Origin of the sequence: Streptomyces sp. NPDC086077 (genome assembly GCF_040686175.1) — a bacterium.
Classification (GTDB): domain Bacteria; phylum Actinomycetota; class Actinomycetes; order Streptomycetales; family Streptomycetaceae; genus Streptomyces.
The window spans coordinates 1-56,239 of sequence record NZ_JBFBJT010000034.1 but is presented as its reverse complement, the minus strand read 5'-3'; the positions used below and the strand labels follow the sequence as shown (position 1 = coordinate 56,239).

Annotated in this window: 48 protein-coding genes, 3 pseudogenes and 1 riboswitch; of the genes and pseudogenes, 41 read left to right on the top strand and 10 right to left on the bottom strand. The window is 71.6% G+C overall.

Translation table 11 applies throughout. The features are described 5' to 3' along the window. Positions 1 to 183: 183 nt before the first annotated feature. From pyrR to AB0O67_RS13010, 14 genes are all read left to right on the top strand, one after another. Entirely contained in the window at positions 184 to 744 is a 561-nt protein-coding gene (gene pyrR, locus AB0O67_RS13075) for a bifunctional pyr operon transcriptional regulator/uracil phosphoribosyltransferase PyrR (protein WP_365449227.1), read from the top strand. A gap of 103 nt (positions 745 to 847) precedes the next feature. Beyond that, positions 848 to 1,822, top strand: a complete 975-nt coding sequence (locus AB0O67_RS13070) for an aspartate carbamoyltransferase catalytic subunit (protein WP_365449225.1) — start codon at positions 848 to 850, stop codon at positions 1,820 to 1,822. Positions 1,823 to 1,827: 5 nt separating this feature from the next. Further along, positions 1,828 to 3,114, top strand: a complete 1,287-nt coding sequence (locus AB0O67_RS13065; protein WP_365449223.1) for a dihydroorotase — start codon at positions 1,828 to 1,830, stop codon at positions 3,112 to 3,114. Beyond that, positions 3,111 to 3,680 carry a hypothetical protein gene (locus AB0O67_RS13060; protein ID WP_365449221.1) on the top strand — a complete coding sequence of 190 codons (570 nt, stop codon included), beginning with the start codon at positions 3,111 to 3,113 and terminating at the stop codon, positions 3,678 to 3,680. Before AB0O67_RS13065 ends, AB0O67_RS13060 begins: the two co-directional genes overlap by 4 nt. Next, positions 3,677 to 4,819 carry a glutamine-hydrolyzing carbamoyl-phosphate synthase small subunit gene (gene carA / locus AB0O67_RS13055; protein WP_365449219.1) on the top strand — a complete coding sequence of 381 codons (1,143 nt, stop codon included), beginning with the start codon at positions 3,677 to 3,679 and terminating at the stop codon, positions 4,817 to 4,819. Before AB0O67_RS13060 ends, carA begins: the two co-directional genes overlap by 4 nt. After that, positions 4,812 to 8,120: a carbamoyl-phosphate synthase large subunit gene (carB, locus tag AB0O67_RS13050; RefSeq protein WP_365449217.1), complete on the top strand. Its 3,309-nt coding sequence runs from the start codon at positions 4,812 to 4,814 to the stop codon at positions 8,118 to 8,120. Before carA ends, carB begins: the two co-directional genes overlap by 8 nt. Before the next feature lie 68 nt (positions 8,121 to 8,188). Beyond that, positions 8,189 to 9,295: a quinone-dependent dihydroorotate dehydrogenase gene (locus AB0O67_RS13045; RefSeq protein WP_365449215.1), complete on the top strand. Its 1,107-nt coding sequence runs from the start codon at positions 8,189 to 8,191 to the stop codon at positions 9,293 to 9,295. Then, positions 9,292 to 10,134 carry an orotidine-5'-phosphate decarboxylase gene (pyrF, locus tag AB0O67_RS13040; protein ID WP_365449213.1) on the top strand — a complete coding sequence of 281 codons (843 nt, stop codon included), beginning with the start codon at positions 9,292 to 9,294 and terminating at the stop codon, positions 10,132 to 10,134. The genes AB0O67_RS13045 and pyrF overlap by 4 nt, the downstream gene beginning before the upstream one ends. A 289-nt stretch (positions 10,135 to 10,423) precedes the next feature. Continuing rightward, positions 10,424 to 10,747, top strand: a complete 324-nt coding sequence (locus tag AB0O67_RS13035; RefSeq protein WP_003977346.1) for an integration host factor — start codon at positions 10,424 to 10,426, stop codon at positions 10,745 to 10,747. A gap of 60 nt (positions 10,748 to 10,807) precedes the next feature. Continuing rightward, positions 10,808 to 11,365, top strand: coding sequence for a guanylate kinase (gene gmk / locus AB0O67_RS13030; protein ID WP_365449211.1), 558 nt, complete (start codon positions 10,808 to 10,810; stop codon positions 11,363 to 11,365). Positions 11,366 to 11,416: 51 nt separating this feature from the next. After that, entirely contained in the window at positions 11,417 to 11,689 is a 273-nt protein-coding gene (gene rpoZ, locus AB0O67_RS13025; protein WP_003988945.1) for a DNA-directed RNA polymerase subunit omega, read from the top strand. 126 nt (positions 11,690 to 11,815) lie between these two features. After that, positions 11,816 to 13,021, top strand: coding sequence for a bifunctional phosphopantothenoylcysteine decarboxylase/phosphopantothenate--cysteine ligase CoaBC (gene coaBC / locus AB0O67_RS13020; RefSeq protein WP_365449209.1), 1,206 nt, complete (start codon positions 11,816 to 11,818; stop codon positions 13,019 to 13,021). Between the two features lie 237 nt (positions 13,022 to 13,258). After that, positions 13,259 to 14,467 (top strand): methionine adenosyltransferase, encoded by a 1,209-nt coding sequence (gene metK / locus AB0O67_RS13015; RefSeq protein ID WP_365449207.1) that lies wholly within the window; start codon positions 13,259 to 13,261, stop codon positions 14,465 to 14,467. 126 nt (positions 14,468 to 14,593) lie between these two features. Continuing rightward, positions 14,594 to 16,747: a primosomal protein N' gene (locus AB0O67_RS13010; protein ID WP_365449205.1), complete on the top strand. Its 2,154-nt coding sequence runs from the start codon at positions 14,594 to 14,596 to the stop codon at positions 16,745 to 16,747. Positions 16,748 to 17,347: 600 nt separating this feature from the next. On the opposite strand, the gene AB0O67_RS13005 is transcribed toward AB0O67_RS13010, so the two are convergent. Then, positions 17,348 to 17,890: a hypothetical protein gene (locus AB0O67_RS13005; RefSeq protein ID WP_365449203.1), complete on the bottom strand. Its 543-nt coding sequence runs from the start codon at positions 17,888 to 17,890 to the stop codon at positions 17,348 to 17,350. A 286-nt stretch (positions 17,891 to 18,176) separates the two neighbouring features. On the opposite strand from AB0O67_RS13005, the gene fmt reads away from it, so the two are divergent. From fmt to AB0O67_RS12950, 11 genes are all read left to right on the top strand, one after another. Next, positions 18,177 to 19,109 (top strand): methionyl-tRNA formyltransferase, encoded by a 933-nt coding sequence (fmt, locus tag AB0O67_RS13000; RefSeq protein WP_365449201.1) that lies wholly within the window; start codon positions 18,177 to 18,179, stop codon positions 19,107 to 19,109. Positions 19,110 to 19,177: 68 nt separating this feature from the next. Next, on the top strand, positions 19,178 to 20,596 hold the full coding sequence (locus AB0O67_RS12995) for a transcription antitermination factor NusB (protein WP_365449199.1): 1,419 nt from the start codon (positions 19,178 to 19,180) through the stop codon (positions 20,594 to 20,596). A gap of 90 nt (positions 20,597 to 20,686) precedes the next feature. Further along, positions 20,687 to 21,373: a ribulose-phosphate 3-epimerase gene (gene rpe, locus AB0O67_RS12990; RefSeq protein WP_365449197.1), complete on the top strand. Its 687-nt coding sequence runs from the start codon at positions 20,687 to 20,689 to the stop codon at positions 21,371 to 21,373. 89 nt (positions 21,374 to 21,462) lie between these two features. After that, positions 21,463 to 22,506 carry a sugar-binding domain-containing protein gene (locus tag AB0O67_RS12985; protein ID WP_365449195.1) on the top strand — a complete coding sequence of 348 codons (1,044 nt, stop codon included), beginning with the start codon at positions 21,463 to 21,465 and terminating at the stop codon, positions 22,504 to 22,506. Positions 22,507 to 22,582: 76 nt separating this feature from the next. Next, the gene (locus AB0O67_RS12980) at positions 22,583 to 22,897 is read left to right on the top strand and encodes a barstar family protein (RefSeq protein ID WP_365449193.1); all 315 of its coding nucleotides are present in this window, start codon (positions 22,583 to 22,585) and stop codon (positions 22,895 to 22,897) included. A gap of 132 nt (positions 22,898 to 23,029) precedes the next feature. After that, complete coding sequence (locus tag AB0O67_RS12975) at positions 23,030 to 24,475, top strand: GuaB1 family IMP dehydrogenase-related protein (RefSeq protein WP_365449233.1); 1,446 nt, start codon at positions 23,030 to 23,032, stop codon at positions 24,473 to 24,475. A gap of 350 nt (positions 24,476 to 24,825) precedes the next feature. Further along, positions 24,826 to 26,295 carry an amino acid permease gene (locus AB0O67_RS12970; protein ID WP_365449191.1) on the top strand — a complete coding sequence of 490 codons (1,470 nt, stop codon included), beginning with the start codon at positions 24,826 to 24,828 and terminating at the stop codon, positions 26,293 to 26,295. A gap of 10 nt (positions 26,296 to 26,305) precedes the next feature. Further along, complete coding sequence (locus tag AB0O67_RS12965) at positions 26,306 to 26,758, top strand: Lrp/AsnC family transcriptional regulator (protein WP_365449189.1); 453 nt, start codon at positions 26,306 to 26,308, stop codon at positions 26,756 to 26,758. A gap of 79 nt (positions 26,759 to 26,837) precedes the next feature. After that, positions 26,838 to 27,977: an MFS transporter gene (locus AB0O67_RS12960; RefSeq protein WP_365449231.1), complete on the top strand. Its 1,140-nt coding sequence runs from the start codon at positions 26,838 to 26,840 to the stop codon at positions 27,975 to 27,977. A gap of 412 nt (positions 27,978 to 28,389) precedes the next feature. Then, complete coding sequence (locus tag AB0O67_RS12955; RefSeq protein ID WP_365449187.1) at positions 28,390 to 29,178, top strand: carbon-nitrogen hydrolase family protein; 789 nt, start codon at positions 28,390 to 28,392, stop codon at positions 29,176 to 29,178. Between the two features lie 49 nt (positions 29,179 to 29,227). After that, positions 29,228 to 30,940, top strand: coding sequence for an NAD(P)/FAD-dependent oxidoreductase (locus AB0O67_RS12950; protein ID WP_365449185.1), 1,713 nt, complete (start codon positions 29,228 to 29,230; stop codon positions 30,938 to 30,940). Between the two features lie 2 nt (positions 30,941 to 30,942). Here AB0O67_RS12950 and AB0O67_RS12945 read toward each other — a convergent pair. Together AB0O67_RS12945 and AB0O67_RS12940 are read right to left on the bottom strand one after the other, a co-directional pair. Further along, positions 30,943 to 31,459 (bottom strand): annotated as a pseudogene (locus AB0O67_RS12945) (LLM class flavin-dependent oxidoreductase); the annotation flags it as partial. A gap of 157 nt (positions 31,460 to 31,616) precedes the next feature. Beyond that, positions 31,617 to 32,303, bottom strand: coding sequence for a DUF5995 family protein (locus tag AB0O67_RS12940; RefSeq protein WP_365449183.1), 687 nt, complete (start codon positions 32,301 to 32,303; stop codon positions 31,617 to 31,619). A gap of 125 nt (positions 32,304 to 32,428) precedes the next feature. On the opposite strand from AB0O67_RS12940, the gene AB0O67_RS12935 reads away from it, so the two are divergent. Continuing rightward, positions 32,429 to 32,605, top strand: coding sequence for a hypothetical protein (locus AB0O67_RS12935; protein WP_365449181.1), 177 nt, complete (start codon positions 32,429 to 32,431; stop codon positions 32,603 to 32,605). 68 nt (positions 32,606 to 32,673) lie between these two features. Continuing rightward, positions 32,674 to 32,989: pseudogene (locus tag AB0O67_RS12930) on the top strand (glycoside hydrolase family 6 protein); the annotation flags it as partial. 12 nt (positions 32,990 to 33,001) lie between these two features. Here AB0O67_RS12930 and AB0O67_RS12925 read toward each other — a convergent pair. Then, complete coding sequence (locus AB0O67_RS12925) at positions 33,002 to 34,381, bottom strand: solute carrier family 23 protein (RefSeq protein ID WP_365449179.1); 1,380 nt, start codon at positions 34,379 to 34,381, stop codon at positions 33,002 to 33,004. Positions 34,382 to 34,423: 42 nt separating this feature from the next. After that, positions 34,424 to 35,641, bottom strand: coding sequence for an MFS transporter (locus tag AB0O67_RS12920; RefSeq protein ID WP_365449177.1), 1,218 nt, complete (start codon positions 35,639 to 35,641; stop codon positions 34,424 to 34,426). Between the two features lie 117 nt (positions 35,642 to 35,758). Here AB0O67_RS12920 and AB0O67_RS12915 point away from each other — a divergent pair. Beyond that, positions 35,759 to 36,628 (top strand): annotated as a pseudogene (locus tag AB0O67_RS12915) (ROK family transcriptional regulator); the annotation flags it as partial. A gap of 726 nt (positions 36,629 to 37,354) precedes the next feature. Here AB0O67_RS12915 and AB0O67_RS12910 read toward each other — a convergent pair. Both AB0O67_RS12910 and AB0O67_RS12905 read right to left on the bottom strand, forming a co-directional pair. Further along, positions 37,355 to 38,110, bottom strand: a complete 756-nt coding sequence (locus AB0O67_RS12910) for an NAD(P)H-binding protein (protein ID WP_365449175.1) — start codon at positions 38,108 to 38,110, stop codon at positions 37,355 to 37,357. A gap of 211 nt (positions 38,111 to 38,321) precedes the next feature. After that, positions 38,322 to 40,661: a chitinase C-terminal domain-containing protein gene (locus AB0O67_RS12905; protein WP_365449173.1), complete on the bottom strand. Its 2,340-nt coding sequence runs from the start codon at positions 40,659 to 40,661 to the stop codon at positions 38,322 to 38,324. 215 nt (positions 40,662 to 40,876) lie between these two features. Then, positions 40,877 to 41,007: riboswitch (FMN riboswitch) on the top strand. A gap of 145 nt (positions 41,008 to 41,152) precedes the next feature. On the opposite strand from AB0O67_RS12905, the gene AB0O67_RS12900 reads away from it, so the two are divergent. From AB0O67_RS12900 to AB0O67_RS12860, 9 genes are all read left to right on the top strand, one after another. Continuing rightward, positions 41,153 to 41,755 (top strand): riboflavin synthase, encoded by a 603-nt coding sequence (locus tag AB0O67_RS12900; protein ID WP_365449171.1) that lies wholly within the window; start codon positions 41,153 to 41,155, stop codon positions 41,753 to 41,755. Next, on the top strand, positions 41,752 to 42,396 hold the full coding sequence (locus AB0O67_RS12895; RefSeq protein ID WP_365449169.1) for a nicotinamide mononucleotide transporter family protein: 645 nt from the start codon (positions 41,752 to 41,754) through the stop codon (positions 42,394 to 42,396). The genes AB0O67_RS12900 and AB0O67_RS12895 overlap by 4 nt, the downstream gene beginning before the upstream one ends. After that, complete coding sequence (locus AB0O67_RS12890; RefSeq protein WP_365449167.1) at positions 42,393 to 43,700, top strand: bifunctional 3,4-dihydroxy-2-butanone-4-phosphate synthase/GTP cyclohydrolase II; 1,308 nt, start codon at positions 42,393 to 42,395, stop codon at positions 43,698 to 43,700. Before AB0O67_RS12895 ends, AB0O67_RS12890 begins: the two co-directional genes overlap by 4 nt. A 20-nt stretch (positions 43,701 to 43,720) precedes the next feature. Next, a complete protein-coding gene (gene ribH / locus AB0O67_RS12885; protein WP_365449165.1) occupies positions 43,721 to 44,206 on the top strand; it encodes a 6,7-dimethyl-8-ribityllumazine synthase in 486 nt (161 codons plus the stop codon). 34 nt (positions 44,207 to 44,240) lie between these two features. Further along, positions 44,241 to 44,513, top strand: coding sequence for a phosphoribosyl-ATP diphosphatase (locus tag AB0O67_RS12880; protein WP_048458133.1), 273 nt, complete (start codon positions 44,241 to 44,243; stop codon positions 44,511 to 44,513). A gap of 51 nt (positions 44,514 to 44,564) precedes the next feature. Next, on the top strand, positions 44,565 to 45,413 hold the full coding sequence (hisG, locus tag AB0O67_RS12875) for an ATP phosphoribosyltransferase (protein WP_365449163.1): 849 nt from the start codon (positions 44,565 to 44,567) through the stop codon (positions 45,411 to 45,413). A gap of 15 nt (positions 45,414 to 45,428) precedes the next feature. Continuing rightward, positions 45,429 to 45,872, top strand: coding sequence for a PH domain-containing protein (locus AB0O67_RS12870; RefSeq protein ID WP_365449161.1), 444 nt, complete (start codon positions 45,429 to 45,431; stop codon positions 45,870 to 45,872). Between the two features lie 206 nt (positions 45,873 to 46,078). After that, positions 46,079 to 47,404: a hemolysin family protein gene (locus AB0O67_RS12865; RefSeq protein WP_365449159.1), complete on the top strand. Its 1,326-nt coding sequence runs from the start codon at positions 46,079 to 46,081 to the stop codon at positions 47,402 to 47,404. After that, on the top strand, positions 47,401 to 48,480 hold the full coding sequence (locus AB0O67_RS12860) for a hemolysin family protein (RefSeq protein WP_365449157.1): 1,080 nt from the start codon (positions 47,401 to 47,403) through the stop codon (positions 48,478 to 48,480). Before AB0O67_RS12865 ends, AB0O67_RS12860 begins: the two co-directional genes overlap by 4 nt. A 35-nt stretch (positions 48,481 to 48,515) precedes the next feature. Here AB0O67_RS12860 and AB0O67_RS12855 read toward each other — a convergent pair whose 3' ends face one another. Both AB0O67_RS12855 and AB0O67_RS12850 read right to left on the bottom strand, forming a co-directional pair. Next, complete coding sequence (locus tag AB0O67_RS12855) at positions 48,516 to 50,375, bottom strand: AAA family ATPase (RefSeq protein WP_365449229.1); 1,860 nt, start codon at positions 50,373 to 50,375, stop codon at positions 48,516 to 48,518. Positions 50,376 to 50,806: 431 nt separating this feature from the next. Continuing rightward, complete coding sequence (locus tag AB0O67_RS12850; protein ID WP_365449155.1) at positions 50,807 to 51,463, bottom strand: hypothetical protein; 657 nt, start codon at positions 51,461 to 51,463, stop codon at positions 50,807 to 50,809. Between the two features lie 160 nt (positions 51,464 to 51,623). On the opposite strand from AB0O67_RS12850, the gene AB0O67_RS12845 reads away from it, so the two are divergent. The 3 genes from AB0O67_RS12845 to AB0O67_RS12835 all read left to right on the top strand — a co-directional run bounded on the left by AB0O67_RS12845 (position 51,624) and on the right by AB0O67_RS12835 (position 54,028). Next, positions 51,624 to 53,000 (top strand): peptidase C39 family protein, encoded by a 1,377-nt coding sequence (locus AB0O67_RS12845; protein ID WP_365449153.1) that lies wholly within the window; start codon positions 51,624 to 51,626, stop codon positions 52,998 to 53,000. A 163-nt stretch (positions 53,001 to 53,163) separates the two neighbouring features. Beyond that, positions 53,164 to 53,304 carry an SCO1431 family membrane protein gene (locus tag AB0O67_RS12840; protein WP_365449151.1) on the top strand — a complete coding sequence of 47 codons (141 nt, stop codon included), beginning with the start codon at positions 53,164 to 53,166 and terminating at the stop codon, positions 53,302 to 53,304. A 64-nt stretch (positions 53,305 to 53,368) separates the two neighbouring features. Further along, positions 53,369 to 54,028, top strand: coding sequence for a TetR/AcrR family transcriptional regulator (locus AB0O67_RS12835; protein ID WP_365449149.1), 660 nt, complete (start codon positions 53,369 to 53,371; stop codon positions 54,026 to 54,028). A gap of 70 nt (positions 54,029 to 54,098) precedes the next feature. On the opposite strand, the gene AB0O67_RS12830 is transcribed toward AB0O67_RS12835, so the two are convergent. After that, entirely contained in the window at positions 54,099 to 55,340 is a 1,242-nt protein-coding gene (locus tag AB0O67_RS12830) for a glycoside hydrolase family 18 protein (RefSeq protein ID WP_365449147.1), read from the bottom strand. A gap of 323 nt (positions 55,341 to 55,663) precedes the next feature. On the opposite strand from AB0O67_RS12830, the gene AB0O67_RS12825 reads away from it, so the two are divergent. Further along, a partial coding sequence (locus AB0O67_RS12825; RefSeq protein ID WP_365449145.1) for an acyl-CoA dehydrogenase family protein occupies positions 55,664 to 56,239 on the top strand: 576 nt, incomplete at its 3' end.

The following is a 56,239-nucleotide window of genomic DNA, read 5'->3' as shown; positions in this document are numbered from 1 at the left end:
CGTCAAGCCGAATGGTCCGCACCGACTCTTCCGTGGTATCGATCGTCGATTGGGCCGAACGGGTGATCCGATGACCCTGTGGGGGGTGATCTGGGGTGTCGCCACGGCCTGCTACGGTGGATGGCGCAATCCCGACGTCCTTTAAGGTCCGTCCCGTGAGGCGGAGAAGGAGGTCCGTTTCGTATGGACACGCAAGAGACCGATGCGCGGCCGGTGCTCGAAGGCCCCGACATCGCGCGGGTACTGACCCGCATCGCCCACGAGATCGTCGAGCGCGCCAAGGGCGCCGACGACGTGGTGCTGCTCGGCATTCCGACCCGGGGCGTCTTCCTCGCCCAGCGCCTCGCGGTGAAGCTGGAAGAGATCACCGAGCGCAAAGTCCCGTGCGGTTCGCTGGACATCACGATGTACCGCGACGACCTGCGCATGCACCCACCGCGCGCGCTGGCCCGCACCGACATCCCCGGTGACGGCATCGACGGCAAGCTGGTCGTCCTCGTCGACGACGTCCTCTTCTCCGGCCGCACCATCCGCGCCGCCCTCGACGCCCTGAACGACATCGGGCGCCCACGCGCGGTCCAGCTCGCGGTCCTCGTCGACCGAGGCCACCGCGAACTGCCCATCCGTGCCGACTACGTCGGCAAGAACCTCCCCACGTCACTGCGGGAGACGGTCAAGGTCCAGCTCGCCGAGGAGGACGGTCGCGACACCGTGCTGCTCGGTGTGAAGCAGACCGCCCGGTAGCAACGGAAGGCGTACGGCTGCTGCCGTGCGCCGACTCGGCACGCCCCGGCGTGCCTCTGGCTGCCCGAATTCTCCCGATGAACTGCCTTACGGAGCCTGAAAGATGCAGCGCCATCTCATCTCGGCCGCCGACCTCACCCGCGACGACGCCGTCCTGATCCTCGACACCGCCGAGGAGATGTCCCGGGTCGCCGACCGGCCGATCAAGAAGCTGCCGACCCTGCGCGGCCGCACCGTGGTGAACCTCTTCTTCGAGGACTCGACCCGCACCCGGATCTCCTTCGAGGCCGCCGAGAAGCGGTTGTCGGCCGACGTCATCAACTTCACCGCCAAGGGGTCCTCGGTCTCCAAGGGCGAGTCCCTGAAGGACACCGCCCAGACCCTGGAGGCCATGGGCGTCGACGCGGTCGTCATCCGGCACGGCGCCTCCGGTGCCCCGTATCGGCTGGCCAACTCCGGCTGGATCGACGCGGCCGTCATCAACGCCGGCGACGGCACCCACCAACACCCCACCCAGGCACTGCTCGACGCCTTCACCATGCGCCGCCGCCTGGTCGGCCGGGACGCCGGGCTCGGCCACGACCTGGCCGGCAAGCGCGTCACCCTCGTGGGCGACGTCCTGCACAGCCGGGTCGCCCGCTCCAACGTCGACCTGCTGCACACCCTCGGCGCCGAGGTCACGCTCGTCGCCCCACCCACCCTGCTGCCGGTCGGCATCGAGACCTGGCCCTGTCACGTCTCCTACGACCTCGACAGCACGCTGCCCAAGTCCGACGCCGTGATGATGCTGCGGGTGCAGCGCGAGCGCATGAACGCCGCGTTCTTCCCGACCGAGCGCGAGTACTCGCGGCGCTACGGTCTGGACGGCGACCGGATGGCGAAGATGCCCGAGCACGCCATCGTGATGCACCCCGGCCCGATGGTCCGGGGCATGGAGATCACCGCCCAGGTCGCCGACTCGGACCGCTGCACCGCGATCGAGCAGGTCGCAAACGGAGTCTCCATCCGGATGGCCGTTCTGTATCTGCTGCTCGGTGGAAACGAACCCGCCACCACCACCCGTACCGAGGAGAAGTAAGAAAGATGAGCAAGATCCTGATCCGTGGTGCGAAGGTGCTCGGCGGCGAGCCGCAGGACGTCCTGATCGACGGCGCGGTCGTCGCCGAGGTCGGCACCGGCCTGGTGGCCGAGGGCGCCGAGGTCGTCGAGGCGGGCGGCAAGGTGCTCCTGCCGGGCCTGGTCGACCTGCACACCCATCTGCGCGAGCCCGGACGTGAGGACTCCGAGACCGTGCTGACCGGCACGCGCGCGGCCGCCTCCGGCGGCTACACCTCCGTGTTCGCCATGGCCAACACCTTCCCCGTGGCTGACACCGCCGGCGTGGTCGAGCAGGTCTACCGGCTCGGCCAGGAGCACGGCTACTGCGATGTCCAGCCGATCGGCGCCGTCACCGTCGGCCTGGAGGGCAGGAAGCTCGCCGAGCTGGGCGCCATGCACGAGTCGGCGGCCGGCGTCACCGTCTTCTCCGACGACGGCAAGTGCGTCGACGACGCCGTGATGATGCGCCGGGCGCTGGAGTACGTGAAGGCCTTCGACGGGGTCGTCGCCCAGCACGCGCAGGAGCCGCGGCTGACCGAGGGCGCCCAGATGAACGAGGGCGTCGTCTCCGCCGAGCTGGGCCTCGGCGGCTGGCCCGCGGTGGCCGAGGAATCGATCATCGCCCGGGACGTCCTGCTCGCCGAGCACGTCGGCTCCCGCGTGCACATCTGCCACCTGTCGACCGCCGGGTCCGTGGAGATCGTGCGCTGGGCCAAGTCCCGCGGCATCCGGGTCACCGCCGAGGTCACCCCGCACCACCTCCTCCTCACCGACGAGCTGGTGCGCACGTACAACCCGGTCTTCAAGGTGAACCCGCCGCTGCGCACCGAGCGGGACGTGCTCACGCTGCGCGAGGCGCTGGCCGACGGCACGATCGACATCGTCGCAACCGACCACGCGCCGCACCCGCACGAGGACAAGGACTGCGAGTGGGCCGCCGCCGCGATGGGGATGGTGGGCCTGGAGACCGCGTTGTCGGTGGTCCAGGAGACGATGGTCGACACCGGGTTGCTCGGCTGGGCGGACGTGGCGGACCGGATGTCCTTCGCGCCGGCCCGGATCGGGCGGGCCGCGGGGCACGGACGGCCCGTCTCGGCAGGTGAGCCCGCGAACCTCACCCTCGTGGACACGGCATACCGTGGGTCCGTGGACCCCGCGGGCTTCGCCTCGCGCAGCCGCAACACCCCGTACGAGGGCCGCGAGCTGCCGGGCCGTGTCACGCACACGTGGCTCCGGGGCAAGGCCACGCTCGTCGACGGGAAGCTCACGTGACACCTGTAATCCTGCTCGCCGCCGGTAAGGAATCGGCGGAAGTGACCGACTGGGCCGCCCGCATCGGCTGGGTCGTCGGCCTCGGCCTGTTCGTCGCGCTCGTCTACTGGCTGATGCGCGAGGGCTGGAAGTGGCGCGGCACACTCCAGGGCGACCTGCCCGAGCTGCCCGGCGCGCCGGAACAGCCCGGCACGGCGAAACTGACGTTGACGGGCCGCTACCACGGCTCCACCACCGCCGGTCAGTGGCTGGACCGCATCGTGGCGCACGGCCTGGGCACCCGCAGCCGGGTCGAGCTCACGCTGACGGACGCGGGCCTGGACGTCGTACGCCCCGGGGCGAGCGACTTCTTCGTCCCCACGGCGGCCCTGCGCGAGGCCCGGCTGGACAAGGGCATCGCCGGCAAGGTCCTCACCGAGGGCGGACTGCTCGTCGTGACCTGGGCGCACGGCGAGCGGCTGATCGACTCAGGGTTCCGCTCCGACCGCGCGGCCGAGCACAACGAGTGGGTCGACGCAATCAATTCCATGATCAAGACCAGCACCACGGAAGGCGCCGAACGATGACGACCTCCACAGGGGGAACCACGAAGGTCCCCGCCGTACTCGTCCTGGAGGACGGCCGGGTCTTCCGCGGCCGCGCCTACGGGGCCGTGGGGGAGACCTTCGGCGAGGCCGTGTTCTCCACCGGCATGACCGGCTACCAGGAGACCCTCACCGACCCGTCGTACCACCGCCAGGTCGTCGTGATGACCTCCCCGCACGTCGGCAACACCGGCGTCAACGACGAGGACGCCGAGTCCCGGCGCATCTGGGTCGCGGGCTACGTCGTCCGCGACCCCGCGCGTGTGCCCTCCAACTGGCGGTCCCGCCGCTCGCTGGACGAGGAGCTGCGCCGGCAGGGCGTGGTCGGCATCTCCGGCATCGACACCCGCGCGCTGACCCGGCACCTGCGGGAGCGCGGCGCCATGCGCGTCGGCATCTTCTCCGGCAACGCGTTGCCGGACGAGGGCACCATGCTCGCCGAGGTGCGTCAGGCCCCGGAGATGAAGGGCGCCGACCTCGCCGCCGAGGTCGCCACCACCGAGCCGTACGTCGTCCCCGCGATCGGCGAGAAGAAGTTCACCGTCGCCGCCGTCGACCTCGGCATCAAGGGCATGACCCCGCACCGGATGGCCGAGCGCGGCATCGAGGTGCACGTGCTGCCCGCCACGGCGAGCGTCGAGGACGTCTACGCCGTGAACCCCGACGGCGTGTTCTTCTCCAACGGCCCGGGCGACCCGGCCACCGCCGACCACCCGGTCTCCGTGATGCGGGGTGTCCTGGAGCGCGGCACACCGCTGTTCGGCATCTGCTTCGGCAACCAGATCCTGGGCCGCGCCCTCGGCTTCGGCACCTACAAGCTGAAGTACGGCCACCGCGGCATCAACCAGCCGGTGCAGGACCGTACGACCGGGAAGGTCGAGGTCACCGCGCACAACCACGGGTTCGCCGTCGACGCCCCGCTCGACCAGGTGTCCGACACCGCCTTCGGCCGCGCCGAGGTCTCCCACGTCTGTCTCAACGACAACGTGGTGGAGGGTCTCCAGCTCCTCGACAAGCCGGCTTTCAGCGTCCAGTACCACCCCGAAGCGGCAGCGGGCCCGCACGACGCCGCCTACCTGTTCGACCGCTTCGTGAAGCTCATGGAGGGCCAGCGTGCCTAAGCGCACCGATATCCAGTCCGTCCTGGTCATCGGCTCCGGCCCGATCGTCATCGGCCAGGCCGCCGAGTTCGACTACTCCGGCACCCAGGCGTGCCGCGTCCTGAGGGCCGAAGGCCTGCGCGTCGTCCTCGTGAACTCCAACCCGGCGACGATCATGACCGACCCGGAGATCGCCGACGCCACCTACGTCGAGCCGATCACGCCGGAGTTCGTCGAGAAGATCATCGCGAAGGAGCAGCCGGACGCGCTGCTGCCCACCTTGGGCGGCCAGACGGCGCTCAACACGGCGATCTCGCTGCACGAGAACGGCGTGCTGGAGAAGTACGGCGTCGAGCTGATCGGCGCCAACGTGGCGGCGATCCACAAGGGCGAGGACCGCGACCAGTTCAAGGACGTCGTGGCCGAGGTCCGGCGCAAGACCGGGCACGGCGAGTCCGCCCGCTCGGTGATCTGCCACTCCATGGACGACGTGCTCGCCGGCGTGGAGGAACTAGGCGGCTACCCGGTCGTGGTCCGCCCGTCCTTCACCATGGGCGGCGCCGGCTCCGGCTTCGCCCATGACGAGGAGGAGCTGCGCCGCATCGCCGGCCAGGGCCTGACGCTCTCCCCGACCACCGAGGTGCTCCTGGAGGAGTCCATCCTCGGCTGGAAGGAGTACGAGCTGGAGCTGATGCGCGACAAGAACGACAACGTCGTGGTCGTCTGCTCCATCGAGAACTTCGACCCGATGGGCGTGCACACCGGCGACTCGATCACGGTCGCGCCCGCCATGACGCTCACCGACCGCGAGTACCAGACCCTGCGCGACATCGGCATCGCCGTCATCCGCGAGGTCGGCGTCGACACCGGCGGCTGCAACATCCAGTTCGCCGTCAACCCGGTGGACGGCCGGGTAATCGTCATCGAGATGAACCCGCGTGTGTCGCGTTCGTCCGCGCTGGCCTCCAAGGCGACCGGCTTCCCGATCGCGAAGATCGCGGCCAAGCTCGCCGTCGGCTACACCCTCGACGAGATCCCCAACGACATCACCCAGGAGACCCCGGCCTCCTTCGAGCCGACCCTGGACTACGTCGTCGTCAAGGCGCCCCGCTTCGCCTTCGAGAAGTTCCCGCAGGCCGACTCGACCCTGACCACCACGATGAAGTCGGTCGGCGAGGCCATGGCCATCGGCCGCAACTTCACCGAGGCCTTCCAGAAGGCACTGCGCTCGCTGGAGAAGAAGGGCAGCCAGTTCACCTTCGTGGGCGAGCCCGGCGACAAGGCCGAGCTGCTGCGCGAGGCGGTGCGCCCGACCGACGGCCGGATCAACGCCGTCATGGGCGCCATCCGCGCGGGCGCGACGCCCGAGGAGGTCTTCGAGTACACGAAGATCGACCCATGGTTCGTCGACCAGCTCTTCCTCATCAAGGAGATCGCCGACGAGCTGGCGAGCGCGCCGGAGCTGACCTCGGACCTGCTCGCGGAGGCCAAGCGGCACGGCTTCTCCGATCAGCAGATCGGCGAGATCCGCGGCCTGCGCGAGGACGTCGTCCGCGAGGTCCGGCACGCGCTCGGCGTCCGCCCCGTCTACAAGACGGTCGACACCTGCGCCGCCGAGTTCGCCGCGCGGACGCCGTACTTCTACTCCTCCTACGACGAGGAGACCGAGGTCGCGCCGCGCGCGAAGCCCGCCGTGATCATCCTGGGCTCCGGCCCCAACCGCATCGGCCAGGGCATCGAGTTCGACTACTCCTGCGTGCACGCCTCGTTCGCGCTGAGCGACGCAGGCTTCGAGACCGTGATGGTCAACTGCAACCCGGAGACCGTCTCCACGGACTACGACACCTCCGACCGGCTGTACTTCGAGCCGCTCACGCTGGAGGACGTGCTGGAGATCGTGCACGCCGAGCGGCAGGCCGGCCCGATCGCGGGCGTGGTCGTGCAGCTCGGCGGCCAGACCCCGCTGGGCCTGGCGCAGGCGCTGAAGGACAACGGCGTGCCGATCGTCGGCACACCCCCCGAGGCCATCCACGCCGCCGAGGACCGCGGCGCCTTCGGCCAAGTGCTCAAGGAGGCCGGCCTGCCTGCCCCCAAGCACGGCACGGCCACCACCTTCACCGAGGCCAAGGCCATCGCCGACGAGATCGGCTACCCGGTCCTCGTCCGCCCGTCGTACGTCCTGGGCGGCCGCGGCATGGAGATCGTCTACGACGAGGCCCGGCTGGCGACGTACATCGCCGAGTCCACCGAGATCAGCCCTTCCCGGCCGGTGCTGGTCGACCGGTTCCTCGACGACGCGATCGAGATCGACGTCGACGCGCTGTACGACGGTGAGGAGCTGTATCTCGGCGGCGTCATGGAGCACATCGAGGAGGCCGGCATCCACTCCGGCGACTCGGCGTGCGCCCTGCCCCCGATCACGCTCGGCGGCTTCGACATCAAGCGCCTGCGCGCCTCGACCGAGGCGATCGCCAAGGGCGTCGGCGTCCGCGGCCTGATCAACATCCAGTTCGCCATGGCCGGCGACATCCTGTATGTCCTGGAGGCCAACCCCCGCGCGTCCCGCACGGTCCCCTTCACCTCGAAGGCGACCGCGGTGCCGCTGGCCAAGGCCGCCGCCCGGATCTCGCTGGGCGCGACCATCGCGGAGCTGCGCGGCGAGGGCCTGCTGCCCGCACAGGGCGACGGCGGCGAGCTGCCGCTGGACGCGCCGATCTCGGTCAAGGAGGCCGTGCTGCCCTGGACCCGCTTCCGGGACACCTCCGGCCGCGGCGTGGACACCGTCCTCGGCCCGGAGATGCGCTCCACCGGCGAGGTCATGGGCATCGACTCCGTCTTCGGCACGGCGTACGCGAAGTCGCAGGCCGCCGCCTACGGCCCGCTGCCCACCAAGGGCCGCGCGTTCATCTCGGTCGCCAACCGCGACAAGCGCTCGATGATCTTCCCGGCGCGTGAACTGGTCGCGCACGGCTTCGAGTTGCTCGCCACGTCCGGCACGGCCGAGGTGCTCAAGCGCAACGGCATCCACGCCACCGTCGTGCGCAAGCAGTCCGAGGGCACCGGCCCGAACGGCGAGAAGACCATCGTCCAGCTCATCCACGACGGCGAGGTCGACCTCATCGTCAACACCCCGTACGGCACCGGCGGCCGCCTCGACGGCTACGACATCCGTACGGCGGCCGTGGCGCGGTCCGTGCCGTGCCTGACGACCGTCCAGGCGCTCGCCGCCGCCGTCCAGGGCATCGACGCGCTCAACCACGGGGGCGTGGGCGTCCGATCGCTCCAGGAACACGCGGAAGTGCTGACCGCGGCCCGCGACTGACCGCCCTGAGGGGGACACCGGAAACGGTGTCCCCCTCTTCGTGAGGACACCCGTCTTCGTGAGGACACATGTACAAGATCTTCTTCAGTCTCGTCTTCAAGCGCATGGACGCCGAGCGGGCGCACCACCTCGCCTTCCGCTGGATCCGCCTCGCCGCCCGCGTCCCCGTGCTGCGCACCTTCGTCGCGGCCGTGCTGGCACCCCGGTACAAGGAGCTGCGCACGGAGGCCCTCGGCCTGCGCATGCACGGCCCCTTCGGGCTCGCCGCCGGGTTCGACAAGAACGCCGTGGCCATCGACGGCATGTCGATGCTCGGCTTCGACCACGTCGAGATCGGCACGGTGACGGGTGAGGCGCAGCCCGGCAACCCCAGGAAGCGGTTGTTCCGGCTGGTCCCGGATCGTGCGCTGATCAACCGCATGGGCTTCAACAACGACGGCTCGCTGGCCGTCGCCGCCCGCCTGGCCGCGCGTGAGCCGGTCTTCCGGACCGTCGTCGGCGTCAACATCGGCAAGACCAAGGTGGTCCCCGAGGCCGAGGCCGTCCTGGACTACGTGAAGTCCGCGGAGCGGCTGGCGCCGTACGCCGACTACCTGGTCGTGAACGTCTCCTCACCCAACACGCCGGGGCTGCGCGACCTCCAGGCCGTCGACCACCTGCGGCCCCTGTTGACCGCCGTCCGCGAGGCCGCCGACCGCATGGTCACCTCCCGGCGCGTCCCGCTCCTGGTGAAGATCGCGCCCGACCTGGCCGACGAGGACGTCGACGCCGTCGCCGACCTCGCCGTCGAGCTGGCCCTGGACGGCATCATCGCCACGAACACCACCATCGCGCGCGGGGGGCTGGGCCTGAAGGCCGCACCCTCGCTGGTCAAGGAGGTCGGCGGCCTCTCCGGCGCCCCGCTGAAGGCCCGCTCCCTGGAGGTGCTGCGCCGCTTGTACGCGCGCGTGGGCGACCGCATCACACTGATCGGCGTGGGCGGCGTCGAGAACGCCGAGGACGCCTGGCAGCGCATCCTGGCCGGCGCCACCCTGGTGCAGGGCTACAGCGCCTTCATCTACGAGGGCCCCTTCTGGGCCCGCGCGATCCACAAGGGTCTCGCCGCCCGTCTGCGCACGAGCCAGTACGCCACGCTCGCCGACGCCGTCGGCGCCGATGTGAGGAATTCCGCATGAGCCTGGAACCCTTCGGCGCGCGCCTGCGCCGCGCCATGGACGAACGCGGCCCGCTCTGCGTCGGCATCGACCCGCACGCCTCCCTGCTCGCCGACTGGGGCCTGAACGACGACGTCGCCGGCCTGGAGCGGTTCAGCCGCACGGTCGTCGAGGCGATGGCCGACCGGGTCGCCGTCCTCAAGCCGCAGAGCGCCTTCTTCGAGCGCTTCGGCTCGCGCGGCGTGGCCGTGCTGGAGAAGGCCGTCGAGGAGGCGCGGGCGGCCGGCGCGCTGGTCGTCATGGACGCCAAGCGCGGCGACATCGGCTCCACCATGGCCGCGTACGCCGAGTCCTTCCTGCGCAAGGGCGCCCCGCTGTTCTCCGACGCGCTGACCGTCTCGCCGTACCTCGGCTACGGGTCGCTGAAGCCGGCCGTGGAGCTGGCGCGGGCGAACGGCGCGGGCCTGTTCGTGCTGGCCCTGACCTCCAACCCCGAGGGCGCGGAGGTCCAGCACGCGGTGCGCGCCGACGGCCGTACCGTCGGCGCGACCGTGCTGGCCCACCTGGCCGCCGAGAACGCGGGGGAGGAGCCGATGGGCTCCTTCGGCGCGGTCGTCGGCGCCACCCTCGGTGACCTCTCGTCGTACGACCTCGCCGTCAACGGTCCCCTGCTCGCCCCCGGCATCGGCGCCCAGGGGGCCACTCCGGCCGACCTGCCCCGGGTTTTCGGGGCCGCCGTGCGCAATGTCGTGCCGAACGTCAGCCGGGGCGTGCTGCGGCACGGTCCCGACGTGGTCGCTCTGCGTACCGCCGCGGACCGTTTCGCGGAGGAGATCCGGGCCGCGGTGGCGGCGGCCTGAATGCCCCGACCAGGGGTTCGAGGACGGCTTGAGGCTGGATACATCCTCAAATCCAGGGCAGTATGTCTGAAATATCCTGTCCTGACAGAGGCTGACCAGGACTTTTCCGCTGTTCTCGCTGACTCTGGCGGACTTGACCGCTAGTCTCCGACGAGTGGGGGCACCTCCCGCGCCCCGCAAGTCAGTGGGGGAGAACGGGCAGCGTGTTGCTCGTAGCTCCCCAGGTGTGGGGCGACTAGGTTCCTCACCGGTCCGTATCCGACAGTTCGACATCCGAGGTGACGTAGGCGTGGCTCTTCCGCCCCTTACCCCCGAACAGCGCGCAGCCGCGCTCGAAAAGGCCGCCGCGGCTCGCCGGGAGCGGGCCGAGGTCAAGAATCGACTCAAGCACTCCGGCGCCTCCCTTCACGAGGTCATCAAGCAGGGCCAGGAGAACGACGTCATCGGCAAGATGAAGGTCTCCGCTCTCCTCGAGTCCCTGCCGGGCGTGGGCAAGGTCCGCGCCAAGCAGATCATGGAGCGACTCGGTATCTCCGAGAGCCGCCGCGTGCGTGGTCTCGGTTCCAACCAGATCGCCTCCCTCGAGCGTGAGTTCGGCAGCACCGGTTCCTGACCCATCGGAGGACTCCGGGCATGGTCCCGGGCACTCCGGGACAGCTGGAATAATCGCTGCATGAGTGAACGTCCGCGGCTGACCGTGCTCTCCGGACCCTCCGGGGTCGGCAAGAGCACGGTCGTCGCTCATATGCGCAAGGAACACCCCGAGGTCTGGCTCTCGGTGTCGGCGACGACCCGCAGGCCACGCCCCGGCGAGCAGCACGGTGTCCACTACTTCTTCGTCACCGACGAGGAGATGGACAAGCTGATCGCCAACGGCGAGCTGCTGGAGTGGGCCGAGTTCGCCGGCAACCGCTACGGCACGCCGCGCGCGGCCGTGCTGGAACGGCTGGAGAAGGGTGAGCCCGTCCTGCTGGAGATCGACCTCCAGGGTGCCCGGCAGGTGCGGGAGTCCATGCCCGAGGCCCAGCTGGTGTTCCTCGCTCCGCCCTCCTGGGAGGAGCTGGTGCGCAGGCTCACCGGCCGGGGCACCGAGCCGCCCGAGGTGATCGAGCGCCGCCTGGCGGCCGCGAAGGTCGAGCTGGCGGCCGAGCCGGAGTTCGACGAGACCCTGGTCAACACCTCCGTCGAGGACGTGGCGCGTGAGCTGCTAGCCTTGATGGACGTTGTGTGATCGTGATTGATCATGCATCCTGATTCTTTCCCATCCATCGGAAGGTAGAGCGTGTCCTCTTCCATCTCCGCGCCCGAGGGCATCATCAACCCGCCGATCGACGAGCTCCTCGAGGCCACCGACTCGAAGTACAGCCTCGTGATCTACGCGGCCAAGCGGGCCCGCCAGATCAACGCGTACTACTCGCAGCTCGGCGAGGGCCTCCTCGAGTACGTCGGTCCGCTCGTCGACACCCATGTCCACGAGAAGCCGCTCTCGATCGCGCTGCGCGAGATCAACGCGGGACTGCTGACGTCCGAGGCCGTCGAAGGCCCGGCGCAGTAGTACCTCCTGCTTGCAGCAGACTCATCCACAGGCCCGGCGGCGCGTCCGCCGGGCCTGTGGTGTGTCATAGACGCGTACGCGGCGCATACCGGCGCACGCTGTACATGTCGAGTCCGGGGAGACACGGTGGACAAGCCCAAGGTCGTGCTGGGGGTGAGCGGCGGCATCGCCGCGTACAAGGCCTGTGAGCTGCTGCGGCGGCTGACGGAGTCGGGTCATGACGTACGGGTCGTGCCCACCGCCTCCGCGCTGCACTTCGTGGGCGCCGCGACCTGGTCCGCGCTCTCCGGCCACCCGGTCTCCACCGAGGTCTGGAACGACGTCCACGAGGTGCCGCACGTCCGCATCGGCCAGCACGCCGACCTGGTGGTCGTCGCCCCGGCCACCGCCGACATGCTCGCCAAGGCCGCCCACGGCCTCGCCGACGACCTGCTGACGAACACCCTTCTGACCGCGCGCTGCCCGGTCGTGTTCGCCCCCGCGATGCACACCGAGATGTGGGAGCACCCGGCCACCCAGGAGAACGTGGCGACCCTGCGCCGCCGGGGCGCGGTCGTCGTCGAGCCCGCCGTCGGCCGCCTCACCGGCGTCGACACCGGCAAGGGCCGGCTGCCCGACCCGGGCGAGATCTTCGAGGTCTGCCGCCGGGTGCTGGCTCGCGGTGCCGCCGAGCCGGACCTGGGGGGCCGCCATGTCGTCGTCAGCGCCGGAGGCACCCGCGAGCCGCTCGACCCGGTCCGCTTCCTCGGTAACCGCTCCTCCGGCAAGCAGGGCTACGCCCTGGCCCGCACGGCCGCCGCCCGGGGCGCCCGCGTCACGCTGGTCGCCGCGAACACGACCGGGCTGCCCGACCCGGCGGGCGTCGACGTCGTGCAGGTCGGCACTGCCGTGCAACTGCGCGAGGCGGTGCTGAAGGCGGCGGCGGACGCCGACGCCGTCGTCATGGCCGCCGCCGTCGCCGACTTCCGTCCCGCGACGTACGCGTCCGGGAAGATCAAGAAGCAGGACGGCCAGGACCCGGAGCCCGTGGCGCTCGTACGCAATCCGGACATCCTCGCGGAGATCTCGGCCGACCGCGCCCGCCCGGGACAGGTGGTCGTCGGCTTCGCCGCCGAGACCGACGACGTCCTCGCCAACGGGCGCAGGAAGCTGGAGCGCAAGGGCTGCGACCTGCTAGTGGTCAACGAGGTGGGCGAGCGCAAGACCTTCGGCTCGGAGCAGAACGAGGCGGTGGTGCTGGGCGCCGACGGCAGCGAGACGCCCGTGCCGTACGGCCCCAAGGAAGCGCTGGCCGACACGGTCTGGGATCTCGTCGCCGAACGTCTGAGGTGAATCGCGCAAGGCCGGTGGCGCGCCCCTGGTTGCGTCCATTCGGGCGTGGCGGCCCTGGCCAACCTCGCCGCGCATTGGGCAGAATGCCCGTGCCGCAGGTCACAGCGCTCCCGAGAGGCGAGACGGTGCCCCCGTGGCGGAGAGCGACCGATAAACTGTTCTCGGACGCCGGCGGGCGCAGCTCCCGTCCCGTCCACCAATGATCAGCCAGCAGCCGCTGCAACCCCAGGGAGCGTTGTGTCCCGTCGCCTGTTCACCTCGGAGTCTGTGACCGAGGGTCACCCCGACAAGATCGCTGACCAGATCAGCGACACCATTCTCGACGCGCTCCTGCGGGAGGACCCGTCGTCCCGGGTCGCCGTCGAGACTCTGATCACCACCGGTCTGGTGCACGTGGCCGGAGAGGTCACGACCAAGGCCTACGCGCCGATTCCGCAGCTGGTCCGGGAGAAGATCCTGGACATCGGCTACGACTCCTCGAAGAAGGGGTTCGACGGCGCCTCCTGCGGTGTCTCGGTGTCGATCGGCGCGCAGTCCCCGGACATCGCGCAGGGTGTGGACACGGCGTACGAGAGCCGGGTCGAGGGCGACGACGACGAGCTGGACCGGCAGGGCGCCGGTGACCAGGGCCTGATGTTCGGCTACGCCTCGGACGAGACGCCGACCCTGATGCCGCTGCCGATCTTCCTGGCGCACCGACTGTCGAAGCGGCTCTCCGACGTGCGCAAGAACGGCACGATCCCCTACCTGCGCCCGGACGGGAAGACGCAGGTCACCATCGAGTACGACGGCGACAAGGCCGTCCGCCTGGACACGGTCGTCGTCTCCTCGCAGCACGCCAGCGACATCGACCTGGAGTCGCTGCTCGCGCCCGACATCCGCGAGTTCGTCGTGGAGCCGGAGCTGAAGGCGCTCCTGGACGACGGCATCAAGCTCGACACCGAGGGCTACCGCCTGCTGGTCAACCCCACCGGCCGCTTCGAGATCGGTGGCCCGATGGGTGACGCCGGCCTCACCGGCCGCAAGATCATCATCGACACCTACGGCGGCATGGCCCGCCACGGCGGCGGCGCCTTCTCCGGCAAGGACCCGTCCAAGGTGGACCGCTCGGCCGCGTACGCGATGCGCTGGGTCGCCAAGAACGTCGTGGCCGCGGGTCTGGCGTCCCGCTGCGAGGTCCAGGTGGCGTACGCCATCGGCAAGGCCGAGCCGGTCGGTCTGTTCGTCGAGACCTTCGGCACCCACAAGGTCGAGCCCGAGAAGATCGAGAAGGCGATCGAGGAGGTCTTCGACCTCCGTCCGGCCGCCATCATCCGCGACCTGGACCTGCTCCGCCCGATCTACGCCCAGACCGCGGCGTACGGCCACTTCGGCCGTGAACTTCCCGAGTTCACCTGGGAGCGCACGGACCGCGTGGACGCGCTGCGCGCGGCCGCGGGGCTGTAGGTCCCGGCAGGGCCACTCCGCTTCACGTCAGGCCCGGTTCCCTTCGGGGGCCGGGCCTCGCCGCGTCCGGGGCCGCCCGGGCCACTCGCCCGTCGGTTGTCAGTGGCGTTTGGTAAGAATGCAAGCGTGAGCAGCGAGAACAGCCAGCGGAACGGCGGCGCGGAGGGCGCGCCGCCGGAGCAGCTCGCGTTCATCCGGGAGAGCGTCCGCAAGGCCGGCACGCCCCGGGCCAAGCCCCGTACCTGGCGAGGGGCCGCGCTGGCCAGGGAGTTGCCCGTGGCGCGGGTGCTCGTGGACAAGGGCGTGCTGCACCTCGACCGCTACTTCGACTACGCCGTGCCCGAGGAGCTCGACGCCGACGCACAGCCCGGTGTGCGGGTGCGGGTGCGGTTCGGGGCCGGGCGGCACCGGGTGCGGGAAGGGCGCCGTGAGGGTGGTGGCCTGATCGACGGGTTCCTCGTCGAGCGGCTGGCCGAGTCGGACTACGCGGGGCCGCTGGCGGCGCTGGCGCAGGTGGTCTCCCCGGAGCCGGTGCTCAGCGAGGAGCTGCTGGGACTGGCCCGGGCCGTCGCCGACCGGTACGCCGGGAGCCTCGCCGACGTACTGCAGCTCGCCGTGCCGCCGCGCAGCGCCCGGGCCGAGCAGCGACCGTCGCCCGCGCCGCTCCCGGCGCCCCCGGCGCCCGAAGCGGGGTCCTGGGCGCACTACGAGAACGGAGCGGCGTTCCTGGACGCGCTGGCCGCCGGGGGCGCCCCACGGGCCGTGTGGAACGCCCTGCCCGGCCCCGCGTGGAGTGCCGAACTGGCCCGGGCCGTCGCCGCCGCACTGGCGTCGGGACGCGGTGCGCTGGTTGTCGTACCGGATGGCCGGACCGCCTCTCGGGTCGACGCGGAGTTGACGGCTCTGCTGGGTGAGGGGCGGCACGCGCTGTTGACCGCCGACGCGGGTCCGGAGAAGCGGTACCGGCAGTGGCTCGCCGTGCGGCGCGGGTCGGTACGGGCCGTGGTGGGGACGCGCGCCGCGATGTTCGCGCCCGTTCAGGATCTCGGGCTGGTCGCCGTCTGGGACGACGGGGACGACAGCCACAGCGAGCAGCACGCGCCGCAGCCGCATGCGAGGGACGTGCTGTTGCTGCGCGCCGCCCAGGACAAGTGCGCGTTCCTGCTGGGTGGTTGGAGCTGCACCGTCGAGGCCGCGCAGCTCGTCGAGAGCGGGTGGGCGCGGCCGCTGGTCGCCGTGCGGGAGCAGGTGCGGGCCGCCGCGCCGCTGGTGCGGACGGTGGGGGACCAGGATCTGGCGCGGGACGAGGCCGCACGGGCCGCACGGCTGCCGAGCCTGGCCTGGCAGGTGGTCAGGGACGGGCTGCGGCTCGGGCCGGTGCTGGTGCAGGTGCCGCGGCGGGGCTATGTGCCGCGGATGGCCTGCGCGCAGTGCCGGGCGCCCGCGCGGTGCCGGCACTGCGCCGGGCCGCTGGAGGCGCGGGACGCGGGGGCGCCGCGTTGCGGGTGGTGCGGGCGCGAGGAGGGTTCGTGGCACTGTCCGGAGTGCGGGGGGTTCCGGTTGCGGGCGCAGGTCGTGGGCGCGCGGCGGACCGCCGAGGAGCTGGGGCGGGCGTTTCCCGCCGTGCCGGTGCGGACGTCGGGGCGCGAGCATGTGCTGGACACGGTGCCGGGGGCCCCGGCGCTGGTGGTGAGCACGCCGGGGGCCGAGCCGGTGGCCGAGGGCGGGTACGCCGCGGCACTGCTGCTCGACGGGTGGGCCATGCTCGGGCGGCCGGATCTGCGGGCCGGTGAGGACGCGCTGCGGCGCTGGATCGCGGCCTCGGCGCTGGTGCGGCCGCAGGGTGACGGGGGGACCGTGGTCGTCGTCGCCGAGCCGACGTTGCGGCCCGTGCAGGCGCTGGTGCGGTGGGATCCCGTGGGCCACGCGGTACGGGAGCTGGCCGAGCGGGCGGAGCTGGGGTTCCCGCCGGTGTCGCGGATGGCGGCCGTGTCGGGTCCGCTGGAGGCGGTCACGGAGTTCTTGCAGATGGTCGAACTGCCGCCGGAGGCCGAGGTGTTGGGCCCCGTGCCCCTGTCCGTCACACCGCTCGCGGCGGGCCGCTCGCGGCGGGCCGGGGCGCCGCCGCCCGGGGAGCAGTGGGTGCGAGGGCTGGTCCGGGTCCCGCCGGGGCGCGGTTCGGCGCTGGCCGCCGCGCTGAAGGCCGCGCAGGCGGCACGGATGGCTCGGGGGAGCGGAGTGGCGGTGTGGGTGCGGATCGACCCACCGGACATCGGGTGAGGGCGGTGACGCCGGCGACGGCGGGGGACCGGGACTTGGACGGCGGGCTCCGGCGGTAGGGGCTCAGGCGGGGGCCGGGGTGGGGCCGCTTGCCGTGTGGGTGCGGTGGCTGTCCATGTGGTGGGTGCTCGGGCGGGTGCCTGGTGGGGTCTGCGTGGCTCCCCGTGCGGCGGGCCCTCGTGGTCGCGGGCGGGGTGACTGCTGGGTGTCCCTTCGCGGTGGGGGTCTGGGTGGATGCCGGTGCGGCGGGCTCTCGTTGTCGCGGGCGGGGACTGCTGGTGCGGCGCACCTTCGCGGAGCGGAGGGGGACTGGGTGGCTCCCCCGTGCGGCGGGCGCTCACTGCGGCGGGCCCCGGGTGACTGTCCGTGCGGGCGGGGGCCTGGCCCACTGTCCGTGGGGGCCCGAGGTCGGTGGGTGGCTTCCGGAGGGGGGCCGACGCGGATGCTGGTCATCGACGCGGCCGGCCTCGCGGTGGGGGAAGCTCGTGGCCGACGCCGGTGACTGCGCGGGACACGGATGAAGGCCGGCCCCATTCGTACGGCTGCCCTCCCGGGCGTCGCCGGGAGGGCGGGTCTGGCAGCCGTGGGGTGGGGGGTGGGTCAGCCGTTGCGGGGGCCGGGGAAGGCGGTCGGCCTGATCTCTTCGCGGAGCGACGGGCTGCCCGCCGTCGGCTGGGTCGGCATGGAGCGGGCCGCGGGAACCGTCGGCACCGTGGGGAGGCCGGCGCCTACGTTCACCGCGCGGGTCGCCGCCGGTTCCGTGCTCCGCTCGGCCTCGGCCGCGGCCTGCGTGGTGGCGCGGCGGGAGCCGTAGCGGCGGTGCACCGCCTGCTTGGTGACTCCGAGGGCGGAGCCCACCGCGTCCCACGAGAAGCCCAGCGACCGGTCGAAGTCGACCGCGGCGGTGACCAGGGTCTCGACACTGTCCCGCAGTTCCTGGGCGAGACGGACCGTCGGGGCTGGGGCGCGTCCGTACACGACGAAGCCCGTGGAAGGACCGGAGCGGCGCGGGCGGTAGACGTTGCCCAGCTGGGCGGTGAGGGTGCGCAGTGCGTCCACCTGCCGGCGGACCCGCTCGATGTCCCGCACCAGCAAGTGCAGGCTGGCCCGAGCCTGGGCGTCGTGGGTTGCGTGGTCGGCCATGAACAAGCCTCTCGAACCGGCGTTGAGGAGAAAGGATCGGGCCGCTGGTGCGGCCCGTTGGTCAACTCTTTCTTGACCAACGCGTTCGGGGGCCGGTGGTCACGGTATGGGGGCGCGGGGGCATATGCGTGCGCCGCCCCATGGGGTGGCGCGCTGGGGGTCCGTCCCCCCACCCGGGCACCACCGGATTCCAGCGGTGCAGGAGGCTGAGCGGGCAATCGGCGGGCCGCGCAATAGACTTGTGCGTTGCCCTGACCAACCCCAGCCGAGAGGCCCGTGTCCGCACATGAAGCTTGTCTTCGCCGGTACCCCCGAGGTCGCTGTTCCCGCTCTGGACGCCCTGCTCGACTCCGGCCGGCACGAGGTGGTCGCCGTCGTCACGCGGCCGGACGCGCCGGCCGGGCGCGGGCGCAGGCTGGTCGCGTCGCCCGTGGCGGAGCGGGCCGAGGAGGCCGGGCTCGAGGTGCTGAAGCCGGCCAGGCCGCGGGAGCCGGAGTTCCTGGAGCGGCTGCGCGAGATCGGGCCGGACTGCTGTCCCGTCGTGGCGTACGGCGCGCTACTGCCCCGGGTCGCCCTCGACATCCCCGCCCACGGCTGGGTCAACCTGCACTTCTCGCTGCTGCCCGCCTGGCGCGGCGCCGCGCCCGTGCAGCACTCCATCATGTCCGGCGACGAGATCACCGGCGCCTCCACCTTCCTCATCGAGGAGGGCCTCGACTCGGGGCCCGTCTACGGCACCGTGACCGAGACGATCCGCCCCACCGACACCAGCGGCGACCTGCTGACGCGGCTGGCCTTCGCAGGCGCAGGGCTGCTCGCCGCGACCATGGACGGTATCGCGGAGGGCACCCTGAAGGCCGTACCGCAGCCCGCGGACGGGGTGACCGTCGCTCCGAAGATCACCGTCGAGGACGCCCGGGTCGACTGGGCGACCCCCGCCCTGCGCGTCGACCGGGTCGTGCGCGGCTGCACCCCCGCGCCCGGTGCCTGGACCGGCTTCCGGGGTGAGCGCCTCAAGCTCGTGCAGGTCGCGCCGGTCCCCGACCGGACGGACCTCGCCCCGGGGCAGCTGTCCGTCGGAAAGAACAACGTGTACGCCGGCACCGGCTCGTACGCCGTCGAGTTGCTGTGGGTCCAGGCCCAGGGCAAGAAGCCGATGCGGGCCGCGGACTGGGCGCGCGGGGTGCGGATCGCGGACGGGGAGACGCTCGGGGGCTGAGCCAGCGCCCAGGGCCGTGCGACGTACGCTGGGTGCACACCGCAGACAGAAATCCGGAGCACCTTTACGTGAGCGACACCTCCCGTCGGCCCCGCACGCACGGCAAGCCCTATCGCCGGCCCAAGAAGGACCCCGTCCGCATCCTCGCCTTCGAGGCGCTGCGGGCCGTGGACGAGAGGGACGCGTACGCGAACCTGGTGCTGCCGCCGCTGCTGCGCAAGGCGCGGGAGGGCGGGGACTTCGACGGGCGGGACGCGGCGCTGGCGACCGAGCTGGTGTACGGGACGCTGCGCCGGCAGGGGACGTACGACGCCGTGATCGCGGAGTGCGTCGACCGGCCGCTCAGGGAGGTCGATCCGCCGGTCCTGGACGTGCTGAGCCTCGGTGCGCACCAGCTGCTCGGCACGCGGATCCCCACGCACGCGGCCGTCTCCGCCACCGTGGAGCTGGCCCGGGTCGTGCTCGGCGACGGGCGGGCCAAGTTCGTGAACGCCGTACTGCGCAAGGTCGCGCAGCACGACCTCGACGGATGGCTGGAGCGCGTCGCGCCGCCCTACGACGAGGATCCCGAGGACCACCTCGCCGTCGTGCACTCGCACCCGCGCTGGGTCGTCTCCGCGCTGTGGGACTCGCTCGGCGGTGGCCGGGCCGGCATCGAGGAACTGCTGGCCGCCGACAACGAGCGGCCCGAGGTGACGCTGGTCGCGCGGCCGGGGCGGGCCACGGCCGACGAGTTGCTGCGCGAGGACGCCGCCGTGCCGGGGCGCTGGTCGCCGTACGCCGTGCGGCTCACCGAGGGCGGCGAGCCCGGGTCGATCGAGGCCGTGCGGGACGGCCGGGCCGGTGTGCAGGACGAGGGGAGCCAGCTGGTCGCGCTGGCGCTCGCGAACGCCCCGCTCGACGGGCCCGACGAGAAGTGGCTGGACGGGTGTGCGGGACCGGGCGGCAAGGCGGCGCTGCTCGCCGCCCTCGCCGCCGAGCGCGGGGCCATGCTGCTCGCCTCGGAGAAGCAGCCGCACCGGGCCGGGCTGGTGGCCAAGGCGCTGCACGGCAACCCCGGTCCGTACCAGGTCATCGCCGCCGACGGGACCCGGCCGCCGTGGCGGCCCGGCTCGTTCGACCGGGTGCTGATGGACGTGCCGTGCACCGGTCTCGGCGCGCTGCGCCGACGGCCCGAGGCCCGGTGGCGGCGCCGCCCGGAGGACCTCGAGGGCTTCGCCCCGCTGCAGCGCGGGCTGCTGCGGACGGCTCTGGAGTCCGTGCGGGTCGGCGGTGTCGTCGGGTACGCCACCTGCTCGCCGCACCTTGCGGAGACCCGGGCCGTGGTCATGGACGTGCTCAAGCAGTTCCCGCAGACGGAGCTGGTCGACGTCAGGCCGCTGCTGCCGGGAGTGCCGGACCTCGGGGACGGGCCGGACGTACAGCTGTGGCCGCATCGGCACGGGACGGACGCGATGTATCTGGCGGTCGTCCGGCGCACGGGCTGACGGCCCCCGGTTCCGGGCGGAACATCCGAAGAGCGTGCCCATATCCCGACCGACGCGAACATCCGTGCAGGGACATGGCACGCTTAGGTCATGGCCGCGCAGATCAACCCCAGCATCCTGTCCGCCGACTTCGCTCGTCTCGCCGACGAGGCGCGGGCGGTCGAAGGGGCCGACTGGCTCCACGTCGACGTCATGGACAACCATTTCGTCCCGAACCTCACGCTCGGCGTGCCGGTCGTGGAGTCGCTGGCCCGTGCGACGGACACCCCGCTGGACTGCCATCTGATGATCGAGGCCCCCGACCGGTGGGCCCCGCAGTACGTGGAGGCGGGCGCCTCCTCGGTCACCTTCCACATCGAGGCGGCCGCCGCGCCGGTCCGGCTGGCCAGGGAGATCCGGGCGAAGGGCGCCCGGGCGTCCATGGCGCTGAAGCCGGCGACGCCCATCGAGCCGTACGAGGATCTGCTGCCCGAGCTCGACATGCTACTGATCATGACCGTCGAGCCGGGCTTCGGCGGGCAGGCGTTTCTCGACATCATGCTGCCGAAGATCCGCCGCACCCGCGAACTGATCGGGAAGCACGGTCTGGAGCTGTGGCTGCAGGTCGACGGCGGGGTCTCGGACACGACCATCGAACGCTGCGCGGAAGCGGGCGCCGACGTGTTCGTGGCCGGATCCGCCGTGTACGGGGCCGACGACCCGGCCGCCGCGGTGCAGGCTCTGCGCGCGAAGGCGGAGGCCGCGACGAAGCACGCGGCATGGGCGTGCGACCACTGAGCCACGGTTACGTGAACGGCGCCCGTCGGGCGCCCAGCAGGGCTGATCAAGAGCGCCGGATCTGCAAGGATGAACGGCGAATCCAGAGTGTGAACAGCAGTGAGGAGATCGCCGTGTCGGGTATGTCGGCGGGCCGGTCAGCCATGCGGATGGGACCCGCAGAGCTGGTGCAGGCGGCGGCCATGGCCCGCCGCTTCTACCTCGAGGGCAAGTCCAAGATCCAGATCGCGGAGGAGTTCGGCGTCAGCCGCTTCAAGGTGGCCCGGGTCCTGGAGACCGCCCTCGAACGGGATCTCGTACGCATCGAGATCCGTGTCCCGGCCGAACTGGACGCCGAGCGCTCGGACGCGCTGCGCGCCCGGTACGGCCTCAGACACGCCGTCGTGGTCGAGTCGCCGGCCGAGGCGGAGGAGACCCCCGACCCCGAGAACCTGGGCGAGGTGGCCGCCGACCTGCTCGGCGAGCTGGTCAACGAGGGCGATGTGCTCGGGCTGGCCTGGGGCCGCTCCACCATCCACATGGCCGCCGCCCTCGACAAGCTGCCGCCCTGCACGGTCGTGCAGCTGACGGGGGTCTACGACGCCGGGACCGCCGAGCGCGGCTCGGTCGAGGCGGTCCGCCGGGCCGCGCAGGTCTCGGGCGGCGACGCCCATCCGATCTACGCGCCGATGCTGCTGCCGGACGCCGCCACCGCGGCCGCGCTGCGTCACCAGACCGGGATCGCCCGAGCCTTCGAGTACTTCGACAAGGTCACGGTCGCCTGCGTCTCGATCGGCTCCTGGGAGCCCGGCATCTCCACGGTGCACGACATGCTCAGCGACGAGGAGCGCTCCCACTACGCCTCCCTCGGTGTCGCCGCCGAGATGTCCGCGCACCTCTTCGACTCCGACGGCCGCCGGGTCGGACGGGACCTGGGGGAGCGGTGCATCACGGTCAAGGCCGACCAGCTGCGCCGTATCCCCGAGGTCGTCGCGATAGCGGGTGGGCAGCGCAAGGCGGCCGCCATCGACGCGGTGCTGCGGTCGGGGCTCGTCACCAGCCTGGTCACGGACACCTCCGCGGCCGACTGCCTGATGGCGGCCGGACCGACGCCGCGGCCGGCGCTGAACAGGGCCGATCCGGACGGCCCCTGACGGATGGTCGGACGGGGAGAGCCGTGGTGGCGCGCCGCCATGGTTCGTCCCGTCCGCGACGACGATGGGTGCGGGGATGACGGATCGCGTGGTGACCCTCGACCTCGACGGGGTCACGGACAAGGCGGGCCTGATGGACCGCTGTTCCGCGGCGCTCCAGTTGCCCGGCTGGTTCGGCCGCAACTGGGACGCGCTCGCCGACAGCCTCTCCGACCAGGGTGTCTGGCCCGGGGACGCGGCCGAGCGGGGGCTGCTGGTCGTCGTACGGAACTGGCGGGCGTACGCGCGGGCGCGGCCCGGGGAGTGGGAGACCGCCCAGGAGGTGTTCGCGCAGGCCGCGGACGCGGCCGCGGGGCTGACCGTGGCGCTCGCCCTTGGAGGATCCTCCTAAGGACCCCCTGACCTGCCTGGATGAAGTCACCGGGCATCACGTTCCGGCCGACATGGGACAATGAAGTACGTGCTCTTCTCCCCTGGCTGACCTGTCCGGGGGCCACCTCTGATCGACTGGGATGTGCAGCACGTGCGTTTCCTCAACGACATCCAGCCCTCGTACGACCTGACGTACGACGACGTGTTCATGGTGCCGAGCCGCAGCGCGGTCGGCTCCCGTCAGGGCGTGGACCTCAGCTCCCCGGACGGCACGGGCACCACGATTCCGCTCGTCGTCGCCAACATGACCGCCATCGCCGGCCGCCGCATGGCCGAGACCATGGCCCGGCGCGGCGGCCTCGTGGTCATCCCGCAGGACATCCCGATCGACGTCGTCACCGAGGTCGTCTCCTGGGTGAAGAGCCGCCACCTGGTCCTCGACACCCCCATCGTGCTCGCCCCGCACCAGACCGTCGCCGACGCGCTCTCCCTGCTGCCCAAGCGGGCCCACAACGCCGGCGTCGTCGTCGACGAGGAGAACCGCCCGATCGGTGTCGTCACCGACCGGGACCTCACCGGTGTCGACCGCTTCACCCAGCTCGAAGTGGTCATGTCCAAGGACGAGCTGTTGCTGCTCGACGCCGACATGGACCCGCGCGAGGCGTTCAACACCCTCGACCACCACAACCGGCGCTACGCCCCCGCCGTCGACGCCGACGGCAAGCTCGCCGGCATCCTCACCCGCAACGGCGCGCTGCGCGCCACGCTCTACACGCCGGCCGTCGACGCGAACGGCAAGCTGCGCATCGCCGCCGCCGTCGGCATCAACGGCGATGTCGCCGGCAAGGCCAAGCAGTTGCTCGACGCGGGCGTGGACACGCTCGTCATCGACACGGCGCACGGCCACCAGGAGTCGATGATCAGCGCCGTCAAGCTGGTGCGCGCCCTCGACCCGCAGGTGCCGATCGTGGCCGGCAACATCGTCTCGGCGCAGGGTGTGCGCGACCTGATCGAGGCGGGCGCCGACATCGTCAAGGTCGGTGTGGGCCCCGGCGCCATGTGCACCACCCGGATGATGACCGGCGTGGGCCGGCCGCAGTTCTCGGCGGTGCTCGAGTGCGCCGCCGAGGCGAAGAAGTACGGCAAGCACGTGTGGGCCGACGGCGGTGTCCGGCACCCGCGTGACGTGGCGATGGCGCTGGCCGCCGGTGCCTCCAACGTGATGGTCGGCTCGTGGTTCGCCGGGACGTACGAGTCGCCGGGCGACCTCCAGCAGGACGCCGACGGGCGTTTCTACAAGGAGTCGTTCGGCATGGCGTCCGCGCGTGCCGTGGCCAACCGCACGTCCGAGGAGTCGGCGTACGACCGCGCCCGCAAGGGCCTGTTCGAGGAGGGCATCTCCACCTCCCGGATGTTCCTCGACCCGGCCCGCCCCGGCGTGGAGGACCTGATCGACTCGATCATCGCGGGCGTCCGCTCCTCCTGCACCTACGCCGGCGCGGCCTCCCTGGAGGAGTTCGCGGAGAAGGCCGTCGTCGGTGTCCAGAGCGCCGCCGGCTACGCCGAGGGCAAGCCGCTGCACGCCAGCTGGAACTGAGCCAACTTCCTTCCGTACGGCCCCCGTTGTCCCGCCTCGGGAACATACGGGGGCCGTTCGGCGTGTCCGGGCATCCGTCGGTGCGCCGGGCGGGGCGGGGCCGCGGAGGGCCGACGAGGGCCGCGCGCAACGGTTCACAGCCGCCGTGCAACGAACACCCATCGCCTCCGGAGGAACGCAATGATCTTGCAGGTATACGCAAGGTTGCTGCATTACACCGGCAACGCCCCTGCTCATAGGCTGTCGCGTCGTACGTGGCGTGGCGGGGACCCCGCTCGGTGGGTTCCCCGACTTCAAGGGGTGCCGCCCGTCCCCGTCGGCCTGACCGGCAGCAACAAAGGAGCCAGCGCGTGCTCGACCAAGGCGCACCCCCGCAGCACAGCAGCCAGACCGACCCCCCGTCCCCCGGGGTCGGCGCGCGTCTGCTGCGCCGTAAGCCCGTGGAACGCCTGGTCGCGGAGGGCGGCCAGGGTGAGGGAGGCTCGCTGCGGCGCTCCCTCGGAATGTGGCAGCTCACCATGATCAGCATCGGTGCCACCCTCGGCACCGGCATCTTCGTGGTGCTCGGCGACGCCGTTCCCGAGGCCGGCCCGGCGGTCACCCTGGCGTTCGTCATCGCGGGTCTGACGGCCCTTTTCTCGGCCCTGTCGTACGCCGAACTGGCGGGCAGCATCCCGGTCGCCGGCTCCTCCTACTCGTACGCTTACGCAACGATGGGCGAACTCGTCGCCTGGGTCTGTGGCTGGTGCCTGGTCCTGGAGTACGGCGTGTCGGTCGCCGCCGTGGCCGTCGGCTGGGGCGAGTACCTCAACGAGCTGCTCGACGGGACGATCGGCGTCACCCTCCCCTCCGCGCTGTCCTCGGCGCCGGGCGAGGGCGGCGTCATCAACCTGCCCGCGCTGATCGTCGTGCTGCTGGCGATGGTCTTCCTGCTCGGCGGCGTCCGTGAGTCCGCCCGCGCCAACACGATCATGGTCGCGGTGAAGATCGCCGCGCTGGTGCTGTTCTGCGCCGTCGGTTTCATGGGCTTCAAGTCGGGCAACTACGCCGACTTCATGCCGCTCGGCATGGCGGGCGTCAGCGCCGCGGGCGCCACCCTGTTCTTCTCCTACATCGGCTTCGACGCCGCCTCCACCGCCGGTGAGGAGGCCAAGGACCCCAAGAAGGACCTGCCCCGCGCGATCATGCTCTCGCTGATCATCGTCACCGCGCTGTACGTGCTCGTCGCGGCCGTCGCCGTCGGCGCCTGGAACTGGACCAAGTTCGAGGGCTCCAACGCCTCCCTCGCCGCGATCATGAAGGACGTCAGCGGTCAGAGCTTCTGGGGCACCCTGCTCGCCCTCGGCGCGGTCATCTCCATCGCGAGCGTCGTCCTCACCGTGCTCTACGGCCAGACCCGCATCCTCTTCGCGATGTCCCGCGACGGCCTGGTGCCCAAGGCGCTCGGCAAGGTCCACGAGAAGACCGGCGCGCCCCGCCTCAACACGGTGATCGTCTCCCTGTTCTGCGGTGTGCTCGCCGCCCTGATCCCGCTCGGCAAGCTCGTCGACGCCACCAGCATCGGCACGCTGTTCGCCTTCGCGCTGGTCAACATCGCGGTGATCGTGCTGCGGTACAAGCGGCCGGAGCTGGAGCGCACCTTCAAGGTGCCGTTCGGGCCGGTGCTGCCGGTCCTGGGCTTCGCCTTCTGCGCGTACAACATGTTCAGCCTCGACACCGTGACCTGGGTGGTCTTCGGGTTCTGGATGGCCGCCGGTCTCGTGTTCTACTTCCTGTACGGCTACCGCCGTTCCCGTCTCGCCGTACCCGAAGCGAAGTGAACCGCCCGCAGTGCTGAACGATCTCGACGAACGCATCGTGCACGCCCTCGCCGAGGACGCCCGCCGCTCCTACGCGGACATCGGGCAGCTCGTCGGCCTGTCCGCGCCGGCCGTGAAACGGCGAGTGGACCGGCTGCGCGCCACGGGCGCCATCACCGGGTTCACCGTCCGGGTGGACCCCTCGGCGCTCGGCTGGGAGACCGAGGGGTTCGTCGAGATCTACTGCCGCCGCAACACCTCGCCGGAGATCATCCAGCGGGGCCTGGAGCGCTACCAGGAGGTCGTGGCCGCGTCCACCGTCACCGGGGACGCGGACGCGGTCGCCCAGGTCTTCGCCTCCGACATGCGGCACTTCGAGCGGGTCCTGGAGCGGATCGCGGGGGAGCCGTTCGTGGAGCGGACCAAGTCCGTGCTCGTCCTGTCGCCGCTGCTGCGGCGCTTCTCCTCGGGTTCGCCCACCTGATCCCGGCGCGCGGTCTACCATCGCTTGCATGACCTGGCGACATTGACCTTCACCCGCCCCTGAGCCGGGCGTCCGGCGACTGACCCGGACGCTGTACGGCTACGCCTTCCTGGACGACTTCGTCCTGCTCTACCCGGTCTACGCCCTGCTCTTCGGCGACACCGGGCTGTCCCTCGGCCAGATCTCCTCCCTCTTCGCCCTGTGGTCGGTCACCGGTGTGCTCCTGGAGGTTCCCTCCGGTGCCTGGGCCGACGCCGTCTCGCGCCGACTGCTGCTGGGTCTCGGCCCCCTGCTGACCGCCGTCGGCTTCGCGCTGTGGGTGCTCACCCCGTCGTACTGGGCGTTCGCGCTCGGGTTCGTCCTCTGGGGCGCCGGTGGGGCGCTCGGCTCCGGTGCGCTGGAGGCACTGGTGTACGAGGAGCTGGACCGGCTCGGCGCGGCCGACAGCTACGCCCGGGTGACGGGCCGGGCGCGGGCCGCGGGCCTGGTGGCCGTGATGGCGGCCATGGGGCTGGCCGGGCCGGTGCTCGCGGTGGGTGGATACCCGCTGGTCGGGGCGGCGAGCGTGCTGGCCTGTCTGCTGACGGCGGCTGTGGCGACCCGTTTCCCCGAGCACCGCGCGAAGACCTCCGAGGGCGACGGTTGGTCGACCACCCTGCGCGCCGCCGGGCGCCCCGGGCGCCCCGTCAGAGCCGCCCTGCTGCTCGTCGCGGCCGTCGGCTCGGTGTGGGGCGCGCTCGACGAGTACACGCCTCTTCTGGTCCGCGACACGGGCGTACCGGACTGGGCCGGCCCCTATCTGCTGCTGCTGATCTGGGCGGGGGCCACCGCCGGCAGCCTGCTCGCCGGGCCCGCCGAGCGCCTTGGCACGGCCGGATTCGCGGGCCTGCTGGCCGGTTCCGCGCTGGCCCTCGCGGTGGGCGCGCTGGCCCGGTCGCCGGCCGGTCTCGTGCTGGTGGCCGTCGCCTTCGGTGGCTTCCAGCTGGCGAACGTGCTGGCCGACGCCCGGCTCCAGCGCCGGATCGAGGACGGCGCGCGGGCCACGGTCACCTCGATCGCGGGGCTGGGCACCGAACTGGCCACGGTCGCGGTGTTCGGCGCCTACGCGGCGATCGGCTCGGCGACCGGGCACAGTACGGCCTTCGCCGTGTTAGCGGTCCCTTACCTGGTGACCGCGGCGCTGGTGGCGACGGCCCGGCGCGGACGCGCTCGTTCCTAGCCCTGGCGGCCGCCGGGGCACCACGGTGCAGTCGCGGCGCCTCGTGCGACCGTCCGGAGTAGGTGACGTCGTCCCCGGCCGCGGGCAGCACCGCCGTACCCAGCACGGTGATGGTCGTCCTTTCCGCAGGTGAACCGGACGGCGGGCACTCTCGCGGCGGTGCCCCCGAGCCACATCGGCCCGGAGCCGGCACCGCGTCCGCGCCGCGCGGCGCGGCGCGGACCCGGCCCGGGTGCGCGGCGGGTAAGGCGGAAGGGACGTACGACCGGGCGCGCAACGAATCGCCGGGTGACGCGGAACCGACGCAACAATCCGGCCATCAGCGCGCAACGGCTCCTCCTTGTCCGGTCGCGCCCGCCGCCCGTACCGTCTACGTGGCCCCCACACCCATTCGTCCCGGTGAGGAACACGCATGCGCACCGCCCTGCTCCAGAGCTCCGGCCGGCCCGGCTCCACCGTCGAGAACCTGAAGGTCCTCGACGAGGCCGCGGGTCGTGCCGCCGCCTCCGGTGCGGGTCTGCTGGTCGCGCCGGAGATGTTCCTGACCGGCTACGCGATCGGCGACGACGTCGCCCGTCTCGCCGAGCCCGCCGACGGCGACGCCACCGACACCGTCGCCGAGATCGCCTCGCGGCACGGCCTGGCCATCGCGTACGGCTACCCGGAACGCGCCGGGGACGCGGTCTTCAACTCGGCCCAGCTGATCGCCGCCGACGGCACACGGCTCGCCAACTACCGCAAGACCCACCTCTTCGGCTGCTTCGAACGGGACCACTTCACGCCGGGCGAGCAGCCGGTCGTCCAGGCGGAGCTGGACGGGCTGCGGGTGGGGCTCATGATCTGCTACGACGTGGAGTTCCCGGAGAACGTCCGCGCGCACGCCCTCGCCGGCACCGACCTGCTGCTGGTCCCGACCGCGCAGATGCACCCCTTCCAGTTCGTCGCCGAGTCGCTGGTGCCGGTGCGGGCCTTCGAGAACCAGATGTACGTGGCGTACGTCAACCGGGTCGGCCAGGAGGGCGAGTTCGAGTTCGTGGGGCTGTCCACCCTCGCCGGGCCGGACGGGTTCGCCCGCACCCGCGCCGGACGCGGTGAGGAACTCGTCCTCGCCGACGTGGACCCCGCCTTCCTCGCCGCCTCCCGTGGGGCCAACCCGTATCTGAAAGACCGTCGCCCCGGCCTCTACGGGTCCCTGGTCTGACGCCCCCCACCCCCCTGATCTTCCGTTTCGCGCAAGGAGTCCGTACCCCATGACGTCCACGGTGCCCAACGCCGTCGAGCACGCCGACGAGCAGCAGCCGCCGATCACCATGTTCGGCCCGGACTTCCCCTACGCGTACGACGACTTCCTCGCGCACCCGGCGGGCCTCGGCCAGGTTCCGGCGACCGAGCACGGCGTCGAGGTCGCGGTCATCGGCGGTGGCCTGTCGGGCATCGTGGCCGCGTACGAGCTGATGAAGATGGGCCTCAAGCCCGTCGTCTACGAAGCCGACCAGATCGGCGGTCGGCTGCGCACGGTCGGCTTCGACGGCTGCGACCCCTCGCTGACCGCCGAGATGGGCGCGATGCGCTTCCCGCCGTCCTCCACCGCCCTCCAGCACTACATCGACCTCGTCGGCCTTCGGACGCGCCCCTTCCCCAACCCCCTGGCCGAGGGAACCCCGTCGACCGTCGTCGACCTCAAGGGCGAGTCGCACTACGCCGAGACCGTCGACGACCTGCCGCAGGTCTACCGCGACGTGGCCGAGGCGTGGAACCGGTGCCTCGAAGAGGGCGCCGACTTCTCCGACATGAACCGGGCGATGCGTGAGCGCGACGTCCCGCGCATCCGCGAGATCTGGGCCCAGCTCGTCGAGAAGCTCGACAACCAGACCTTCTACGGCTTCCTGTGCGACTCCGACGCCTTCAAGTCCTTCCGGCACCGGGAGATCTTCGGCCAGGTCGGCTTCGGCACCGGCGGCTGGGACACCGACTTCCCCAACTCCATCCTGGAGATCCTGCGGGTCGTCTACACCGAGGCCGACGACCACCACCGCGGTATCGTCGGCGGCTCACAGCAGCTGCCGCTGCGGCTGTGGGAGCGCGAGCCGGAGAAGATCGTGCACTGGCCGTACGGCACGTCGCTGGCCTCGCTGCACGAGGGCGGCGAGCCCCGCCCGGCCGTGACCCGGCTGCACCGCACCGCCGGCAACCACATCACGGTGACCGACGCGAACGGCGACATCCGCACCTTCCGGGCGGCGATCTTCACCGCCCAGTCATGGATGCTGCTCTCCAAGATCCAGTGCGACGACTCGCTCTTCCCGATCGACCACTGGACCGCCATCGAGCGCACCCACTACATGGAGTCGTCCAAGCTCTTCGTCCCCGTGGACCGGCCGTTCTGGCTGGACAAGGCCGTCGACGACAAGGGCGATCCGACCGGACGTGACGTCATGTCGATGACGCTCACCGACCGCATGACGCGGGGGACCTACCTGCTGGACGACGGCCCCGACAAGCCGGCCGTGATCTGCCTGTCCTACACCTGGTGCGACGACAGCCTGAAGTGGCTGCCGCTGTCCGCGAACGAGCGGATGGAGGTGATGCTGAAGTCGCTCGGCGAGATCTACCCGAAGGTCGACATCCGCAAGCACATCATCGGCAACCCGGTGACCGTCTCCTGGGAGAACGAGCCCTACTTCATGGGCGCGTTCAAGGCCAACCTGCCGGGCCACTACCGCTACCAGCGGCGCCTGTTCACGCACTTCATGCAGGACCGGCTGCCCGAGGACAAGCGGGGCGTCTTCCTCGCCGGTGACGACATCTCCTGGACGGCCGGCTGGGCCGAGGGCGCCGTCCAGACCGCGCTGAACGCGGTCTGGGGCGTCATGCACCACTTCGGCGGGGAGACCGACGCGGCCAACCCGGGCCCCGGCGACGTCTACGACGAGATCGCGCCGGTGGAGCTCCCGGAGGACTGAGGTCAGACCCCGGCCGCGCGGGCCTGCTCGTACACCTGCGCGACCACGTCCTTGAGCTCCTCGCCGTCCCTCGGGGTGCCCTGGAGGTCCACCAGGACTCCTCCACGCCGACCCCGGCATAGGGCACCAGGTCCTCGACGATCTGCTCGACGCCGCCCTGGAAGGGCAGCCGGTCCGATCCCTCGTAGGCCTTGGGCGAGTGCATGGCGTTCACGCGCACCACCGTCCGGATCGCCTCCGTGCGGCCGCGCTCCTCCGCCGGCTCCCGCAGCCGGCCCCACTGCGCGGCCAGTCGTCGGACGACATGCCCACCGGCACCCAGCCGTCGGCGTGGTCGACGAGCCGGCGCAGCGCCTTGGGGCTGCTCGCGGCCAGCGGGACGGGGATCGGCCGGGCGGGCTCCAAGCCGACGAGGGCCGGTGCGATCTTCGTGTCCCGCCCGTCGTACTCGACCGGGTCCGGGCCTCAGACCGCCCGGCACACGGCGATCAGCTCGTCCAGGAACTTGCCGCGCTCGGCTCGTACCGCCGCATCTGGGGGAGGCCGAGGCCGAGCCGGATCGCCAACCCTTGTGCTCCTTCGCAGTAGGAAGTACCCGACAGCCGACAGCCGACGTACGGCGGGGGCACGGGAGTTCCGCGTGCGGTGGCCGGGGACGTCGAGGACTGCCGGGTCGTCAGTCGGGAAGCGGGGTGAGCAGCATGCGGCCCGCGAAGCCCACCGCCGCGTCCAGGCGGTCTGTGAACTCGGTGGCGAGGTCGGGAAGCCGGCGCAGCGCCCACAGGGCCCGCGCGGCCGACCAGGTGGCGTCCCGGGCGCGCTCCAGGCTCCACGCGCCGAGCAGATGGGTGAGCGGGTCGGCGATCTGGAGCAGGTCGGGACCCGGCATCAGATCCTCGCGGATGCGCTCCTCCAGCGTCACGAGGAGGTCGCCCACGCGGTCGAACTCGTCCTCCAGCTCGGCCGGGTCGCAGTCGAGCGTACGGCAGGCGTCCACGACGGCGAGCGCCAGATCATGCCCGATGTGCGCGTTGATGCCCGCGAGCGCGAACTGCAGCGGCCGTACGCCGGGATGACGGCGGAACTGGAAGAGGGGTCGCCAGCAGGCGGGTGGACGCCCGTCCGCCGTGGCCGCGTCGACGGCCGCGAGGTAGCGCTCCGCGAACCGTACGTCCAGCGTGGTCGCGGCCCGGACGTCGGTGAAGGCCCCGGTCTCGATGCGGTGGCCGACGGACTCGGTGACGGCGAGGTAGACACGGTTGAAGACCGCGACCCCGTCCCGAGCGGGCAGGGTCGCGGCCAGCACGCGCATCCGGGAGACGACCGCGTCCACGGGAGTGGTGAACTCTTCCAACTGCGTCATGGGGGCAGGGTCCCAGCCCTGGGCTGGCCGGCGTGGCGGCGAGCCCGGCGGTTCCCCGGAACGGGCGAACGCGGCGGCCACGCCCGGGGGAAGTGCGGGGGAGAGCACGAGGGGGGAGCGGCACCGTGTCCGGCTCACGTGTCCGGCGTCTGGCCGCCCGGCGGGCCGAGCGCAGGCGGGCCGCGCGGCGCAACGCGATGGTGGCGGCGGCCTCCGTCGTGGTCGCCCTAGGCGCCCTCACCGGGGTGCTGACCGCACTGGACCCGGCGGGCGACCGGGGTGAGGACTCCGACCGGGCCTGACCGGCGCGGCCGTCCGCGTCGCCCCGCCCGGAGAGGCTGCCCGTGGCGCCCGGGGTCTCGGCTTCCCCGTCTTCAGCAACGTCTCCAACTTCCACCGCACCGCCGACGAGATCCCCTACGACCGGCGGGTGCTGGACGCCCTCGGCGGGCCGGAGGACCTCGGCGCCGTCATCGGCACCAGCCGCAATGGCAACGGGGCACCGGCGGACGGCGCCTGGTGCGACCCGGAGGGACGGAGGATCGGCCGGTCGCCCTCCCTGCACACCGGCGAGGAGCGCATCGACGCGTACCTGTGGGTCAAGCTGCCGGGGGAGTCGGACGGGTGCCAAGGGGACACCGGGCACCTTCTCGCCGTCATACGCCTTCGACCTGGCGTCGTCGTAGCCACGCCTGCGCCTATGACGTGGCGTCGTCGTAGCTGGACGTGCCCTCGTCCAGGAGCGGTCCCTGCTTCTTGAGGTGGGCCGGGGCGAACGCGCGCAGCGCGTGGTAGCCGACGATGACGACGAGCGTGCCGAGGGCGATGCCGCTCAGCGAGAACGTGTCGGTGAACTCCATCGAGACGTTGCCGACGCCGATGATGATGCCCGCGGCGGCCGGTACGAGGTTGAGCGGATTGCGCAGGTCCACCTTCGCGCTGAGCCAGATCTGGGCGCCGAGCAGGCCGATCATGCCGTACAGGATGACGGTGATGCCGCCGAGGACACCGCCCGGGACAGCGGCCACCACCGCGCCGAACTTCGGGCAGAGACCGAACAGCAGGGCGAAACCGGCGGCGGCCCAGTAGGCGGCCGTCGAGTAGACGCGGGTCGCGGCCATGACGCCGATGTTCTCGGAGTACGTCGTGTTGGGCGGGCCGCCGACCGCGGTGGACAGCATCGAACCGACGCCGTCGGCGGCGATCGTCGTGCCGAGCTTGTCGTCGAGCGGGTCGCCGGTCATCTCGCCGACCGCCTTGACGTGCCCGGCGTTCTCCGCGACCAGCGCGATCACGACGGGCAGCGCGACGAGGATCGCCGACCACTCGAACGACGGCCCGTGGAAGGCGGGCAGGCCGATCCAGTCGGCGTCGGCGACGGCCGAGAGGTCCAGGCGCAAGTGGTCGGTGAGCTTGCCGCTCGCGTCGACCGAGTGGATGGGGCCGAAGATCCGGTCGAAGACCCAGGAGATGGCGTAGCCGAAGAGCAGCCCGAGGAAGATCGCGATGCGGGACCAGAAACCACGCAGACAGACGACGGCCAGACCGGTGCAGGCCATCACCAGCAGGGCCGTCCACTGGTCCTGCGGCCAGTACGTGGTCGCCGTGACGGGGGCGAGGTTGAAGCCGATCAGCATCACCACCGCGCCGGTCACGATCGGCGGCATCGCCGCGTGGATGATCCGGGCGCCGAAGCGCTGCACGGCCAGTCCCACGAGGAAGAGCGCGGCGCCGACCACCAGGACCGCGCCGGTCACGGTGGCGCTCGTGCCGCCCTGGGCCCGGATCACCGCCGCGACGCCGACGAACGACAGGGAGCAGCCGAGGTAGCTGGGCACCCGGCCACGGGTGGCGAGCAGGAAGATGACGGTCGCGACGCCGGACATCATGATCGCGAGGTTGGGGTCCAGGCCCATCAGGACCGGTGCCACGAAGGATGCCCCGAACATGGCCACCACGTGCTGGGCGCCGAGCCCGACGGTGCGCGGCCAGGACAGCCGCTCGTCGGGCCGGACCACCGCTCCGGGTGCCGGGGTGCGTCCGTCGCCGTGCAGTTTCCAGCGGACGCCGAGATCCATGTGAGGTGTCGCTTTCGTCGTACGTGCAGTGCCGGACCATTGTCAGGGCTGGTCGCGGGTGCTCCGTACACGTGGGCCGCCGGTCACGACCTTCGGACGGTCCCGGTCGCCGGAGCGCAGCACGCCGGCGAAGACGGCGAGCCCGCCCGACAGGAGGGTCACCAGCGTGAACGACACCACCAGGCTCGTCGCCTGCGCCAGCGTGCCGATCGCGCTCGGGGCCACCAGGCCGGAGGTGTACGTGATGGTGGCGACGCCCGCGATGGCCAGGCTCGGGTTCGGGCCGCTGCGGCCCGCCGCCGCGAAGCACAGCGGGACGACCACCGCGATGCCCAGGCCCATGAGCGCGAAGCCGGACATGGCCATCGCCGGGTGGTGGGCGAGGACGATCAGCAGACCGCCCACGAAGGCGAGGACACCACCGACACGGACCGTGCGGACGGAGCCGTAGCGGTCCACCACCTTGTCACCCGCGAGCCGGGCGATCGCCATCGTGAGCGTGAAGCCGGTCGTCGAGGCCGCCGCGAGACCGGCCGACGTGCCGAGTTCGTCCTTCAGGTAGACCGCCGACCAGTCCAGGCTCGCGCCTTCCGCGAACACCGCGCAGAAGCCGACCGCGCCGATCAGCAGCGCCGACCTCGGCGGCAGTGCGAAGCGCGGCGGGGGCTCCTCGTTTTCGGCGGGCTGGAGGTCCAGCACCCAGGTGCAGGCGATCAGGCCGAGCAGAGTGAGACAGGCGGCCGCCAGCGCGTGGTGCAGCCGGGCGTCGGTGCCCAGGTGCGCCGCGAGCGTGCCGCCGGCCGAGCCGATCAGGGCGCCCGCGCTCCACATGCCGTGCAGGCCGGACATGATGGAGCGGCCCAGGCGGTTCTCGATCTCCACGCCGAGCGCGTTCATCGCGACGTCCGCCATGCCGGCCGTGGCGCCGAAGGTGAACAGTGCCAGGCACAGCGCGAGGAGATCGGGCGCCAGGGACGGCAGGAGCAGTGACAGCGTCCACAGGGCGAGCAGTCCGCGCAGGGCGGTACGGGCGCCGAAGCGGTGGCTGATCCGGCCCGCGAGCGGCATCGCGACGGACGCGCCGAGGGCGGGGAAGGCGAGTGCGAGGCCGAGCTGGCCGGGGCTCACCGAGGCGTGGTCCTGGATCCAGGGGACCCGGGTGGCGAACGAGCCGGTGACCGCGCCGTGCACGGCGAACACGGCCGCCACGGCGTACCGGGCGCGTATCACCTCGCGGTGCTGGTAGACCACGTCCTTCATGTTCCCGCCCCTTGTCGTGTCCTGGCGCCGATCGCGTCCGGCGGTAAATTATCAGGGACCCTGCCTGATAGATAGAGGGCGAGGCGGGGCGACAGGCCCGTCTGGAAGGATCCCGGCATGCCCGCATCCCCGAGCACCGCCCGAGCCATCAACGACCGGCTCGCCCTGCGGCTGTTGCAGCAGGAGGGGCCGTTGACGGCCGGGCAGCTGAAGCAGTTGACCGGCCTGTCCCGGCCGACCGTCGCCGACCTGGTCGAACGACTCACCGCCGCCGGCCTGATCGAGGTGGTCGGCGAGGCCGGTGAGCTGCGGCGCGGTCCCAACGCCAAGCTGTACGGCATCGTCGCCGACCGGGCGTACCTGGCCGCCCTCGACGTCCGCACGGAGGGCGTCTCCGTGACCGTCTCCGACCTGCTCGGACGGGTGCTCGCCGAGGCGTCCGTGCCGATCGGCGACGACACGGGCACCGGGCCCGCGGTGGAGCAGGCGGTCGCCCTGGTGGAGCGGGCGGCGACGGAGGCGGGGGCGGTGGGGGCGCCCTCGCGCGAGGGCGTTCGAGCGTGGGGGAGGCTGCACACCGTCGGCATCGGCGCGCCGGGCCTGATCGACCCGGCCACCGGCGAACTCCGCGACTCCACCGGCCTGCCCGCCTGGCACCGGCGCCTCGTCGCGGCCCTTCAGGAACGCCTACCCGACGCCCGGGTCATCGTCGAGAACGAGACCAACCTCGCGGCGCTTGCGGAGCAGCGCGAGGGTGCCGCCCGGGACCGGGACACCTTCGTGCTGCTGTGGCTGGGGCAGGGCACGGGGGCGGCGGTGGTGCTGGACGGATCGCTGCGGCGCGGCGCGTCCGGAGGCACCGGCGAGATCGGGTTCCTGCCGGTGCCGGGGACGGGCGGGGTGCCGACGGCGACGGACTGCGCGGGCGGCTTCCACTCGCTGGCGTCGGCCGGGGCGATCGTGGCCCTGGCGGAGGAGTGTGGGGTGCGGGTGACCGCGGACGGCCGGGGACTGGGGGCGGCGGAGGTGGTGCGGAGGGCCGTGGGGGTGGCCGGCGGTGCGGCTGCGGGGCGTGCGGCGGGTGCGGGGGATGCAGGGGCTGCGGCGGGTGCGGGGGCTGCGGCGGGTCACGGTGACGCGGGCGCGGCATTCGACGTGTCCGGAGCCCGCGTGGAGTTGTCCGGAGTCCGCGCCGGCGTGCCCGGAACCCTCGCCGGCGTGCCCGGAACCCCCGCCGTCGTGTCCCGGGCCCCCGCCGAGGCGTACGGGACTCGTGCTGACCTGTCCGGAACCCCCGCCGGCGTGCCCGGAACCCCCGCCGTCGTGTCCGGGGCCCCCGCCGAGGCGTACGGGACTCGTGCTGACCTGTCCGGCGCCCGCCTTGAGGGGTCCGCGTCCCCCGCCGTCGTGTCCGGGGCCCCCGCCGACGCCGCCGGCCGTTTCCTCGATGTGCTCGCCGAACGGCTCGCTCTCGGGGCGGCCTCCGTCGCCGCCGTGCTGGATCCCGGGTGCGTGGTGCTCGGTGGGGAGGTCGGGCAGGCCGGTGGCGAGGTGCTCGCCGGGCTGGTCGGGGAGCGGGTGCGGCGAATGTCGCCGCTGGTCACCGATGTGCGGGCCAGTGTCCTTGGCGGCGGTGCCGTACTGCGCGGCGCACTGCTGACGGCGCGCGACCGGGCCCAGGACGAGCTCTTCGCACCCCCGGGGCGGTAGGCGTCACGCCCTCCGGCCGCCCTCGATGCGCACCGCGACGTACTCCTCGAACGTGCGCTTCCCGACGGCCTGCTCCGGCGCCAGATGCCCGCCGCCGCGGAAGGCGCCGTACGTCCGGCCCCACAGCGGCACGTTCACGATCCGGCGCCGGCGGCCCGTGGCCCTGAGGTACGTACGGGCCAGCGACTCGAAGGTGCGCACCTCCGGGCCGCCCATGTCCGGGACCCGCCGCGCCGGCCCGCCCGCCGCCAGCTCCGCGAGCCGCTCCGCGACCTCTTCCACCTCGATCGGCTGGTCCTTCAGCCCGGCCGGCAGCATCAGCACCGGCGGTCTGGCCAGGGTGTCGAACACCCGGACGAGCAGATCGTGGAACTGCGTGGTGCGCAGCAGGGTCCAGCCAAGACCCGACTCCTCGATCAGCCGCTCCACGGCGAGCTTCGTCCGGTAGTAGCCGAGCGGCACCCGGTCGACCCCGACGATCGAGATGTAGACCAGATGGCCCACCCCGGCCCGCCGCGCCGCCGCGATCAGATGCGCGGTCGCCTCCTCGTCACCGCCGCCCGGAGTGCTCGCGCAGTGCACGACCGTTTCCACGCCCGCGACGGCCTTGTCCAGCACGGTGCCGCCCTGGCGCAGGTCCACGGCGTACGGCTGGGCGTGCCGGCTGAGTACCCGCACCTCGTGCCCGTCCGCGCGCAGCCGTTCGCTGACGACTCGGCCGAGGGTTCCGGTACCGCCGGTCACCAGGATCGTGGTCATGGCTCAGTCCCTTCGGACGCCTCGCGCCCCGGGTGGAGCGCCCTTCGCCGGCTGGAACCGAGTAGCCCTCCTGAAATGGGACAACCGCGACAGACGGCATTCCACGGGCGCGCACCCCTGTCAGGCGTCCCTGGGAGACCCGCGGGTCCTTGGGAGACCCGGCGGCGGGCAAGGGCCGTCGTCACCGCCGCCGGGCCCGTTCCGAGCGGGGTCAGCAGGCGCCGAGGTCCTGCCAGACCCCCCATTCACCGGTGGTGCCGGGCTCCTCGCCCCTCGTCCACCACTTGGCCTTCCACGAGTGCCCACGATGGGCCACCGTGCCACCTCCGCCGTACTCGGTCACGGCGTTCCATGCCGGAGCCGTGCACTGCCCCGTGCCGCCCGTCGGGCTCGCCGTGGGCGTCGGCGTCGGCGTGGGTGTCCCCGTCCCCGGTTCCACCACCGTCGTCCCGCGCGCCAGGTCCGCCGCCAGCGCGTACGTCTTCCCGCCGAAGGTCACCGTCCAGTTCGACGGCGTCGACACCGGCAGGTAGTACACGAGGTCCAGCTCCACCGAGGCGCCCGGCGCCAGCGTCTGCCAGCCCGGAAGCTTCAGCGAGACCCGGTGGTGGTCGCCCTTCAGGCCGCCGACGTTCGGCCCGGTGTGATCGCTGCGGATCACCGAAGTGCCCCACCCCGACTGGTCCTTGGCGTTGCCGGGCGCCGAGGTGCCGTAGTCGAACCGGAACTCCGTACCGCCGGGCAGCGTCGTGCTCGTCCGGTTCGTGATCTTCAGCTTGGGGCTGATGGGGTAGTTGGAGTCGCCGAGCGGGAACTGCCCGAACTCCACGTCGATGTTCAGCGCCTCGGCCGGCAGATCGATCGTCGACCGCTTCGCGCCGTACGGGGAGGCCGACTTGAACTTCTCGTACATCGCGGTCGTCAGCGTCGACCCCGGCTCGTACTGTCCCTTGGCCGCGTTCCACCCGTAGTCGCCGGCCAGCTCCCAGATCATCGTGCCGCCGATGCCCCGGTCGACCACGTAGTCCGCCTTGGCGCGCACGGACTGCTCGTCCTCCGTGGACAGGAAGACCTTCTTCTCGGCGTTCCACAGCCAGGGCGCGACCAGCGTGGCGTCGTACTTCCGGGCGTACGTCCCGGTCAGCGTCGTCCCGGCGGGGAGGCCGTACCGCGTCACGTAGTCGCCGACGACCCCCTTCTCCAGGTTCTTGGCGTGCCACATCGGGTTGGAACCGGCGGGCGACTCCCTGCCGTTGTCGTCCTTGTCGTGCCACAGGTTGTCGATGCCGACCGCGCCGTCACCGCACTTGGTCAGACCGGAACCGGCCGGGCAGTTCGTGGTGGGGGCCCTGCCCCAGAGACCGTCGGTGCCGCCGGTGACGTTCTTGAACCCCCGGGTGTAGTAGGGCAGGCCGATGTTGATGCGCCCGGCCGGCATCGAGCCGCGGAAGTAGTGGTACGCCCAGTCGGTGTTCAGATAGCCGATGCCGCCGTACTGGGACGTGGAGTAGACGCCCGCCGCCGCGAGTTCCGCGTCCTTACCGTCGTCGAAGAGCGAGGCGTTCGGGCCCACGTACTCGTTCCAGGCCCCGTGCAGGTCGTACGACATGATGTTGACGTAGTCCAGGTACTTCTGGACCTGGAAGGTCTCCATGCCGCGCAGCAGGTATCCGGACGACGGCGCCGCCACCGTCAGCAGATAGTGCCGGCCGTCCGCCGCGCCGGCGCGGTCGAGTCTCTCGCGCAGGGTCTTCATCAGGGCGGCGTAGCCCTTGACCAGACCGGCCCGGCGGGCGTTGGCGATCGGCCAGTCGAGCGGGTGGCCCGCGTCGTTCATGGTCGTCGGGTACTCGTAGTCGATGTCGACGCCGTTGAAGCCGTACTTCCTGAGGAAGTCGACCGCCGAATCGGCGAAGGTGTCGATGCCGGCCTGGTTGACCGACCCGTCGGCGTTCGTGGCCATCGAGTAGAAGCCGCCGGAGTTCACCCGGGTGCCGTTGTCGTCGAAATGGCCGCCGGTCTCGGCCCAGCCGCCGACCGAGATCAGCGTCTTGACGTCCGGGTGCTGTTTCTTGAATCTGCTCAGCACGTTGAAGTGGCCCTTGTAGGGGAGCGCCGGGTCCATCTCGGCCCCGGTGACGCCCGGCCAGGTCATTCCGGTCGCCGGGTTCGTGGCGCCGTCCGTCCCGACGGAGATCTCGTTGCCGCCGTCGACGTGCGCGAAGGCGTAGTTGATGTGGGTGATCTTGTCCCACGGGATGTCCGAGGCCAGATAGGCGGGCGTGCCGTCCTTGCCGGTGCGCCAGCCGGTGAAGTAGCCGATCACCCGGCGCTGGTGGTCGGCGCCCATCCTCTCCCGGCCGGCCGAGTCGTAGACCGAGCAGTAGGGGACGTCCACGCCGGTGGTCCGGTACAGGCCCTCGGGGCGGCAGGACTCCTGGTCGGCGGCGTGCGAGACGGTGGCGGGGAGGCTCGCGAGGACGAGGCCGGCGACCGCCCCGGCGGCGGCGAGGAGGGCAGGTCTGGATCTGTGACGTGAGGGGGACAGCACGATCGGTTCCTCTCCACGGAGTTGCGCAGACCCTAGAGAGGACTAGACCAGTGCGTCAATAGGTCTGTACCAATTTCAAGCGGGCATCCGTTTGCGGGAGTTGGAGCGCGACGCGGCCCGTCGGCGAAGTCCATCGACGTGGCCTGTGAGCCACCCCACATCGCGCGTCTGTATGGACCTCGATCGGTCGTGGCACACTGGCCCTGTACCAGTAGCAGCGCACTCCGGGGTCGGTGAAAGTCCGAACCGGCGGTTACAGTCCGCGACCCGGTCGCCTCCAGCGACCGGTTGACCAGGTGAAATTCCTGGACCGACGGTTAAAGTCCGGATGGGAGGCAGTGCGCGGCGAGCGGGCATTCGTGCGCGCCGCCGACCGTGATCGTCCCGTTGCGGGGCGAGTCCGTCCGGCGTCGCCCCGGTGTCCTCGCTCGTGATCCTGTCGTCTCGACAGCCCCGGAGTCCGTGCCCGAAATGGCAGGAGGACCCGGGAAGTGTTCACCGGAATCGTCGAAGAGCTGGGCGAGATCACCGCCGTCGAGAACCTCGGCGACGCCTCCCGCTTCCGGCTCCGTGGCCCCGTCGTCACCGAAGGGGCACAGCACGGCGACTCCATCGCCGTCAACGGCGTGTGTCTCACGGTCGTCGAACACGAGGGCGACGAGTTCACCGCCGACGTCATGGCCGAGACCCTCAAGCGTTCCAGCCTGGGCGTCCTCACCGTGGGCTCCCGCGTCAACCTCGAACGGCCCACCGCCGTGGGCGCCCGTCTGGGCGGCCACATCGTGCAGGGCCACGTCGACGGCACCGGCACCGTGCTGGAGCGCACCCCCTCCGAGCACTGGGAGATCGTCAAGATCTCGCTCCCGGCGGATCTCGCGCGCTATGTCGTGGAGAAGGGCTCCATCACCGTCGACGGCATCAGCCTGACCGTCGTCGAGGCAGGCCCGGACTTCTTCACCGTCAGCCTGATCCCCACCACCCTCGCCCTGACCACCCTGGGACTCAAGCAGCCCGGCGACCCGGTCAACCTCGAGGTCGACGTCATCGCCAAGTACGTGGAGCGGCTGATGGCCGGTCAGGGGGCCGCCCGGTGAACTGGCTCAACTCCGAGGCGTTCACGCTCTTCGGACAGCACATCAAGTGGTCGGACATGATCGGCAACGTGATCGGTCTGTTCGCCCTGGCGCTCGGCTGGCGCCGCTCGATCTGGACCTGGCCCGCCCAGTTCGTCTCCGGCCTGGTCCTTTTCGCGGCCTTCGCCACCGCCCACCTCTCGGGCAGCGCGGGCAAGCAGATCGTCGTCATGCTCGTCGCCGGCTTCGGCTTCTGGCAGTGGAACCGCGGCCGGCAGCAGGCGCAGGACGGCTCTGTCGCCGTCCGCTTCGCCACCTGGCGCGAGCGTGGTGCGCTGCTCGGCGCGGCGGCGCTCGGCACCCTCGCGGTCGGCGGCCTGTTCACCGCCTACCCGTCCCTGTCCTGGGACCCCTGGCCGGACGCCTACATCTTCGTCGGCACCGTCGTCGCCATGTACGCCCAGGCGCGCGGCATGGTCGAGTTCTGGTTCGCCTGGCTGCTCGTCGACCTGGTCGGCGTGCCGCTGAACTTCGCCAACGGCTTCGCCTTCTCCGGCTTCGTCTACGTCATCTACGGCGCACTCGTCCTGTGGGGCATGCGCGACTGGTGGCTGCGCTCCCGCAGGGACACGCGGCCCGTCCTGGAAGGAGCACCGGCATGACCGCGGCCCCCGTCCTGTACAGCACCGAATACACCGAATACGCCGAAGATCCGGTCGACCTCACCCTCGATCCCGTGGAGCAGGCCGTCGCCGACATCGCGGCCGGGCGCCCGGTCGTGGTCGTCGACGACGAGGACCGCGAGAACGAGGGCGACCTCGTCATCGCCGCCGAGAAGGCGACCCCCGAGATCATCGCCTTCATGATGAGCGAGTGCCGCGGGCTGATCTGCGCCCCCATGGAGGCCGAGGAACTGGACCGGCTGCGGCTCCCGCAGATGGTCGAGGACAACACGGAGTCGATGAAGACCGCCTTCACCGTCTCCGTGGACGCCTCCGCCGCGCACGGTGTGACCACCGGCATCTCCGCCTCCGACCGGGCGGCCACGCTGCGCCTGCTCGCGAGCGGCACCGCCGAGCCCACCGACCTCGTCCGGCCCGGCCACATCTTCCCGCTGCGCGCCAGGTCCGGCGGCGTCCTCACGCGCAACGGCCACACCGAGGCCGCGGTCGATCTCGCCCGCCTCGCGGGCCTGCGTCCGGCCGGCGCGATCGTCGAGATCGCCGGCGAGGACGGCCAGATGCTGCGCCTGCCCGAGCTGGTCCCGTTCGCCCGCAAGCACGGCCTGACGATCATCTCCATCGAGGATCTGATCGCCTACCGCCGCAGCTCCGAGCCCACCGTCCGCCGCGAGGCCCAGACCCGGCTCCCCACCGTCCACGGCACCTTCACGGCGTACGGTTACCGCTCCATCGTCGACGGTGTCGAGCACGTCGCCCTCGTGCACGGCGACCTCGGCGACGGCGCGGACGTCCTGGTCCGCCTCCACTCCGAATGCCTCACCGGCGACGTCTTCCACTCCTTGCGCTGCGACTGCGGCCCCCAGCTGGAGGCTTCCCTGGAGCGCATCCAGGCCGAGGGCCGCGGTGTGGTGGTCTACCTGCGCGGACACGAGGGCCGCGGCATCGGCCTGCTGTCCAAGCTCCGGGCGTACGAGCTCCAGGAGCGCGGCCGGGACACCCTCGACGCCAACCTGGAACTGGGTCTGCCCGCCGACGCCCGCGACTACGCGGCCGGGGCGCAGATCCTGGCGGACCTCGGCGTGCGCAGCGTCCGCCTGATGACCAACAACCCCGAGAAGACGGACGCGCTCGTCCGGCACGGCATCGACGTCACCGAGCGCGAGCCGATGCCCGTACAGGCGGGCGAGCACAACCTCCGGTACCTGCGCACCAAGCGGGACCGAATGGGCCACGACCTGCCCTGGCTGGACACGCCTGCCGTGACCAGCTGCGGCGACCAGTAAGAGAACAACCGAGGAGAATCGTGAGCGGCAAGGGCGCACCGGAACTGTCCGTACGCAATGTGGGTGACCTTCGGGTCGCCGTCGTCGCGGCGCAATGGCACGAGAAGGTGATGGACGGCCTGGTGGACGGGGCGCTACGCGCCCTGCACGATCTGGGCATCGACGAACCGACCCTGTTGCGGGTCCCCGGCAGCTGGGAACTCCCGGTCGTCGCCAAGGTCCTCGCGGGCCGCGGCTACGACGCGATCGTCGCCCTCGGAGTCGTCATCCGCGGCGGCACCCCCCACTTCGAGTACGTGTGTCAGGGCGTCACCCAGGGCCTGACCCAGGTGTCCGTCGACACCGGCGTCCCCGTCGGCTTCGGCGTCCTCACCTGCGACACCGAGGAGCAGGCCCTGGACCGGGCCGGTCTGGAGGGCTCCCAGGAGGACAAGGGGCACGAGGCGGTGACGGCGGCGGTGGCGACCGCGGCTACGCTCCGTTCAGTATCTGAACCCTGGCGTTAGGTCGCGCGGCACAACCCGTAGAGTGGGCGTCACCATGTCCAAGAAGACGTTCGAGGAGCTCTTCACCGAGCTCCAGCACAAGGCCGCCCACGGCGATCCCGCCACCTCCCGCACCGCGGAGCTGGTCGAGAAGGGCGTCCACGCCATCGGCAAGAAGGTCGTCGAAGAGGCCGCCGAGGTCTGGATGGCCGCCGAGTACGAGGGCAAGGAGGCGGCCGCCGAGGAGATCTCGCAGCTGCTGTACCACGTCCAGGTGATGATGGTCGCGCGCGGGATCTCCCTCGACGACGTCTACGCCCATCTCTGAGCCCGCCCCACAGCACACAGCGAAACACCCCGAACGAAGGAAGCCGACCTCATGCTGCGCATCGCCGTCCCCAACAAGGGTTCCCTCTCCGGCCCTGCGGCGGACATGCTGCATGAGGCCGGCTACCAGCAGCGCCGCGAGTCCAAGGAGCTGCGGATCGTCGACCCGGTGAACGACGTCGAGTTCTTCTACCTCCGCCCCCGGGACATCGCGATCTACGTCGCCTCCGGGAAGCTCGACATCGGCATCACCGGCCGCGACCTGCTGATCGACTCCGCCGCCGACGCCGAGGAGATCCTGCCGCTCGGCTTCGCCCGCTCCACCTTCCACTACGCCACCAAGCCCGGCACCCTCGGCGGCCTGGCGGACCTCAAGGGCATGACGGTCGCCACCTCCTACGAGGGCATCGTCGCCCGGCACCTCGCCGACAACGGCATCGACGCCTCCGTCGTCCACCTCGACGGCGCCGTCGAGACGGCCATCCAGCTCGGCGTGGCCCAGGTCATCGCGGACGTCGTCGAGACCGGCACCAGCCTGCGCAACGCGGGCCTGGAGGTCGTCGGGGAGCCGATCATGAAGTCCGAGGCCGTCGTCATCCGCCGTACCGGCGCGGACGGCGAGGAGCCCAAGGTGCAGCAGTTCCTGCGCCGGCTCCAGGGCGTCCTGGTGGCACGGACGTACGTGATGATGGACTACGACTGCCGCGTGGAGCAGCTGGAGAAGGCCGTCGCGCTCACGCCCGGCCTGGAGTCGCCGACCATCTCGCCGCTGCACAACGAGGGCTGGGTCGCCGTCCGGGCCATGGTCCCCGCCAAGGACGCCCAGCGGATCATGGACGACCTCTACGAGATCGGCGCCCGGGCCATCCTGACCACCGCCATCCACGCCTGCCGCCTCTGAGAGACACCGCACCCCATGTCGGATCTGCCCACGCTGCCCGTCACCTTCCGGCCGGGCCGCACCCGCGCCGTGCTGCTCACCGCAGCCGTCGTGACCTTCGTCGTCGTGTCGACGATCGCCCTGCTGCTGGACCGGCTCGGCCCCGGTGAGCGGCTCAGCTTCATCTTCACGGCCGCCATGCTGGCGGGCGTGGCGCTGATGCTCGCCCGCCCGAAGGTCGTCGCGGACGAGACCGGCGTCACCGTCGTGAACTTCGCCAGCACGCGCCGCCTTGAGTGGGCCGAGATCGTGCAGGTGCATCTGCGGGTCGGCGACCCGTGGGTGTTCCTGGACCTCAGCGACGGCACCAGCCTGGCCGCGATCGGCATCCAGCCCGGCATCGCCAAGGCGCAGGCCATCGCCGACGCGCGGGCGCTGCGGACGCTGGTCGAGGCCCGTTCCGGGGAACATCGGGCCTGACTCGGAGCACTTCACCCTGCCGAACCGGTCGGTGTCTTGATTAATCTGTTGGCGGAGGCGTTTTTCGTGACGCCTCCGCCCCTGTTGTGCCGGCCTGGTGGACAGGGGTTCCTGCGACCCGAGGAGTGACCCTCTCCGGCGATGGACGGATCGTCCTGTAGTACCTGCGCCGCCCCCTGCCGACACAGCGCGGAGGCGGCGGCATCATGACCCTCCCCTTGCTGCTTCTGGCAGCCGCGTTCCTGCTCATCCTCGCCAACGGCTTCTTCGTCGCGGCCGAGTTCGGCCTCGTGACGGTCGATCGCCCGGACGCCGAGAAGGCCGCCGCCGAGGGCGACCGGCGGGCCCACCGGGTCGTCGAGTCGCTGAAGGAGCTGTCGTTCCAGCTCTCCGGCACCCAACTCGGCATCACCATCACCTCCCTGGTCGTCGGCATGCTCGCCGAACCGGCCCTCGCCGCGTTGCTGGACGGCCCCCTCACGGCCGTCGGCATCCCTGAGGGCGCGGTGTCCGGAGTGGCTGTGGCCATCGGCATGCTGCTGGCCTCGGCCGTGCAGATGGTGGTCGGTGAGCTCGTCCCCAAGAACTGGGCGGTGTCCCGCCCCATGCAGGTCGCGCGCTTCGTCGCCGGCCCGCAGCATCTGTTCGCACGCGCGTTCAGGCCGGTGATCGCCGCTCTGAACTCCGTCGCCAACCGCCTCGTCCGCGCCCTCGGTGTCGAGCCCACCGAGGAGCTGGCCTCCGCCCGCACCCCGGGGGAGCTCGTCTCCCTGGCCCGGCACTCCGCGCGCGCCGGAGCCCTGGAGCAGGACACCGCGGACCTCTTCGTGCGCACGCTGTCGCTCGGCGAGCTGACCGCGCAGCACGTGATGACCCCGCGCGTGAAGGTGAGCGCCCTGCAGTCCTCGGCGACCGCCGCGGACGTGGTCAACCTCACCCGGGCCACCGGGCTGTCCCGCTTCCCGGTCTACCGGGACCGGATCGACGAGGTCGTCGGCATGGTCCACCTGAAGGACGCGCTCGCCGTCTCCGCGCCGGAGCGGCTGCGCACCCCCGTCGGCCGGATCGCCAAGTCGCCGCTGCTGGTCCCCGAGACGCTGCCGGTGCAGCCGCTGCTCGCCCGGTTGCGCCGTGAGCAGCCCATCGCGATCGTCGTCGACGAGTACGGCGGCACGGCCGGTGTCGTCACGCTGGAGGACATCGTCGAGGAACTCGTCGGCGAGGTCCGGGACGAGCACGACGGGCACGACCTGCCCGAACTGGCCGCCGCCCCGCCGGAGGACGGCCGCCCGGCCTGGGACGCCGACGGCAGCTGCCGGGTCGACGCCCTGCGGCGCATCGGCCTCGACGTGCCCGAGGGGCCCTACGAGACGGTCGCCGGCCTGGTCGCCGGCCTGCTCGGCCGGATCCCGGCCGTCGGCGACCGCGCCGAACTGCCCGGCTGGCGGCTGTCCGTGCGCCAGATCGGGCACTACCGCGCCGAGCGGGTGCGCATCGTGCGCACCGCCCCGGTGAGGGAGGCCGTGCGATGAGCGTGCTCCAGCTGCTGTTCGCGGCACTGCTCGTGCTCGCCAACGGCTTCTTCGTCGGCGCCGAGTTCGCGCTGGTCTCGGTCCGCCGCAGTCAGATCGAACCGCTGGGCACGACCCGGGCCCGCCAGGTGCTGTACGGACTGGAACGGCTGCCGCAGATGATGGCCGCCGCCCAGTTCGGCATCACCATCTGTTCGCTGACCCTGGGCGCGGTCGCCGAGCCAACGGTGGCGCGTCTGCTGGAACCGGTCTTCGGCTGGGTCCACATGCCGCACGCGGTGATCCACCCGCTGGGGTACGTCATCGCCCTCGCCACTGTCGTCTTCTTCCACCTCGTGATCGGCGAGATGCTCCCGAAGAACCTGGCGATGGCGGCGCCGGAGAGGGCGGCGCTGTGGCTGAGCCCCGGCCTGGTCGGCTTCGCCCGCGTCTGCCGGCCGATCACGGTGGCCCTCGGCGCCTGCGCCCAGGGCGTGCTGCGGCTCTTCCGGGTCGAACCCAAGGACGAGGTCGAGGCGGTGTTCACCAGCGAGCAGCTCAACCGGCTCGTGGAGGACGCCGGTCAGGCCGGCCTGCTCGACCCCGAGGAGGCCGAACGTCTGGAGGACGCGCTGGAACTGGGCTCGCGCCCGGTCACCGACGTGCTTCTGCGGCGCGAGTCGCTGGTCACGGTCAGCCCTGCGGTGACGCCCGGCCGGATCATCGAGCTGACCGCCCGCACCGGGTACTCCCGCTTCCCGGTGGCCGCCGGGAACGGGGCCTTCATGGGGTACCTGCATGTGAAGGACGTCCTCGACCTGGAGGAGTCGGAGCGGGCCGTTCCGCAGCATCTGTGGCGGCCCATGACGACGCTCCGGTCCGAGCTGCCCCTGGACGACGCGCTCACCGTCATGCGCCGGGCCGCCACCCATCTGGCGCAGGTGGCGGACGGTTCCGGGCGGGTGCTGGGGCTGGTCGCCCTGGAGGACGTACTGGAGCTGCTGGTCGGGGAGGTGACGGATCCGGCGCACCGGGAGCTGCCGCTCGCGCCCGTGATGTCCGAGCCCCGTTCCGGTGAGGAGGTACTGGCCGGCTGAGCCGCCGGCCGGACGCGTCGAGGCCGTGGGGTCCGTCACATGGGTGACGGGTCCTGCGGCCCCCTGCCCGACAGCACCTCTCCGTACGCCTGCATCAGATCCGGCAGCCGCAGCGTGGCCAGGTCCTCGCGCGACAGCACCCCCGGACAGGTGGACAACCGCAGGTCCCGGTACGCGCAGCTCTTCTCGTACAGGGTGCGCAGGAATCGCCCGTTGCCCAGCTCGTCGATCCACCCCTGGTCGACCACGTGCCCCGCGATCGACCGCAGCTCGTCCAGCGACTCCTGGTCCCACGCGTCCCCGTTCTCCGCGGCCAGCACCTCGCCGATCGCGGTGAGTTCGAGGGGCCGGTACGAGGGGAAGTCCACGCGGGTCGTGAAGCGGGAGGACAGTCCGGGGTTCGCGGCGAGGAGGCGGTCCATGCCCTCCGGGTAGCCGGCCAGGATCACCACCAGGTGGTCCCGGTTGTCCTCGGCCCGCTTCAGCAGCACCTGGAGCGCCTCGTCGCCGTAGGCGTCGCCCTTGCCGTAACCCGAGTTGGACAGCGAGTACGCCTCGTCGACGAAGAGCACGCCGCCGAGCGCCGAGTCGATCAGCTCGTTGGCCTTCACCGCGGTCTGCCCGAGATACTCGCCCACCAGGTCCGCCCGCTGTGCCTCCACGAGGTGGTCGCCGCCGAGCAGCCCGAGGGCGTAGAAGACCCGGCCCAGGATGCGGGCGACCGTGGTCTTCCCGGTGCCGGAGGGGCCGGAGAAGACGAAGTGTCGCTTGGGCGGCTGCACCGGCAGGCCCTGACCGGCCCGCAGCCGGGCCATGTTCAACTGTGCCGACAACGCCTTGACCTGGCGCTTCACCGGCTCCAGGCCCACCATGCGCTCCAGCTCGGCGAGCGCCTGCTCCAGTAAGCCGGGGTCGGTGGGACCGGCGGGCAGCGGCTGGGAGGGCAGCACGGTCCTCTCCCGTACCGCCGGATCGGGGACCGGCGGCGGGGGACCGGTGGGCGGCCCGGCGTCGGGGAGTCTCATGTCCCGGCCTTCGGTGCCGAACAGCGGATCGAGCATGTCGGGACCGTCGACCACGTCCCCGGCACCGGTGAGCGTGATCGAGGCGAAGTCGGCGGAGTCGTCGTATCCGTCGCCCTCGGCGATCGCCGCGAGCCGGGCGGAGGTGTCCATGAAGGCCGGGTCGACGCGGTGCACCGCCCGGTACAGGGGGAGCGCGGCGGCGGAGCGGCCGGTGCCCTCGTGGGCTCGGGCGAGCCAGTAGCGCAGTTCCTTGCGCTGCGGCTGTTCACTGCGGCAGCGCATCAGGGCCGCCGACAGCAGCGGCTCGGCCTGCCCGTACATCTCCAGGCGGACCCGGGCCATACCGCCGAAGAGGCCGGCCTCGATACCGAGCAGCGGATCGTCCAGCAGCGGGTCGGTGTGCCGTACCAACTGCTCCCAGTCCTTGACCAGATAGGCACGGCAGGCGTGCAGGAAACGTACCTGGGGGTCGGTGTCTATGGGGGGCAGGCCCGCGAGGGCGCGGTCGAGCTCGGGGACGTGGCGGCCGTCAAGCCAGTGCGAGGCGTGCGCGAGCAGCAGGTCGCGCGGGCTCTCCAGCACGGGTTGTACCCACCAGCCCAGCCAGTACCAGGAGTTGAGTGTGCGCCGGTGCCGGGTGCGCTGTTCGCCGAAGCGGTCGCGGTGCCGGAACATCCGCAGCAGCGCGGTCGTCGTGTCCACCCGCAGCGCGTGTAACCCGAGCCAGCCGTCGGCCATGGCGGGGTCCAGCCGCACCGCGGCCCGGAACTCCTCCTCCGCCTGCGGGTACGCGCCCATGGTGTACGCGTCCACACCGCGCAGCCAGGCCAGGTCGGCCGGGGCCTCGAGGCCCTGCGTGCCGAAGTCCATCCCGTCCCCCCACAAACCGTGCCCCCGCTGGTTCGCCGCCGGGCCGTCGCCCGCCGGCCGACTCATGTCGAACCGCTGTGCTGCGGACCGGAGTTGCAACGGTGCGCGGAGCAGCATCCACAGGTCGCACCGAGGGCATCGTACCGTCGGGTCGGTGCCCGCCGTAGGGTGCGGCGAGGGGGCGTTCGGCGAGGTGGGAGCAGATGGGGCGCGGTCGCGTCGTGACCGAGGGTGAGCGGATCGCGCCGCGGAGCGCCTGCCGGAAGTGAAGAGGGCAGAACGAAGCCCCCGATCACGGGGGAACAACCGGGGGCTTCGCGTCTGCCGGCGACCACCTTTGGCCGCACATTGAGAACGTAAGACCTGTACGGCCCCCCGGTCAAGCCGAGTTGAGGCAGTCGGCCAATTCGGCCGCAAGGCTCTTCACGAGTTCAGCACATTGCGGACGGCCCGTCACCGTGCGTCACATCCTGGTCCGGACCAGGTGATCGCCCAGGCCCCGGCAGCACCTCATATCCCGTGGGCAACGGACGCACCAGCAAGTCGGCGAAGGGGCGGGAAGGGTCCTCGTCGAAATGCCGCCGTTCCGCTCGCACCCAACCGTCCCAGAACTCCCGCTGTTCCTCCCCGTCCCGCAACTGTCCTCGCGCCCAGGCGTCCTCATGCGAAAACTCCAGCCACAGCAGATGTGTCAGGAACGGACGCAGGGCACGCCGGCCGGCGCCGACGCCGTCGACGAGGACCACCGGCGCGGGCGGCAGCGGACGGGGCGGCCCGAACCGGCGGGCCCGCCAGTCGTAGGGGGTGTAGTGCGCGGTCTCGCCCCGCCCGAGGGGCTCGATCACCTGGTCGATCAGACGCTGGGTCCAGGCGAACAGCTCGTCGTGGCTGGCGATGTCGTCGAGGTGCAGGACGGGTGCGCCGCCCAGCGCGTCCGCCAACTGCCCGGCGAGCGTGCTCTTTCCGGAGCCCGCGTGCCCGTCGACGCCGATCAGGCGCACGGGGCCGCAGGACGGCGGCAGCTCGCGCAGCAGGCGGGCGAGTTCGGGCAGCGCGGTGGCCGGGGCAATGCGGTACGAGTGCGACACGTCCCCATCATCTCCCAGCTCATGCCAGTGGTCCCGACCAATATTGCCGGGCGTGGCATGCCTCGACGTGCTGGCAGTGGCGGCTTCCTGCGGCCATAGTTGGCGCACACATCCGTGCACTGGACCTGCCCCGACTCGGACCCTGGGAGTCAACCCGCCCATGAGCAGAGCCGAACAGCCCTCACGCAGAGCCCTCCTGGCCGCAGCGGTCGCCGCCGCCGTCGCGGGCAGTGCGGGCCCGGCCGTGGCCACCCCGTCCGCCGACGCCGACGACCCGGTGACGGCCGGCCTCGCGAAGGTGCCGGCCCGCCCGGTGGACAACCGTTTCTGGACGACGTACGCCGACTGGCGCGCCGGATCCACCCAGGGCACCCGTGCCGTCGACGGCACCCGCCCCGGCGTGGTGATCGCCTCGCGGGCCGGCACCACCAGCTACCCCGATCCGCACACCGGCACGACCTCCACCTGGGAGTACGCGACGTGGACCGGCCCGGTCCACCGGCTCGCCGTCCCCGCCACGGAGGTGATCGCCTCCTGGAACGCGCACACCCCTTCCGGCACCTGGATCCAGGTCGACCTGCGCGGCACCTACTCCGACGGCACGGACACGCCCTGGTACGTCATGGGGCGCTGGGCGGCCGGTGACGAGGACATCAGGCGCACGTCGGTGGACGACCAGACCGACGGCAAGAGCACCATCTGGACGGACACCTTCTCCGTCGACGACCCGGCGTCGGGTCTGCGCCTGACCTCGTACCGGCTGCGTCTGACGCTCTACCGCAAGCCCGGCACCCGGGTCACGCCGACGGTCTGGCGGGTCGGCGCGATGGGCTCCGACATCCCGGACCGATTCACGGTCCCGGCCTCCGAGCCGCGCCTGGCCAAGGAACTGGCCGCGCCGAGGTACTCACAGGAGATTCACAAGGGGCAGTACCCGGAGTACGACAACGGCGGCGAGGCCTGGTGCAGCCCCACCTCCTCGCAGATGATCGTCGAGTACTGGGGCGGCCGGCTCAGCCAGGAGCAGCTGTCCTGGGTCGATCCGGACTTCGCCGACCCGCAGGTCTGCCACGCGGCCCGGTACACCTACGACTACCAGTACGCGGGCTGCGGCAACTGGCCGTTCAACGCCGCCTACGCCTCGACCTTCCCCGGTCTGCAGGGCGTGGTCACCCGGCTCGGCTCGCTCACCGACCTGGAGACGCTGATCGCGGCCGGAATCCCGGCCATAACGTCCCAGTCGTTCCTGGAGAAGGAGCTGACCGGCGCGGGCTACGGCACCGCCGGCCATCTGATGACCGTGATCGGCTTCACCGCCGACGGCGACGTGATCGCGAACGACCCGGCGTCACCGAGCAACCAGGCGGTGCGTCGGGTCTACGACCGGCGCGAGTGGGAGAACATCTGGCTCCGCACCAAGCGCTACAACGCCTCCGGCAACGTCGTCTCCGGCACCGGCGGCGTCTGCTACCTGTACTTCCCGGCCCGTCCGACCGCCCGCCAGCGGCTGGCACTCGCGGCGGTGGGGGTGCGCTGACACCGGCGGCGGGTGACCGCCGCACCGGTCCCGACGGCTCCCGGCTTCGCGCCGGGAGCCGTTGTGCTGTGACCAACGTCTCCGTCACAAATGCCGCCGGCGGTGGCAAGGTGGACAGATAGGTGGGGGGAGTCCACCGCACGCACGAGACCAGCGAGAGATCATGAGCGCACAGTCAGCCACTGCCGCCCGCGTCCGAACCGGCGGCCCCAAGGACGACGGCCCGAAGATCGTCGAACACATCGTGGGCTGGACCCTCGTCGTGGTGCTCGCGATGCTCCTGACGCAGGTGGGACTGCTGTGACCTGACCTGCGGACGGACCTGCCATACTGCGCTTGTCCCGCCGCCCGTTGAACCAGGGTCGAAATTGAATATCAGCCAACAGCGCGACGCCGCCCGGCCCCGGGCGCGCGGCACGGAGCGTTCGGCGGCACGCCGCGCCGAACTCATCGCCATCGGGCGGAGATTGTTCGCCGACACGTCGTACGACGCGCTCTCGATGGACGACATCGCCCGGCAGGCCCACGTCGCCAAGGGGCTGATCTACTACTACTTCCAGTCCAAACGCGGTTACTACCTGGCCATCGTCCAGGACTCGGTCACCGACCTGGTCACCTTCGCCGCCGGCGGTCTGGAACTCGCCCCCGTGGACCGGGTGCACCGCACGATCGACGGCTATCTGCGCTACGCCGAGAACAATCACGCCGCGTACCGCACGATCGTCAGCGGCGGTGTCGGCTTCGACACCGAGGTGCAGGCGATCCGGGACGGGGTGCGCGAGGCCATGGTGACGACCATCGCCGAAGGGGCGTACGGGCACGGGGAGATCGCCCCGCTCGCGCGGATGGGCCTGCTCACCTGGGTGTGCGGCGTCGAGGGCGCCACCCTCGACTGGATCGACCGCGCCGACCTCACCCGCGACACCATGCGCGACCTGCTGGTCAAGACCCTGGGCGGCGCCATGCGGGCCATCGAGGAACTCGACCCGTCGTACCCGGCCCCGGAGCCGGCCCGCCGGGACGCCTGAACAGAAGCCCGAACAGAAGAAGGAGGGGCGGAGGTCCACCCGGATCTCCGCCCCTCCTCGCGTCCGTCGGCTACTTGATCGCCTTGATCAGCTCACCGTTCGCGGTGTCCCCGCTCAGCTCCCAGAAGAACGTGCCGCCCAGACCCTGCTGGTTCTTGTACGTCATCTTGGTCGCGATGGTCGCGATGGTCGCGGGGGTGTCGTAACTCCACCAGTCGTTCCCGCACTTGGCGTAGGCGGTGCCGGCCACCGTGCCGTTCGCCGGGCACTTGGTCTTCAGCACCTTGTAGTCCTCGATCCCCGGCTCGTACGTTCCCGCCGCAGGACCGGTCGCCGTGCCGCCGGGTGCCGCCTGGGTGACGCCGGTCCAGCCCCGGCCGTAGAAGCCGATGCCGAGGAGCAGCTTGGAGGACGGGATGCCGAGCCCCTTGAGCTTGGCGATGGTCGCCGAGCTGTGCAGGTTCGGCTTCGGGATGCCGGTGTACGAGGTCAGCGGCGAGTGCGGCGCGGTCGGTCCCGCCGCGTCCCAGGCGCCGAAGAAGTCGTACGTCATCGGATTGTACCAGTCGACGTACTGCGCCGCCCCCGCGTAGTCGGCGGCGTCGATCTTGCCGCCGGGGGTGGCGTCGGCGGTGATCGCCGCGGTGACCAGGTTGCCGGAGCCGAACTTGGCCCGGACGGCGGACATCAGGTTCTTGAACGCCGCCCGGCCGCTGGTGTCGCAGGTGGCGCCGCAGGCGTTCGGGTACTCCCAGTCGATGTCGATGCCGTCGAAGACGTCCGCCCACTTGGAGTTCTCGACCAGGTCGTAGCAGGACTGGGCGAAGGCGGCCGGGTTGCGCGCGGCCTCGGTGAAGCCGGCCGACCAGGTCCAGCCGCCGAACGACCACAGGATCTTGAGGTCGGGGTGCTTCTTCTTCAGCTTGCGCAACTGGTTGAAGTTGCCGCGCAGCGGCTGGTCCCAGGTGTCCGCGACACCGTCCACGGACTCGGCGGCGGTGTGGGCGCGGTCGGTGGCGGCGTAGGCGTCACCCATCGCGCACTTGCCGCCGGTGACGTTGCCGAAGGCGTAGTTGATGTGGGTGAGCTTGGCGCCGGAGCCGGAGGTCTCGATGTTCTTGACCAGGTACTTGCGGTCGTAGGTGCCCCATTCGGTGAAGTAGCCGACGACCTTGGAGCCGGCGGCCTTCTCCGCGGTCGGGGCGGCGGTGGCGGTGCCGACGCCGGTCAGGAGCCCGGCGCCGAGGGCGGCGGAACAGGCGGCGGCGACGAGCGCCCGGAAGCGGACGCGGGGACTGAGGCGGATGGGCATCGGGTTGTCTCCTCGTGGGGGAGAGGGGGACTGCCCATTGGCATGAACGCGATGAGGCGCTGGTGATCCGTCACAGTAGGAGGACTAGACCAGTTGGGTCAATGGTGCGGACCAATCTCGCCCTGCGGGGAATTCCTGAAGTAAGCGGTCGTTAACCGGTGACGTGGTGCCTCCGATCGGGCATACTCACAGCGCGCAGCCGCTGGTCAGCAGCTTTCGTGACCCGGAAGTAGGAGCATCGGCCGCATCAGTGAGACCCGGCGGAGCCGCCCCACCCATGGCGTGCGCCCGCCGCAGCGCCCGAAAGGGAGGAGAGCGTCGCCATGCCCGACCGCGCCCCGCAGCCGGTGGACCGGCTACTGCCCACGGACGAGGCCCGGGATCTGATCTCGCTCGTCCGCGACATCGCGCAGCGCGAGATCGCCCCGCACGCGGCCGGGGAGGAGGACGCGGGGCGCTTCCCGCGCGACGTCTTCACCCTGCTCTCGCAGTCGGGGCTGCTCGGCCTGCCCTACGACTCCGAGTACGGCGGCGGCGACCAGCCCTACGAGGTCTACCTCCAGGTCCTCGAAGAGCTCGCCATGGCCCGGCTGACGGTCGGCCTCGGCGTCAGTGTGCACACCCTCGCCTCCTACGCCCTCGCCGCCTACGGCACCAAGGAGCAGCAGGTCGAGCACCTGCCCGCGATGCTCGGCGGCGGGCTGCTCGGCGCCTACTGCCTGTCCGAGCCGGCCTCCGGCTCCGACGCGGCCTCGTTGCGTACCAAGGCCGTCCGGGACGGCGACGACTGGGTGATCACCGGCACCAAGGCCTGGATCACGCACGGCGGCATCGCCGACTTCTACACCGTCATGGCCCGCACCGGCGAGGACGGCCCGCGCGGGATCACCGCCTTCCTG

Bases quoted from the DNA above. Each gene is read 5' to 3' on its own strand.
- AB0O67_RS12925 (WP_365449179.1), bottom strand. From the start codon at position 34,381: ATGGATCTCGGCGTCCGCTGGAAACTGCACGGCGACGGACGCACCCCG.
- AB0O67_RS13045 (WP_365449215.1), top strand. From the start codon at position 8,189: ATGTACAAGATCTTCTTCAGTCTCGTCTTCAAGCGCATGGACGCCGAG.
- hisG (WP_365449163.1), top strand. From the start codon at position 44,565: ATGCTGCGCATCGCCGTCCCCAACAAGGGTTCCCTCTCCGGCCCTGCG.
- AB0O67_RS12955 (WP_365449187.1), top strand. From the start codon at position 28,390: ATGCGCACCGCCCTGCTCCAGAGCTCCGGCCGGCCCGGCTCCACCGTC.
- rpe (WP_365449197.1), top strand. From the start codon at position 20,687: ATGGCCGCGCAGATCAACCCCAGCATCCTGTCCGCCGACTTCGCTCGT.
- AB0O67_RS13065 (WP_365449223.1), top strand. From the start codon at position 1,828: ATGAGCAAGATCCTGATCCGTGGTGCGAAGGTGCTCGGCGGCGAGCCG.
- pyrR (WP_365449227.1), top strand. From the start codon at position 184: ATGGACACGCAAGAGACCGATGCGCGGCCGGTGCTCGAAGGCCCCGAC.
- AB0O67_RS12980 (WP_365449193.1), top strand. From the start codon at position 22,583: ATGACGGATCGCGTGGTGACCCTCGACCTCGACGGGGTCACGGACAAG.
- fmt (WP_365449201.1), top strand. From the start codon at position 18,177: ATGAAGCTTGTCTTCGCCGGTACCCCCGAGGTCGCTGTTCCCGCTCTG.
- AB0O67_RS12950 (WP_365449185.1), top strand. From the start codon at position 29,228: ATGACGTCCACGGTGCCCAACGCCGTCGAGCACGCCGACGAGCAGCAG.
- pyrF (WP_365449213.1), top strand. From the start codon at position 9,292: ATGAGCCTGGAACCCTTCGGCGCGCGCCTGCGCCGCGCCATGGACGAA.
- AB0O67_RS12855 (WP_365449229.1), bottom strand. From the start codon at position 50,375: ATGGACTTCGGCACGCAGGGCCTCGAGGCCCCGGCCGACCTGGCCTGG.
- AB0O67_RS12940 (WP_365449183.1), bottom strand. From the start codon at position 32,303: ATGACGCAGTTGGAAGAGTTCACCACTCCCGTGGACGCGGTCGTCTCC.
- AB0O67_RS12865 (WP_365449159.1), top strand. From the start codon at position 46,079: ATGACCCTCCCCTTGCTGCTTCTGGCAGCCGCGTTCCTGCTCATCCTC.
- AB0O67_RS13005 (WP_365449203.1), bottom strand. From the start codon at position 17,890: ATGGCCGACCACGCAACCCACGACGCCCAGGCTCGGGCCAGCCTGCAC.
- AB0O67_RS12840 (WP_365449151.1), top strand. From the start codon at position 53,164: ATGAGCGCACAGTCAGCCACTGCCGCCCGCGTCCGAACCGGCGGCCCC.
- AB0O67_RS12870 (WP_365449161.1), top strand. From the start codon at position 45,429: ATGTCGGATCTGCCCACGCTGCCCGTCACCTTCCGGCCGGGCCGCACC.
- carA (WP_365449219.1), top strand. From the start codon at position 3,677: ATGACGACCTCCACAGGGGGAACCACGAAGGTCCCCGCCGTACTCGTC.
- AB0O67_RS12830 (WP_365449147.1), bottom strand. From the start codon at position 55,340: ATGCCCATCCGCCTCAGTCCCCGCGTCCGCTTCCGGGCGCTCGTCGCC.
- AB0O67_RS12845 (WP_365449153.1), top strand. From the start codon at position 51,624: ATGAGCAGAGCCGAACAGCCCTCACGCAGAGCCCTCCTGGCCGCAGCG.
- AB0O67_RS12880 (WP_048458133.1), top strand. From the start codon at position 44,241: ATGTCCAAGAAGACGTTCGAGGAGCTCTTCACCGAGCTCCAGCACAAG.
- AB0O67_RS12920 (WP_365449177.1), bottom strand. From the start codon at position 35,641: ATGAAGGACGTGGTCTACCAGCACCGCGAGGTGATACGCGCCCGGTAC.
- gmk (WP_365449211.1), top strand. From the start codon at position 10,808: ATGAGTGAACGTCCGCGGCTGACCGTGCTCTCCGGACCCTCCGGGGTC.
- AB0O67_RS13070 (WP_365449225.1), top strand. From the start codon at position 848: ATGCAGCGCCATCTCATCTCGGCCGCCGACCTCACCCGCGACGACGCC.
- AB0O67_RS12890 (WP_365449167.1), top strand. From the start codon at position 42,393: ATGACCGCGGCCCCCGTCCTGTACAGCACCGAATACACCGAATACGCC.
- AB0O67_RS12910 (WP_365449175.1), bottom strand. From the start codon at position 38,110: ATGACCACGATCCTGGTGACCGGCGGTACCGGAACCCTCGGCCGAGTC.
- AB0O67_RS12860 (WP_365449157.1), top strand. From the start codon at position 47,401: ATGAGCGTGCTCCAGCTGCTGTTCGCGGCACTGCTCGTGCTCGCCAAC.